Below are 55643 nucleotides of genomic sequence, written 5' to 3' on the forward strand. Positions count from 1 at the left end.
GAATTCCCGCAATGATCGAATTGACATTGCTTGCGATCGTGCTGATCGTTGTCAGCATCGTACGCGCGAGGAAACAAAGGGAGCGGGCGCGGAATCGCGCCATGGCGGAGCAGCGAAGCTCTGATAAAACGCGAATGTAATATTCGCTTTTACCGCATCTTTTAAGACTTTCGTATTCAGCTATTTTGCTGGTCTTTGTTACTTCTATCGACCGTCTTCGTGTATCAGGGTCGGCACGCGCCGCGTCAATGAGCGGGCCGCATAGTCGGTGGCGTGATTCGCCTTGTTCGCGAGATCGACGGTCGAAAGGTCGAACGGCAAGCGCTTCTCGCGAAGCGTGACGAAGACGGACATCGCGTAGGGGCTGGCGAATTGGGCGTCGGTGTAGAGGTGGAAGGGCGGGTGTGCCACAGGGGCTCCGTTTTCGTTAGTCATCGATGTCGAGCTTCGAATACTAGCTGCTCATCGCGTGCCGTGCAGCCTTTCACCAGTGCGGATTGGCCATCTCGCAGGCGAGCAGGCAGCCTAACGCCGACACGGTGCCGACCGCGCCGACACCAAATCCTACGGCAAGGTTCTCCGCCGTCGTTGCGCAACCCTGCAGCAGCGTTATCGACGTCAGCAGCGACGCGAGAAAAAGACGATACCGAAGTCGCGAAGAAGATGTGCGTCGTGGTGACATGATAGGTGTGCCGTGGCGGGCGCTCTTTCAGCGCATCAGCTTACGAGCATAGCGGTCCGCCATTTGTCGCATTCACCCGGGTTAGCGGCCCACAAGCGTCAGACCTTACCAGCTCTTGCGAGGCGCCGGGCCGCGCTCGAATTGTTCGCCGGGCAGCAATACGGGGTGAACGCCTCGTCGGTTTTTCGACCGGTATTGCAACTTCAGAACAATATCGCGCGAGGGGCTTCAAAAAAATAATCGAGCTGATACAATGGCGCCCCTCTGCCCAGGTGGCGAAATTGGTAGACGCACTATCTTGAGGGGGTAGCGCCGAAAGGCGTGTGGGTTCAAATCCCGCCCTGGGCACCATTTCGAATCGTCGATTCGAATCTTCAAGCGCTTCGCGCTTTCTTCAGACAACGGCGGCCGTATCAGACCATCGCGTTGTCTCCGCTTCTGCGCTCAGAACTCGTTCCGATAGGCAAATAGCCCCGGAAGCCCGCCGCTCATCACGAATAGAATTTTCTGTCCGGCACTGTACTTCCCGTTGCTCACGTTTTCCACAAGACCCGCAAATGCTTTGCCGCTATACACGGGATCGAGCAACAGACCTTCCGTCGATGCCATCAGCCGAACAGCCGCGCGCATGTTATCGGTTGGAATGCCATAGCCGGGTCCGAGCTGCTCTTCGTCGATCGAGATGGCGTCATCACTCACGCTTAGGCCCGGGTCGATCAGCCGGACCGTCTGATTCGCCTTATCCAAAGTAACCGTGCGCGCATGGCCGGCATTCCCATACACCGTGAATGCGGCAACACGCGACGGATCCAGGCCCAGCGCAACAAGACCCGCGACCAGCCCCGCATGCATGCCGCCGCTTCCATTCGGCACCACGACGCGATCGAAGGCCACGTTTTGCGCTTGCGATTGCGCGACGAGTTCAGCTGCGCAGTCCGCGTAGCCGAGACAACCGACCGGGCTCGAACCGCCCAACGGACACACATAGACGTTACGGCCCTGCGCTCGCAACTCGTTCGCGCGTTCCTCCGCGAATTGCAATGCGTTGGCCGTGCCGGGAAGATCATGCACGCGCGCATCGAATAGCGCATCGAGCAGCACGTTGCCGTTCTCCATGTAGTCGTGGTCGAAACGTGGCACGGTTCTCGTCAGCACCAGCTCGCATCGAAGTCCGACGCGAGCCGCCGCGGCCGCCGTGAGGCGCGCATGATTCGATTGCCGCGCGCCGACGGTAACGATGGTGTCCGCGCCGCGCGCGAGCGCTTCGCCAATCAGGAATTCGAGCTTGCGCAACTTGTTGCCGCCGCCACCTAGTCCCGTCAGATCTTCTCTTTTGACGTAGATGTCCGCCCCGCCGAGGCGAGCGCTCAGACGCGCAAGGTGCTGAATTGGCGTCGGGCCTTCGAGAAGTGCATGGCGCGGAAACTTTGATAAATCGAGGCGGTGCGATGAGGCGGAGTTCATGGTCGTGTGCGGGCGATTGAGTTGAAAGAGACGTTTCCATTCATTTGACTGACGCAAAGTTCTCATTGACTCGAGTGCTCAATGCGTCAACGTCCCTATCCCAGCCAGTAATTTATCAACTTCGGCGTCGGTGGTCAGATAGCTGACCGATGCGCGCGCGATCTGTGTCAGCCCTCTGCTAGTCATATCGAACGGCGTGTACGCGACGCCATTCGAGCCGATCGTGATGCCCTGTGCCGCCAACGCGCGTCGCACCGACATGGCATCGAGTCCGGCGACATTGAACGACACCAGACCTGATCGTTCGACACCCTGGTCGAGCACCCGCACGCCCTCCATCGCGGCCAACCGCTCGCGCAATGTCTGCGCGGTCCGATCGATCTGCGCGCGGATGTTGTCGATGCCGATTTCCAGCGCTTCGTCCAATGCATTCGCCAATCCGCAATGCAGTGCAAGCGACGCTTCCGACGATTCGAAACGCACGGCATCGTCGCGCAGTACAGGGTCGCCATTGGCGTCGAGCGGCGCGGAATACGTGTCGACGAAGGCCGGCGTCAAGCGGGGCAGAAAATCCCGCCGGACGTATAGCAGCCCGGTGCCGCGCGGTCCACGCAGTGCCTTGCGGCCCGCGCCGGCCAGCACATCGCAGCCGACTTCGACGACGTCGATCGGAAGCTGTCCGACGGCCTGCGCCGCATCGATGAAATACGGAATGCCGTGACGGCGTGCGATCCGCCCAATCGCGGCGGCCGGATTGATCAGTCCGCCATTGGCCGGCAGCCACGTCAGCGCAATCAGTCGGACCCGGTCGTCGAGCATCGCTTCGAGCGCGCGAGGATCGACCCTGCCGCTCTCATCGGAAGGAATCGTCTCTATCGATGCGCCCGCGCGCTGCGCCAGAAGGCGCATCGTCGCGAGATTGCCGCCCCATTCGTGCCGCGCAACGAGGATGCGTTGCCCCTCGCGCCACGGACCCAATGCCGCGAAAGCAGCGCCCCAGCCCGGCGAGTTGCCAGTCGTCAACGCGATCTCGGCAGGCTGAGCGTTCAGCAGTCGCGCGGCGAGCGTGCGCGCCCGCTCGGTCTGTTCGCGGGCAGCCGCGCCCGCTTCCATGGGTCCCATCGAGGCTTCGCGCAACAGATGCGCGTGAATCGCTTCGAGCGTGGCGGCCGACGGCAGCGACGCGCCCGCATGATTGAAGTGCGTGGTACTGCGAACACCGGGTGTGCGGGCACGTATTGCGTCGATGACAGCGGGCGACAGCGGAGAAGACATTGGCGGCTCCGAGTGTATGAGTTGAATTCAGACGTTCTTCAAGGCGACAACCGCTTCGACCTCGACGGCGACCCCTGCCGGCAGCGACGCAACATCCACCGCGCTGCGCGCATGACGGCCGGCGTGCTCGCGATGAACGCGCTCGAGCCGGTCGCCCGTCGCCGCGACGATCTGCGCGACGACACCAACCCTTACCCTCCAGCATCATTCCTGCCACGCTTCTCCTTCCGGATACCAGTACCTGTCCAGCGTCCCTTCGAGCATCTCGATGCTATACCCTGCCCTTTGCGGCGGCATATAGTGCCCGTTGCGGATCACCACGGGATCCACGAAATGCTCGTGCAAATGATCGACGTATTCGAGCACGCGATTCTCGAGCGACGCCGACACGCAGATATAGTCGAACAGAGAAATATGCTGCACGTACTCGCACAAGCCGACACCACCCGCATGCGGGCACACCGGCACACCGAACTTCGCGGCCATCAGCAGTACGACGATCACTTCGTTGAGTCCGCCGAGCCGGCAACTGTCGATCTGGCAGAAGTCGATGGCTTGCGCCTGCAGCAGTTGCTTGAACATCACGCGATTGTGGCAATGCTCGCCGGTTGCGACGCCAATCGAACCGAGCCGCCGGCGAATCGCCGCATGACCGAGGATGTCGTCGGGACTCGTGGGCTCCTCGATCCACCACGGGTCGAACTCGGCGAGACGGCGCATGTTCGCGATCGCCTCATCGACGTCCCACACCTGGTTCGCGTCCATCATCAGCTTCCGGTTCTCGCCGATCTCTTCGCGCAGAATGCGCGCGCGCCGTACGTCTTCCTCCAGATCGCCGCCGACCTTCTGCTTGAAATGCGTCCATCCCTGCGCGACGCCTTCGCGCGCGAGACGGCGAATCTTGTCGTCGTCGTAACCGAGCCAGCCCGCCGATGTCGTATAGGCCGGATAGCCGTGCGCGAGCATTTCCTTTTCACGCTCGCCCTTGGTCTTCGCATGACGATGCAGCATCGCGAGTGCTTCGTGCGGCGTGATTGCATCCGTCACGTAGCGAAAGTCGAGGCAGCGCACGAGTTCTTCCGGGCTCATGTCGACCAGCAGCTTCCAGACCGGCTTGCCGACGGATTTCGCCCACAGGTCCCACACCGCGTTGACGACCGCCGCAGTGGCAAGATGAATCGCACCTTTGTCGGGGCCGATCCAGCGCAGTTGGCTATCCGAAGTAAATGCGCGCCAGAAAGCGCCCATATTCGCAGCGATATCTTCGAGCTTCTTGCCGACGATCAACGGCGTGAGTGCATTCACGGCGGTCACGCAGATTTCATTGCCGCGGCCAATCGTGAACGTGAGGCCGTGGCCGGTGAGATTCGGCGTGTCGGTTTCGAGCGTGACGTAAGTGGCGGAGTAGTCCGGCGCGGCATTCATCGCGTCGGAGCCGTCCAGCGAACGTGAGGTGGGGAACCGGATGTCCCGAACGGACAGCCTTGTGATCGTTGTCATCTGCGCACCCTCCGGGGCTGTGGCTCTCGGCTTGTCGTCCGCGGACGCAGACGGATCGGTTTCGTGCGCACGTTCTCTGTGCGCGCGTTCCTGCTGCGCGTACGGGTAAGCCCGGAGTTGCCAGATACCAGGCATCCCTAGGTATTTCCAGGCATTTGTACGCGTTGACAACGCGGCATTCACTTTCTAGCATGCTAGCATGTCTTCTCGAAATCAAGGCCTTCGTGAATTCCTCGACCGAACTTGAGAATGCCGCCGGGGACCCGTATGTCGCACTGCAAAAAGTCGGCGGCGGCGAGCGCGGCAGCTTGACCGACGCGGTCGAGGCGGCGTTGCGAGACGCGATTGTTACGTTGGCGTTGGAACCCGGCATGATGATCGACAAGATGGCCGTGTGCGAACGCATGGGGGTGTCGCGCTTTCCGGTGTCATCCGCGTTGGCGAGGCTTGCGCATGCGGGTCTCGTCGAGGTTTTGCCGCAACGCGGCACGCGCGTCAAACCGATCGCGCTCGACGACATCCGCCAGCATCTGTTCATCCGCAGCGCACTGGAAGTCGAGACGGTGCGTGGGGTCGCGCTGATGCACGACAGGGCGACGCTCGACGCATTGGCAAGCAATCTCGATCAGCAGCGCAGTCTGGCTGGAAGTGGCGAACGTCTGGCGTTTCACGCGCTCGATCTTGCTTTCCATGAAATCCTGCTCGACGCGGTGAAGCTGCCGCGCGTGAAGGAGATCGTCGCGGTGTCGCGCAATGCGCTGGACCGCGCGAGACAATTGCTCGCGAGTCCAGAACGGCTCACGCATACGCTGGAAGAGCACGAGAGCATCTTCAAGGCCCTTTGCGCCGGCGACGGCGATGCGGCCGCGAAAGCGATGCACGATCATCTCGACCAGGTCGTCGCCGAATTGCACCGGTCCGCAAAAGAGCGGCCCGACCTGTTCGCGCCTTGAATGAAAGCTGGAATGAAAGCCGTTGTTCAAGCCGTAAAAAGCTCCACCGTAAAAACGTTGGTGATATAGGCAGCCGTCGACAGACCCGCACATGAACCCACTCATTTCCGTCAACAATCTTTGCAAGAGCTTTCCGGGCGTAAGAGCGCTTCATGACGTCCGGTTCGAACTCATGGCCGGCGAGGTCCATGCGCTGATGGGCGAGAACGGCGCGGGCAAGTCGACGCTGATGAAAATTCTTGCCGGCGTCTATACGCGCGATTCCGGCGAAATTCTCTTCGACGGCAAGCCCGTCGATTTTCAAGGTCCGCGCGACGCCCAAGCTGTCGGCATCGGCATCATTCATCAGGAACTGCAACTGATGAATCATCTGAGCATCGCGCAGAACATCTTTATCGGCCGTGAGCCGCGCAAGGGTCTGGGTCTGTTCCTCGACGAAGACAAACTGAATGCGCAGGCAAGCGAGATCCTCGCCCGCATGCACGTGAAACTCGATCCGCGCACGATGGTCGGCACGCTGACCGTCGCGAGTCAGCAGATGGTCGAGATCGCGAAAGCACTGTCTTTCGATTCGCGCGTGCTGATCATGGACGAACCCACGTCCGCGCTCAACGATGCCGAGATCGCCGAGCTGTTCCGGATCATCCGTCAATTGAGAGAGCGCGGCGTCGGCGTCGTCTATATCTCGCACAAGATGGACGAGTTGAAGCAGATCACCGATCGCGTGACCGTGATGCGCGACGGCGAGTATGTGGCCACCGTGCCGACCGAGGGCACCGCCGTCGAGACGATCATCGGCATGATGGTCGGACGCACGCTGGGCGACGTGACGCCGGTCGAGAGCGCGCCGGTGAAAGGCGAACTCGCGCTCGAAGTGAGAAATCTCGTCGCAGGTCCGCTCGTGCGCGACGTCAGTTTCGAATTGCGCAAGGGCGAAATACTCGGTTTCGCAGGCTTGATGGGCGCGGGCCGCACGGAGGTCGCGCGCGCGGTGTTCGGCGCCGATCCGGTCGAATCGGGCGAGATACTCGTGAAAGGCGTGAAGGCGTCGATCAAGAGGCCCAGTGATGCGGTCAAGCGCGGCATCGGCTACCTGTCCGAAGATCGCAAGCGCTTCGGTCTCGCTACGGGAATGGATGTCGAATCGAACATCGTGATGGCCGATCTCGGCAAGTTCCTGTCAATCAATATGTTTCTGCGCCGCGGGCAGATTCGCAAAAGAGCGCAGCACTTCATCAAGCTGCTTGCGATTCGCACGCCTTCGGCGACGCAGCAGGTGAGGCTCCTGTCGGGCGGCAATCAACAGAAGATCGTGATCGCGAAATGGCTCGAGCGCGATTGCGACGTACTGTTCTTCGATGAACCGACGCGCGGCATCGACGTCGGCGCGAAAAGCGAAATCTACAAGCTGCTGCGCTCGCTGGCGGCGCAAGGCAAGGCGATCGTGATGATCTCCTCCGAGCTGCCGGAAGTTCTGCGCATGAGCGACCGCATCGTCGTGATGTGCGAAGGCCGCATTACCGGCGAGCTGTCCGCCAGCGAAGCGACGCAGGAGCGCATCATGCATCTCGCGACGCTGCGCGAAACCCTGAAAACGGTACAAGCCTGAAGAGGTCTACGACATGACATTGCGAACGGATACCGCGGCGCTGGACAACGAAAGGCGCACTTCCGGGCTGAAAGGCCGAATTTTCGCGCCGACCGCCGTGCAAAAGATGCTCGCGTTCGCGAGCCTTATCCTGTTGCTGGTGTTCTTCAGCTTCGCATCGCCGGCCTTCATGCAGATTGACAACATTCTCGGCATTTTTCAGGCGACAGCTGTGAACGGCGTGCTGGCGATTGCCGCCACGTTCGTGATCATTACGGGCGGCATCGATCTGTCGGTCGGTACGTTGATGACATTTACCGCCGTGATTTGCGGAGTATTTCTCACATACTGGCATCTGCCGATGTGGACGGGCGTGCTCGCGGCACTCGCGACCGGCGCGGTGTGCGGCACGGTATCGGGTACGCTGACCGCCAAAATGAAGATCCCGCCATTCATCGCGACGCTCGGCATGATGATGCTGCTCAAAGGTCTTTCGCTCGTCGTGTCGGCGGACAAGCCGATCTATTTCACCGATACCGAGAACTTCTACCGTATTTCCCAGGATTCGCTGATCGGCTATTTCCTGCCGGGCGTGCCGATTCCGAATGCGGTACTGATCCTGTTCTTTCTCGCGATCGTCAGTTCTATTACGCTCAATCGCACCGCGCTCGGCCGCTATACGTTCGCACTCGGCAGCAATGAGGAAGCGGTGCGGCTCTCGGGCGTCAATGTCGATCGCTGGAAGATCGCGATTTACGGCGTGGGCGGCGCTATCTGCGGCATCGCGGGTCTGCTGATCGCGTCGCGGCTCAATTCGGCGCAGCCGGCGCTCGGTCAAGGCTACGAGCTCGATGCGATCGCGGCGGTCGTGATCGGCGGCACGTCGTTGAGCGGCGGTTCGGGAACGATACTCGGCACCATCATCGGCGCTTTCATCATGAGCGTGCTGACCAACGGACTGCGCATCATGTCGGTCGCGCAGGAGTGGCAGATCGTCGTGACCGGTTTGATCATCATTCTGGCGGTGTATGCGGACATCCTGCGGCGCAGCCGGAGAAGTTGACGCAGGAGCAAGGAAGCAGCAAATAAGCAGGGAACGCAGGAGCAGGAGAGAGAGGGCACGTGAAGGCTCCCTCGAAAGCTCGATAGCGGCTTGATAGCCCAACCATTGGAGGAGGCCCCATGTTGAAGAGAAGACTGATCGGTATCGTGGTCGGTGTCGGTGCGCTCGTCGGCGGAAGTAGTCTCGCGTACGCGGACGAGCCGTATATTCCGCTTATTTCGAAAGGCTTCCAGCATCAGTTCTGGCAAGCCGTCAAATCGGGCGCCGAGCAGTCCGCGAAAGCGAACAACGTCAGGATCACGTTCGAGGGACCGGAAACGGAAGCGATGGTCGATAAGCAGATCGACATGCTGTCGGCCGCGCTCGCGAAGAAGCCGCAGGCGCTCGGCATCGCGGCGCTCGACAGTAAGGCGGCCATCCCCTTGCTCAAGCGCGCCCAGAACGAAAAGATTCCGGTGATTGCATTCGACTCGGGCGTCGACAGCGATATTCCGTTGACGACCTGCTCGACGGACAACGTCGCCGCCGCCGCGCTCGCCGCCGACAAGATGGCCGCGCTGATCGGCAATTCCGGCGAAGTCGGCGTGATCGTGCATGACCAGACGAGCCGCACCGGTGTCGATCGCCGCGACGGTTTCGTCAATCAGATCAAGTCGAAGCATCCGAACATCAAGATCGTGTCCGTGCAATACGGCGCCGGCGATCACCTGAAGTCCGCGGAAATCGCCAAGACCATGATCCAGGCGAATCCGAACCTGAAGGGTATCTTCGGTGCAAACGAAGGTTCCGCGGAAGGCGCGGCGATCGGCGTCAAGGAATCGGGCAAGAAACTCGTGCTGATCGGCTTCGACTCCGGCAAGGAGCAGAAGGAGAACATCATGTCGGGCTTGATGGCCGGCGCGATTACGCAGAATCCGGTCGGTATCGGCAAATGCACGGTCGACTCGGCGGTCAAGGCGCTGCACGGCGAGAAGCTGCCGAAGAAGATCGACACCGGTTTTTACTGGTACGACAAGACCAACATGAACGATCCGAAGATCGCAGCCGTGCTGTACGACTAAGCGAGGCCGGCGATCGCGACTCGGCAAGCCGAGGCTGCGGCAATCCTCAAAGAGGGAGAGCCACGATCTTCCTCTTTTTTTATTGCCGTTCCGCAACTTCGGAATCGCGCTATATCGAGCGGTCCGTTGCGCCGCAACAACATGTAATCCGAACGCTCGTACTCCGTCGAGCAAGTCGTGATTCGCGCTCATGCAGTGCTTTTGATCCACGGCTGCCGGTCATTTCACGCCATTGCATGCATTAATCTGATACTTTATGTTTATGTAATCGCTGCACGAGCCGTCCATTCGCATGCCGATTCGGACCCACCCACCGTCGAATGCGCAGGTCATGGCTTTTACCGAACCAAGGTCTCCATTTTCCAGGTGGGTCGTATCCTCGGCCCAGAACCTGAGTCCGGACAACCGGCAGATTCTGCTTGCCAACCTGTTCACGCGAACCGCATCGATCGTTTTCGCGTCGATTTGCGAAATCAGCGTATGCGCAACCGCGTATTATCTTTATCCGATTCCTCTATATGCCGCGTGGGGTATTGCGGTCGTCGCATTGCTGATCGCGCGGCTCACGCTGATCTGGCTATGCCGCACGCGGGCAGCCCTTGGGCTGCCCACGCCGACTTCCGCGTTTATTTTCGCGAGTCTGTTGTGGAGCGCGTTATTCGGGTTTGGCACATTCCTGTGCAATATCAGCGGAAGTCCCACGCTTTTTCTGCTTGGAAACGTCTGTGCGGTCGGTGTGATCGGCGGATTGTCCGGACGCAATGCGGGCACGCCGCGGCTTGCGTTATTGCAGATCGTTTTTATTCTCGGCTTTCTGAGTGTCGGCGCGGCGATGTCGCCGGGCAATGGCAAGCTCGTGCTGCTATTTCAGGCTCCGTTTTGCGCGGCCGGCTTCTTCACGGTCGCGCTGCGCAGTAATCGCGACACCGTTGCGTTGCTGCTCGCGCGGGAAAACAGTCATCGCCTCGCGCGCCAGGATAGCCTGACCGGTTTGCCGAATCGCGCGCGTATCAACGAGCTGCTGATCGAACGCACCGGCGAGAGTTCGACGCGGCAGGGCGAGGCGTTCGCGGTGCTGCTGATCGACCTCGACGGCTTCAAGGCGATCAACGACAGTCTCGGTCATGCCGCCGGCGACCAGATTCTGCAGGAAGCGGCCTCCCGTTTGCGCGATCTGCTGCCGAGCGGCGACCACGTTGGCCGCCTGGCGGGCGACGAGTTCGTCGCGATCTCGGACGACGCCGGGCAGCTTCGCGACGTGCGCGTGCTGGCCGATCGCATCGTCAGAACGCTGGCGCGGCCGTTCGTGTTGAGCGAAGCGCTCGTGCATATCGGCGCGAGCGTCGGCATCGCGCTCTATCCCGAACATGCGAAAACGGGTCCGCAATTGCTGATCTGCGCGGACCGCGCGTTGTACGGCGTCAAGCGCAGCGGCAAAAGCGCGTTCGCGATTTTCGATGCCGAGAAGCACGTATCCGACGAAAGCCTGAGCCTGCTGCGCAGCGACCTCGAAGGCGCGCTGAAGTCGTTCAATGGTTTGCGCATGGAGTATCAGCCGATCATCGATCTGCATACCGGCGCGGTAGCGGGCCGCGAGGCGCTGATTCGCTGGGCCCATCCGACGCGCGGCGAGTTGTCGCCGTCCGCGTTCATTCCGACCGCCGAGCGCACCGGCCTGGTCCTCGCGTTGGGTGAATGGGTGCTGCTGCAATCGTGCATGGCGGCGTCGGCGTGGCGCGACAAGGTGATCGTCGCGGTCAATGTATCGCCGGTGCAATTGCGCGAGGAATCGTTCGCATCGACGGTGACGGCAATACTTCGGAAAACGAGGCTGCCGCCGACGCGGCTCAACCTCGAGGTCACGGAAACGGCACTGCTGAACGACGACGAAGTGACTCGCCGCAATATCACCAGATTGCGCGCATTGGGTATCGGGCTGGCGCTCGACGACTTCGGCACCGGCTTTTCGACGATGTCCACGCTCGTGCGCTTCTCGTTCGACAAGCTGAAGATCGACAGTTCGTTCGTCCGCGAGTCCGTGCATCGGCGCGAATCGGCGGCCGTGGTGCGCGGCATCGTCGCGCTGGCGCGCGAGATCGGCATGCCGACCACGGCCGAGGGCATCGAAACCCAGGAGCAGCTCAATTTCGTGCGCGTATGCGGTTGCACGCATGCGCAGGGTTATCTGCTCGGCAAGCCGATGTGCAACGAAGAAATCGAGCAGTGCGAAGCGGTGCTCGACGCGCGTGTCGCCGACAAGGCCGCGCCTGCGGACTTTTGATATCCGTTACCGATGCGATCGAGGTCGTGATGTCGTCTCCCTTGCAATTTCAACTGCGAATCACCGCGTCGATGGAACTTGCCAACTCGCTGCGCGCGGACCCTTCGTGCGCCGCGCATCCAGCGCTACGTGCCATTTTGCAAACGCATCACGCAACGCTCAAATGCCAGTTCGATGCATTCGCCGACTACGTGAGCGAAGCGCAGAAAATGGGCATCGGGAACTACCCGCTTTATCAATGGACACGGCAAACCATCGAGAACCCGGAGAAGAAAGCGAAGTACCTGCAGTCGTTCACGCTCCACGTGAATGGCGACGAAGTGTATGACAAGGACGTCGCCGATGCCCTCGAGGCCGGCTTGTCGAAGCTGATCGAGGCGAACGGTATTCTTCGCGTTTCGAGGTACGACACGAATCCCGCGAACAATCCGCAGCCGCCCGCCCGCGTGTGAGGCAGCCGCTTAAATTTCAGTCCGAAAGCTTCATGGTCAAGCGGTTTAACATTTGAGGACATGCCGCGAAGTTCGTGAGACGATGCAATTTCACTTATTTTTGTTGGAGTGCGACATGGGACTTCTGGACGAAGTGGGCAAGATTGCCGGTGCGGTTGCCGCCGTTGAAGCCGCGGAGAAAGTCGATCCACAAGCGGGTCTGCTGACCAAAGGCGTGGCCGCTATCGCCGGTTTCGAAGGCGCTGGAAAGCTGGAATCGCTGGTGGAAAAGAAAGAAGAAGAGAAGCAGGACGACGCCGACAACGCTCAGGCCGCGGACGATACAAGTTCCCAGACCTGAACGGACGTCAAGCGGATTGCCGGTTGCATGCGCGCGATCGAATCACGCGCTGCACCGGCAATCTGTTTTTATAGACCTTTCGATATCGAACCCTCCTTCCGCTATTCGCCCGATCTTTCATCGGGCTGTCATCGCCGTCCGGCTACGATCGTCCGTCGCTTTCCGTCCGCGCTCGCCCCGCGGGGCGTTGTTTTGCGCTGGCATTCTTCCACCTGAACAACCATACCGGACATGTCGAACAGAAAAATCGTCAAGACAACGCCTGCCGATGAGCACGGCGCATCGATCGTCTCGCGTCGCGGCTTTCTGAAGTTCGCCGGCGCATCGAGTCTCGCGACGGCGGCGGGCGTGCTCGCATCGACCGCGCGCGGCGCCAATAGCGGCACACCCGATGGCACGCCCGAGCAGATCCATCTGACCTGGGGCAGCGACCCGACGAGCGAAATTACCGTGTCGTGGTCGTCGCTCGCGCCCGCGGTCAATCCGCAGGTGCGCATAAGCGGCGCCAATAACGGGGACCACGCGAAACATACGGTGCACGCGGTGCAAAGCACGTACACCGACGGCATCAACGGCGAGGTCGTATTCAACTATCACGCGCGCGTGCGCGAGTTGAAGGCCGACACGAGCTATCAGTACGAAGTGACGGCCGATAACGACGGCAATGCAGCGCAACCCTTCACCGCGAGTTTTCGTACCGCGCCGCGCGGCCGCGCGCCGTTTCGCTGGACGAGCTACGGCGATCTCGCGACGCCGAATACGAACTGGGTGCTGTCGTCGCCGCAAAGCCGCTTCGCGGTGGCGGCCGTCGAGCGCTTTCAGCCGCTCTTCCATCTGCTGAACGGTGACCTCTGCTATGCGAATCTGAATCCGACGCAGCAGCCCGAGGTGTGGCGCGACTTCGGCAACAACGCGCAGACGTCGGCGTCGAACCGGCCGTGGATGCCGTGTCCCGGCAATCACGAGCTCGAATTCAACAATGGCGAGCAAGGCCTTGCATCGTATCTGTCGCGCTACGTGCTGCCCGATAATCACACGCGTTTTCCGGGCCGCTGGTACAGCTTCCGCGTCGGCTCGGTGCTGTTCATTTCGCTCGATGCGGACGACGTCGTCTATCAGGATGCCGCCGCTTTCGTCGCCGGGCCCGCGCCGCTGACGCCGGTCGCGAGCACCGGCAATCCGCCGATTCCGGCGGGCACGTCGCTGTACGTGCGCGGCTATAGCAATGGCGAGCAGACACGCTGGCTCGAAAAAGTGCTGCGGCATGCATCGCACGATAACGACGTGGACTGGATCATCGTTCAGATGCATCAGGACGCGCTCAGTTCGTCGAAGACCGGCAACGGTTCCGACAAGGGCATTCGCGAAGCGTGGCTGCCGCTGTTCGATCGCTATGGTGTGGATCTCGTGCTGTGCGGTCACGATCACGACTACGAGCGCAGCTATCCGGTGCGCGGTTGCAATCACAACAAGGGCACCGACATCGCGACGGGGCACCCGGTCGATACGTTGCAGCCCAAGCCGATCATGTCGGCGGTATCGGCGGGTGCATCGACGTTCGATACGAGCCACGGCACGATCCACCTGATTCTCGGCGGCGGCGGCACGAGCGCGCCGCTCGACGTGTATGGCGTCGATACCGGCACGGGCCTGCCGCAGGCGCGCATCTTCACGAAGCCGAATCGCCCGGTGCCGTCGACGACCGCGGGCACGTTTGTGCGCGCGAGCGCCGACGCGGTCGAAGACGCGATCTGGTCCGCCCAACGCGACACCGGCACCGGTTACGGCATCGCGGTGTTCGACTACGATCCGGGGCAGCGCGGCGGCGACACCACGATCACGATGAACTACTACCATGCGCCGGGCGCGGATCAGACGCCGACGCCGGAATACGATCTGTTCGAGACGATCGAATTGAAGAAGAAGCGGCGCGGGTAGAAGGATAGATTTGATTGACTGATCGGCATTCAATTTTCAGGGGCCGCTCATCACGAGCGGCCCTTGTTTTTTCACGGTCACCGCAAAGAACAATGCCCCATTCATTTTGTTACACGTCTTACCGCCACAGACTCTCGTGGTTACAAAGGCCTTTCGAAAGCCCCGCTATACTCGGCGCCGTCTCACTAAAACAAAGACCCGATATGTCGAAGAAAATCATTCAGATGGTTGCCGTGGCTGCATTGAGCGCCGCGGCGTCGTTGCCGGCACTCGCCGGTGATATGAACAACATGCTCGGTGGCGCGCTCGGTGGCGTCGCTGGCGCGGCAGTCGGCGGCGCGGTGGGCGGCAGCACCGGCGCGGTGATCGGCGGCGCGGTGGGCGGCGGGGCGGGCGGCGCGGTCACGTCGAATCGTCGTGAACGTACCGGCGCGATCATTGGCGGCGCGCTCGGTGGCGGGGCGGGCACCGCGGCCGGCAACGCGATGGGCGGCCGCACCGGCGGCCTGGTCGGCGCCGCGCTCGGCGGCGGCGCGGGTTCGGCGCTCGGCGGCAACATCTCGCGCTCGAACTCGTATGCCAACGACTACTCCCGCGGCCACCAATCGGGCAAGCACCATCACAAGCATCGTCGTTACGACTGAGACGGCATGACATCGACAGGGCCGGTCCGCGTCCGCATCACAGACGAATGCGGCGGCCCTCGTCCATCACGCATGCAGAACCAGTTTCTGAATACGCCAGTTCAGCAACTCGGCAACGAATAATACGTTTTCCGAAGGACACGCCATCTCGTGAATCCAGCCGAACTGCTTCGGCTGTTTGCCCGCTTTGCCAAGCACACCGAGCACTTTGCCGTCGAGCGTCATCTTGTAGATGCGGCCCGGAAAGGCGTCGGCGCTATAGAGCACCTGATTCGGTCCCGGCGAGATGCAGATCGCCCAAGGCGAGCCCGGCGCGAACGTGCCCGCGGCGAGGTCCGCTTCACTCGGCATGTTGCCGATCGCGGGGCGCGCGTCCGGCGGCACCGGTACGTCGATCGTGAACTGGCGCAGGAACGTGCCCTCGGTATTGAACACCTGGATGCGCCGGTTGCTGCGATCGGCCACATAAACGTGGTCGTGCGCATCGACCGCGATGCTATGCGGCGTATGGAACTGCCCCGGTCCCGTGCCGCGATCGCCCCATGACTTCAGCCAGTTGCCGTCGCGATCGACCTTCGCGACGCGCGAGTTGATGTATCCGTCGCTGATATAGGTGTTGCCCGCCTTGTCCCACGCGACGTCGGTCACCTGGCGAAAGCGTCCGGGTTCGGACGGCAGCGGCGGATTCGGATGCTTGAGCGGCGCGGTTTCCTCGTCCGATGCTTCCTGCTTGCGGCCGAACACCATCGCGACGCGTCCGTCCGGCGTGAACTTGATCACCATGTCCGAGCCCTTGTCGGTGACCCAGATGTTGTCGTGCCGGTCCACCTTCACCGTGTGCGCGAATGACCACGCATACAGGTTGTGGCCGATCTCGCGCACGAAGCGTCCATCGGGCGCGAACTCGAGCAGTTGCGCGGCGGCCGCGCCATATGCGGGGCCGGTGGTGTTGCCGCGCGACAGCACGAAGATATGGCCATGCGAATTGAGCGCGACGCCCGAGCATTCACCGAAGTACCTGTCGTTCGGCAAACGTACGGGGTTGGCAATCGAGTCATAAGCAATCGTGGGCACGGCGGGTGTGTCCGCGGCGAACGCGGACGGCATGGCGAGTCCGGCGGCGCTACCCGCAAGCAGGCTCATGAAAGTCCGTCGGCTCATCGCCCGGTGGTCGGGACCGCCGCAGCATGCACAAAACGACTCGTATCGCTCGCTCATTCGTTGTCTCCTTTGGTCCATCGCTTGAAGTGTGCAAAGGCAAGCCTAGTGCACAAACCGTTTAATGGCTAAATCGTTTTGGCGATGCTGAAAGAGACACTTCCCGTTATGCGCGATCACGGGCTGGTGGTGGCAGATGCTGTCCAAGTCGCGGCGCGCGGCGCGCGGCGGCGCGGTACCGCTCGGCACCGCGAGCCGGCCCGCTTTGCTACTATGTAAGACCGCGACTGCTTAGGTCCGCTTTAGTCCCCTGTTGGTCCATCACACAAGGAGATTCGAATGAGCAAAGGTTATTGGGTGTCGTCGTACCGCAAGACGAACGATCCGCAGAAACTGGCCGCGTACGCGCAATTGGCCCCGGCCGCGGTGGCGGCGGCGGGCGGCAAGTTCCTCGTGCGAGGCGTGGCGGACGAGGCGCGCGAGCAGGGCCTCAAGGAGCGCACGGTCGTGATCGAGTTCCCGACGTACGAGGCGGCCGTCGCCGCTTACGAAAGCGAGGAGTACAAGAAGGCGCTGGCCGCATTGGGCGATGGCGTCGAACGCGATCTGCGCATCGTGCGCGGCACCGACTGACGCACGACCCGCAAGCGAACACTGCGCGGCACGCGCCGCGCAGTCACTCACTTCACCGCGCCGAGCGCGAGCCCCTTCACCATATAACGCTGCAACCACGCAAACACGATCGAAACCGGCAACGTCGCGCACAAGGTCGCGGCCATCACCAGATGCCATTCGACCACGTACTTGCCCGCGACCATATCGGTCACCTGCACGGTCAGCGTCTTGTTTTCCGGCGAGCGGATCAGCGTATAGACGACCGCGAACTCGTTCCACGCATTGATGAACGTGAAGATGGCGGTCACGACGATCGCCGGCACCGCGAGCGGCAGAAACACCTTGAACACCGCGCGCGTGCGGCTGCAGCCTTCGAGCCACGCGGATTCCTCGAGATCCTGCGGCACGGTCTGAAAGTACGACGACAGCATCCACACCGCGAACGCGATATTGAACGCCGCGTACGACACGATCACGCCGATCCTCGAATCGACCAGGTTGCCGTCGCCCCACGGAATCATCGCCGCGAGCCGGAATAGGCCGACCACCAGCAGGATCGGCGACAGCATCTGCGTGACGAGCAGGAACTGCCGATACAGGCCGCGTCCGCGAAATGGGAAGCGCGCGAGCGCGTAAGCGGCGGGCAGGCACACCGCGAGTGCGAGCGCGGTGGACAGGAAACTGATGATCGTGCTGTTGCGCAGCGCGACGCCGAAGTTGGCCGCGTCCCACATGTCGATGAAATTGCGCCACTGCCACTGCACCGGCAGCCAGCGCGCCGGATAGACGAAGATCTCCGAGGCCGGTTTGACCGCGGTGAAGAACATCACCGCGAACGGAAACAGTATGACGATCACGAGCGGCGTCAGGGCGATCCAGCACCACAGCGAGCGTTTCGTCTTCGCGCTCAGACTCATGATGGCACTCCTTCTTTCGCGCGTTGCAGACGTAGATAAGCGATCGAGAACACGAACAGCATCACGAGCATGATCAGCGAAACGGCTGCCGCTTCGCCGGGACGTCCGAGCCGGAAGCCGAGTTCGTACAGGTAAGTGACGAGGATGTGCGTGCTGTTGTCGGGGCCGCCTTGCGTCATCACCCAGATGATCGGAAACGAGTTGAACACGTAGATCACGTTCAGCAGGATCGCCATGTTGATGAACGGGCGCAGCAGCGGCATCGTCAATTGACGGAACTGCTGCCAGGCGCTCGCGCCGTCGATACGCGCGGCTTCGTAGATATCGCTTGGCACCGAAGACAGGCCGCCAAGAAAAATCGTCACCGTAAACGGAATCGACACCAGAATGCCGACCGCGATTTCGACGGGGAACGCGAACTCGGGCGTCGCGAGCCAGTGAATCGGCCCGCCGATCAGGCCGAGCCGCTGCAGCGTGACATTGACCATGCCGTAGTCGTCGTTGAAGGCCCAGCGCCAGACGACGGCGGTCATCGTCAAAGAGACGGACCACGGCAGCATCACGATCGTGCGCGCCACGCCGCGGCCGTGAAAGTCCTGATTCAGAATCAGTGCGACAGGTACCGAGATCAGCACCGTGCCGCCCACCACGCACACGGTCCAGATGATCGTGCGGCGTACCGAATCGAGAAACACCGGGTCCTGAAACACGTTGATGAAGTTCTGCGCGCCGGTGAAGTCGCGGATCGCGCCGAAGCGCGATACCTCATGCAGCGATTGCCACACGATGTTGAAAATCGGATAGCTGATGATGAACAGCGCGAGCACGAGGCTCGGCGCAATCAGCAACCAGGGCGCCTGCGCGCGCGAAGAAACGGAACGGCTCATGCGTGCTCGATCGTAAGACGCGCCCGCTCTCTGGCGGCGGGCACGACGGAATGGGCCGGAGGGTGCATCGTGCTGCATAGGCTCGAATGTGGGAGTGGCGCGGCGCAACGCGCGGCGCTTTAGCTACGGCGCCGCGCGTCCCCTGTTCGTCTCGTTACTGTCAAAAGCCGCGTATCAGTGACCGAGCGACTTGTTCGCCTGCGCAGCGGCCGCATTCAACGCTTCCGCCGGTTGCGCCTTGTTCAGGTAGATCGCCTGCATCGCGTCGGTCACGGCCTTCGCGGTGTCTTCCCAGCCGGTCACGGTCGGCGCGAAGTGAGCCGTGGGCAGCAGCGCGACGAATGCCTTGATGTCCGGATCGTTGAACGCCGGGTCCGCCGCTTCGGCCTTCGTGGTCGGCAGGAAGCCTTCGGTCGTCGTGAACTCGACGCGCGGTTCCTTCGTGAACAGATAGTCGAGGAACTTCCACGCGGTCTTCTTCACCTTCGAGTTCTTGAACATCACGATCGAGTCGGTGACCGCGTAGGTGGCGTGCGTCGTGCCCATCGGCACCGGATCGATGCCGTACTTCAGGTTCGGCGCTTCCTTCTTGATCTGCTTGGCGAGGAACGGCGCGGAGATCACCATCGCGACGCGGCCCTGCTTGAACAGGTTCTGCACGTCTTCGCGGCTATAGCCGGTGACGCCCGGTTGCGTGAGTCCCTGGTCGATCATCTGCTTGTACATCGTCGCGGCCTTCACGCCCGCCGGCGAATTGAACGCGGCCTTGCCGTCCTTGCCGACCACGTCGCCGCCCATCGTCCACAGCGCGTAGTAAAAGTAGACGTCGGTTTCGATTTCCTTGCCTTGCAGACCGAAGCCGGCGATGCCTTGCGCCTTCAGCTTCTTCGATGCATCGATCACCTCGTTCCAGGTCTTCGGGCCGTCGGGGTAGCCGACCTTCGCGAGCAGATCCTTGTTGTAGTACAGCGCGCGCGCGGAAGCGGCGATCGGCAGCCCGTAGGTCTTGCCGTTGATCTGGCCAGGCGCCAGGAACGGACCGATGAAGCGGGCCTTGAAGTTCGCGTCCATATAGCCGTCGAGCGGCTCGGCGACGTCGTCCTTCACGAAGTCGAGCAGCCAGCGCGTGCCGACGATCGCGAGGTCCGCGTTGGCGCCGCCGGAGATGTCCGTTTGCAGCTTCTGTTGCAGCGTGTCCCAGTTCACGTCTTCGATCTTGATGGTCGTGCCGGGATTGGCCTTCTCGAAGTTGCGGGCCATTTTCTCGAAGTACGGCGCGGTCGCGTCGCTGTAGTGAGCGACCGTCACGCGGACCGTCTCGGCATGGGCCGAGACGGCGATACCTGCAAACGCGAGCGCCACGGCGACTTTGCCGAGCGCGAGGGAAGCACGGGCATGCAACGACATTTTTCTCTCTCCTGTGGGTGGTTTGCTGCCGTCGCCGGCCGCCTTGGGTAAATTGTTTGAAAAAATCCTACATGACGCAAAATAGCTTGTCACGTAGGGTCTGCGATATTTTTTCTCGGGCTGTTTTGTGCATAAGATGCTGTAAAGCATGGGGTATTCTGCACGGCGCGACGGGGATGGAAACCCACTCTTCGGGATGGCCGGCAGTCGTCGCGGGTGGGATATGTAGGAAATTTACAGCGTTGCGCGTAGCGCGAGCCGGGTGGCGGACGGCGCCGGCAAGACGGCCGAAACGGCCAGGCCAACGAGCGAGGAACACATGGATCGTGTCGTATTGGTAACGGGCGCATGCGGCGGTATTGGCAGCGTGTTATGCGAACGCTTCGTCGAGGCGGGTGACACCGTGCTCGCGCTCGACATCGACGCGACCGCGCTCCAATCGTTGAGCGTGCGACTCGGCGCGCAACGGGGCGCGCAACAGGGCGCGGACCAGGTCGTGCCGGTCGCGGTCGATCTCGGCGACGCCGCTGCGGTGCAGCACGCGGTGGCCGCGGCGGTCGCGCAGCGTGGACCGGTCGACGTGCTGGTCGCGAACGCGGGCGCGGCGCTCGGCGCGTCGCTCGCGAGCACCGACGCCGCAAGCTGGCAGCGCGACATCCATCTGAATCTGAACGGCACGTATCACACGGTGGAGGCGGTGCGCGCGTCGATGATCGAACGGCAGCGCGGCGCGCTCGTGCTGATCGGCTCGGTGAACGGTCTCGCCGCGCTCGGTCATCCGGCATATAGCGCCGCGAAGGCCGGCCTGATCAGCTATACGAAGGCGCTCGCGATCGAACTGGGCCGCTTTGGCATTCGCGCGAACATCGTCTGTCCGGGCACTGTGAAGACGCAGGCGTGGCAGGCGCGCGTCGAGAAGAATCCGCAGGTGTTCGAGGAACTGAAGAAGTGGTACCCGTTGCGCGACTTCGCGACGCCCGACGACATCGCCGATGCGGTGCTGTTCCTCGCATCGCCGCAAGCGCGCGTGATCACCGGCGTCGCGTTGCCGGTCGACGGCGGCTTGATGGCGGGCAACCGCCTGATGGCGCAGGAGCTGACGCTCGAGTCGTTCTGAGCCGCGCGCGGCGCGTGCACTACGGCACCGGCAATACAACATCGGCAATACAACACACAGCAAGACAATGAGGACAGCATGGCAGCAGTGCAACTGAGCGGCATCTTCAAACGCTATGGCGACACCCAGGTCGTGCACGGCATCGATCTCGACATCGACGACGGCGAGTTCGTCGTGCTGGTTGGTCCGTCGGGCTGCGGCAAGAGCACGCTGATGCGGATGGTGGCCGGGCTCGAGGAAATCAGCGGCGGCGATCTGATGATCGGCGGCACGCGCGCGAATACGCTCGCGCCGCAGCAGCGCAACATCTCGATGGTGTTCCAGAGCTACGCGCTGTATCCGCATCTGTCGGTGTATGAAAACATCGCGTTCGGTCCGAGAATCCGCAAGGAATCCTCGGAGAAATTCAAGCCGCGCATCGATGCGGCCGCGAAGATGCTGAACCTCGGTGACTATCTGGACCGCTTGCCGCGCGCACTGTCGGGCGGTCAGCGGCAACGCGTGGCGATGGGCCGCGCGGTGGTGCGCGAGCCGTCGCTGTTCCTGTTCGACGAACCGCTGTCGAATCTCGACGCAAAGCTGCGCGTGCAGATGCGCACCGAAATCAAGGCCCTGCATCAGCGCTTGAAGAACACGGTGATCTACGTCACCCACGATCAGATCGAAGCGATGACGATGGCCGATCGCATCGTCGTGATGAACGCGGGACGTATCGAGCAGATCGGCCGTCCGCTCGAACTCTATGACCGGCCGGCGAATCTGTTCGTCGCTAGCTTCCTCGGCTCGCCGTCGATGAATTTCGCCGAGGGCGTGATCGTCAATCGCACGCAGGGTGCGGGCCTCGCGTTGAAGCTCGCGGACGGCAGCGAGGTCGCGCTCGAACGCACGCCTGCGTCGGCCGTGGTCGGTGCGAAGGCCACGCTCGGCGTGCGGCCCGAGCACGTCGAGATCACGACGCAGATACCGGATGCCGCGCTCGACGTCGAAGTGATCGAGCCAACTGGCGCCGAAACGCACCTGTACGGGAAAATAGGCGGCGCTTCGTGGTGCGTGACCACGCGCGAGCGCTCGAAGATCGAGCCCGGTCAGCGTGTCGCGCTGCGTCTGCCGGCCGAACACATCCATCTGTTCGATACGGAGAGCGGACGCAGGCTGGTCTGAACCGCGTGCGGCTTGAACTTCGATCAGGCCGACTGAAGCCGAAGAAGCTGCGAGCGACGCGGATCCATATGAAACAGCCCCTAAGGAACACCGGGTGTCCGCACCGAACTTGATTCCCCACATCCGCAACGCACTCGCGAGTCTGCGGCCCGCCGAGCGCAAGGTCGCCGACATGGTGCTCGCCGACGTCGACTTCGCGATGCGCGCGAGCATCACCGAACTCGCGCAGCGCGCCGAAGTATCCGAGCCTTCCGTCACGCGTTTTTGCCGCGCGATCGGTGCGCACGGTCTGCGCGACTTCAAGATGCAGCTCGCGCAGAGCGTCGCGGGCGGGCTGCCGTATGCATCGACCGCGGTCGCGCGCGACGACGACGTGCAGACCTTGATGGACAAGGTCGGCGAAGCGGCGATCGACGGCATCACGCATGCGCGCGGCGCGCTCGATCCTGCCGTGGTCGAAAGCGCGATCGCGGCGCTTTCGAGCGCCCGGCGCGTGTTTTTCTTCGGCGTGGGCTCAGGTTCGGGGCTCGTCGCGCAGGACGCGGCGCTGCGTTTTTTGCGCATCGACATCGCGGCGGCCGCGTTTACCGATGGTCATTTGCAGCGTCTATACGCGGGTCTGATGGAGCCGGGCGACGTCGCGTTTGCGATCTCGCATTCGGGGCGCAGCGTCGAAGTGAATGAAAGCATCCAGATCGCGAAGGAGCGCGGCGCGACGACGATCGCGCTGACCAACGTCGGCTCGCGACTCGCATGGCTCGCCGATATTCCGCTGCTGCTGCGCGTGGCGAGCCCGATCGATCCGAACACGCCGGGCGTGTCGCGGCTCGTGCATCTGTGCATCATGGATGCGCTCGCGATCGGCGTCGCGCTGAAGGCCGGGCCCGAGACGCTGGAAAAGATGCGCCACGCGAAGGCGCGGCTCATGCCGCATGAGCCGGAAGGGGCGGGCGGGTAAGGCGCGCACATTCCGCGACTTTCGTCGTCGCTCCAGGTAGAATCGGCTCGCAGCGTTCCCGTTTACATCCGTCCGCCCATGTCCTCCCGTTCCGCCGACACCGCATCGCACGCCCCATCAACGACCACCGCCGAACGTGTGCCGACCCTGCTGCTGGCCGCCGCGCTATCGCTCGGCAGCGCGACAGCGCTCGGCTTCGCGCGCTTCGCGTACGCGCTGCTGTTGCCGTCGATGAAACTCGACCTCGGCTGGAGCTTCGCGCAGGCCGGCGCGATGAACACCGCCAACGCGCTCGGCTATCTGCTCGGCGCGCTCGTGTTTCCGCGCCTCGCGCGCCGCTGGTCGGCCGGCGCGCTGTTCGCGGCCGGTTGCGTGCTGACCGCGCTGCTGATGGCCGGCAGCGGCCTCACCGCCAGCACGCATGCGCTGCTGACGCTGCGCGTGATCACCGGTGCGAGCAGCGCGGCGATCTTCATCGGCGGCGGCGTGCTTGCGGCGCGGCTCGCGTCGGCGCGACCGCGCGACGCGGGGCTCGTGCTCGGTCTGTATTACGGCGGCACCGGCTGGGGGATCGTCGCGTCGTCGGTGCTGGTGCCGGTGACGATCCTTGATGCCGCCCACGGCTGGCAATTCGCGTGGTTCGCGCTCGCGGCGGCCTGCGCGCTGTTCTCCGCGGTCGCGATCGGCGCGTCGCGCAGAATCGAGCGCGCGCACACGAGCGCGGCGGCTGCGGCGCATGCAGCCGCAGCCACCCCTGCCCCGGGCTGGCCGCACTTCGCGGCCGCGCTCGCGGGCTACGGACTGTTCGGCGTCGGCTATATCGGCTACATGACGTTCATCGTCGCGCTGCTGCGCAACGCCGGCATGAGCGCGGCGGTCGTCACCGGTTTCTATCTACTGCTCGGCGCGGCGACCGTGGTGTCGGCGCGGATCTGGTCGACGCTGCTCGATCGCATGCGCGGGGGCCAGGCGCTCGCCCTGCTCAACGCGCTGCTGGCGATCGCGACGCTGCTGCCCGCGCTCTTCACGCAGCCGTGGGTCGCGTTCGTTTCGGGCGCGCTGTTCGGCGCGACGTTCCTGTCGGCGGTCGCGTCGACGACCGCGTTCGTGCGCCACAATCTGCCCGCGAGCCACTGGGCGAAGGGCATCAGCGCCTTCACGATCGTGTTCGCGTTCGGGCAGATCGTCGGGCCGGTCGTGATCGGCTGGGTGTCGGATGGCGCCGGGCTCGCGCGCGGGCTCGTGTATTCGGCGCTGCTGCTAGCGGCCGGCGCGGTACTCGCGGCGTGTCAGAAGACGTTGCGCGCGACGTGAGTCGCCTTGTGCGTGCTTCGTATTTAGCGATACGTCCAGCACCGATGCGCGACGAACGTGAGCGGCGGCACCACGCACACGACTAGCGCGATGCCGAGCGCGGGCGGCCCGCCCGCAAGCTGTCCGATACGCTGCGCGCGCGCCGCCGGATGCGCGCCGAGGAGCGGGCCGCGAAGATCGCGCTGAAGTTGCTGTTTCCGTTGATGTTCTGCATTTTTCCGGCGCTGTTCGTCGTGCTGATGGGGCCCGCGATGATTCATATCTATCGCGATCTGCCGCCGAGCATGGCGGGTGGCACATGACCACGCACTTCGTCGCGAGCGGATCGACATGGGGAATGAACGGAGAGAGCCGGTGGAACGCACGAGACAACGTGGCGCGGCGGCGGTGCCGATTCCGCAAACCGCGAGCTGAAGCGCGAAGGGCTCGTTATGAGTTGTCGCGTGTCTCGGCCGTGCGTCTGCCTTGGAAGATCGGCAGCCGCCAGCCATAGCGCAGTGACGCGAGCCGCGCCAACACGCAAGCCAATGTCGCGAACCACGGCGTCCACCAGTCCGTCCAACCCGCGTACGAAAAACCGACTTGCACCGCCGCGCCTAACAGCGCGGCCGACGCATAGATCTCGCGTTCGAGAATCGCGGGTACGCGCGAGAGCACGACGTCGCGCATCACGCCGCCACCGACCGCGCTGACGATGCCGAGCAGAATCGCGAGTTCGGCATTGTGGCCATACGTGAGCGCTTTCTGCGCGCCCGACACCGCGAACAGACCGAGCCCGATCGCATCGAAGAACAGCACCGGCTGGCGCAGCCGGCGCACCTGCGGATACGCGAGAATCGTCACGGCCGACGCGGCGAGCGCGGTCGCCAGATAGCGCCAGTTCGACAGCCCCGCAGGCGGGATCGCGCCGATGCACAGGTCGCGCACGATGCCGCCGCCGCACGCGACCATGAAGGCGATCACGACGATGCCGAGCAGGTCGAGCCGTCGTTGACGCGCGGCCACCGCGCCGCTGATCGCGAACACGAAGGTGCCGATCAGGTCGAGAATGGTGTAGACGGCGTGTGAATTCACTGAGTGGTTTCGTGTTGATCGAGCCAGGCACCGGCCGCGCACAGCATGGCTTCGAGGCCCGTGCGCAGGGTCGGGTCGAGCACGGGTGCGAATTTCGGCGAGTGATTGCTCGGAATTTCGTTGAGTTTTTTCGCGGCGAGCGCCTGGCGGAACACTTCGGGCTCGGTGCCGCCGACGAACCAGAACGAGTACGGCACGTTCCATTCGCGGCCGAACACGCTGAAGTCTTCGCTTGCGGCGGCCGGCGGCGATTCGTACGCGCGCTCGCCGAACTGCGCCTCGAACGCGTTGCGCACACGCTCGGTCGTGACCGCGTCGTTGATCGTCAGCGGGTAGCTCGATAGTGTCGTGAATTCTGGCTCGCGCGGCGCGTTCGACGCCACGCATTCGGCGCAGCAGATGCGGCGAATCGCGCCGAGCATGTACTCGCGCACGTCATCGTCGTAAGTGCGCATGTTGAGCTTCAGCGTCGCGTCGTCGGGGATGATGTTCTCTTTCGTGCCGGCTTGCAGCGAACCGATGGTCAGCACGGCGCTGTCGCTCGGCGCGATTTCGCGCGACACGATGGTTTGCAGACGCAAGGTCGTCGACGCTGCCATGATCACGGGATCGATCGACGTCTGCGGCTGCGAGCCGTGCGCGCCGCGCCCGAACAGCTTGATCTTGATGCTGTCGCCGGCCGACAGGATCGTGCCGCTGCGATAGCCGACCGAGCCCGCCGCGCCGACCATCACGTGCTGGCCGAGAATCACGTCGGGCTTCGGAAAGCGCGTGGTCATGCCGTCGTCGAGCATGCTGCGCGCGCCGCGGCCGACTTCCTCACCGGGCTGGAACACGGCCATCAGCGTGCCGCGCCATGCGTCGCGATGCCCTGCCATCAGACGCGCGACGCCGAGCAGCCATGTGACGTGCATGTCGTGGCCGCACGAATGCGCGACGCCGACTTCGAGCCCGTCTTCGTCTTTCGCCCTCACCGTGCTCGCATAGGGCAGGCCGGTCGCTTCGGCCATCGGCAGCGCGTCCATGTCGGCGCGCAGCATCACGGTGGGACCGTCGCCGTTGCGCAGCAACGCAACGACGCCCGTCACGCCGACGTTGCGCGTCACCTCGTAACCGAGCTTTTCCACGTAGTCCGCGACGATGCCCGCGGTGCGCACCTCCTGCATCGACAGTTCGGGGTGCGCGTGCAGGTCTTTGTAGATCGCTTCGAGTTCAGGCAGCAGCGCGTCGATCGCGCTCGACATCGTTTCGATCAGCTTCGACATGGAGGGCTCCTTGTTGCCATGAACGCCAGGGAAGGAAGGCGGCAAATGCGGACCGTCTGTCAGGATCGCGCAGGCGGCGCGCTTGCGGACTCGCTTTCGAGCAGGCTGTGTGAAAGCTTGCCGAGCAGACGTTCGAGCGTCTTACGTTCGTTCTGGCTGAGCGCCTTCGCGAGCTCGACCTCGAGTTCGGTGCCCACCGCTTCGGACGCCTGCGCGACTTCGAGGCCGTGCGCCGTGGCACGCAACGCGATACTGCGGCGGTCCGACGCATGCATGTTGCGCGTGATCAGGCCGCGCGTTTCAAGCTCGGCGAGGACTTTGGAAAGCAGCGTTTTTTCGATCAGCGCGCGCTGTGAAACGGATTTGGGCGTGATGTCGGGCTCCGCGCAGACGAGGCGCAGCACGCGCAGCGCACGCACGTCGAGATCCCAGCGCTCGCGGTAGACCAGGTTCGCGCGGTTGATCAGCAACGCGCTGGTCAGATCGAGCCTGAAGGTCAGGAAGTCCGAATACAAGAATTTGCTCCGCTGTCCGCGTCATACGCAGTGCAGGCATTATAGGCAAGTAGTTGAAATTTTCAAATACTTGCGCGGACGCCGCCCTGGTGCGAGACAGGGGAAGTGTTAGCGAGCGTCGCGCCCGGAGCCGGATTGGGCCACGCGGGCGGCGACACCCATCGGTTCGATCGAAGCGCTTGAATCGGTCTGCTCGCCGCCGAGCGAATCGAGGCTGATGCCGTTGGTCTCGGGCAGAATCCACGCGGTGACGATCACGCACAGATAACCGACGCCCGCGACCAGCGGAATCGCGGAGTCGAGCGCCATATGACCGGTGCTGAGCCAGCCCACGCCAAGCGGGAACAGCGAGCCGATGACGCGCCCCATGTTGTAGGCGACGCCGTAGCCGGTCGCGCGGATTTCGTTCGGGTAGCTCTCCGAGATCGTCGCGGCGATGCCCGAGAACGTTCCCTGCATCAGCACGCCGAGCAGAAAGCCGAGCACGAGCATCGCGCCGTTCGACGCGGGAATCGCCATATAGGCGAGCGCCATGGAAAACGCGCCCGCCGCGAACACGATATACGTGAGGCGTCGGCCGATGCGGTCCGACGAATACGCACCGAGCACGTAGCCCACGAACGAGCCGAGGATCATGATCGCGAGATAGGCGCTCGTGCCGAAGATCGACAGGCCGCGTTCGAGCTTCAGATAGGTCGGCATCCACGTCGCGATCGCATAGTAGCTGCCGAGCATGCCGCCCGACAGCAGACTGCACAGGATCGTCTTGCCGGCGAGCGGCCGCGCGCAGACACGGCGTAGTCCTTCCAACGCGGCGGGCGAGTGCTGTTTTCCGAGCGCGCGCGAGAACGCTTCGGGCTCCTTCAGATCGCGCCGAAGATACACAACCAGCAGCGCCGGCACGATGCCGATAAAAAAGCAGCCGCGCCACGCCCACTCCGCCGGCAGCCACGAAAACAGCACGCTATAGACGATCGCCGCGGCGGCCCAGCCAAACGAATAACTGCTCGCCGCGAAGCCGGAGAATTTGCCGCGATGCGCGGGATTCCTGATGATCTCGGTCACGAGCACCATGCATAGCGACGATTCGCCACCGAAGCCGAGCCCCTGCAGCATGCGAAACAGCACGAGCTGTAGTGGCGAGTTGGCGAAGCCGCACGCGAAGCACGCGAGCGCGAATAGCACGATGGTCCAGCGCAGAATGCGCACGCGCCCGAAGCGGTCGGCGAGCAGGCCCGCGCCGATCGCACCGACGAGCGACGCGATCAGCGTGTAGGTGACGATGCTGCCCGCGACGGCCTTGTTCATGTGCCAGGTCGCGGCGAGCACGGGGATCAGGAACGAGTAGATCATGAAGTCGTACACATCGACGGCATGACCCATGAACGCGCCCGCAAAGGCTTTCTTCTCGTTCTTCGACAGCGATTCGAACCAGACCATGATGGAGGACTCCGGGCGAGGATGAGGTAGCGGCTGGCGCCTCGAGAATGCGAGTGGGTGTTATAGCGGTGGCGCGACGAACGACAGTCCCGCCTGCTCGAGCAGCGCGGCCACCCGCAGCGAACGCAGGTCGTGATAGAGCGGCGCGACGATCTGCACGCCGATCGGCAGGCCGTCCGCGGTCGTGCCGGCGCGGGCCACCGTCGATGGCAGGCCGCACAGACCCGAGTGGCCGGCCCAGAACAGCTGGGTCGTCATCGGCTGCGGGCGGCCGTTGACGTCGAGCGTGCGCTGCCACGGCGCCCCGGTTTCGTCGAGCGTGAAGGCGGCGGTCGCGGCGGCGGGGCACAGCAGCACGTCGATCGTGCCGAACAGCTCGCGCCATGCTTCGCAAAACGCGTCACGCTGCTTTTGCAGCAGCAGCCAGTCGCGGTGACGCAACGCGGTGCCCGCGTATTGCAAGGCGGCGTACGACGACGCGTCGGCGGGCACGGCGGCGCTTGCTGTGAGCGCGGCGGCGAAGGCGTCGTCGTCGAGATAGTGCGAGGTCGACGCGCGCAGCAGCAGCACGTAGGCGCGCATCAGTTGCGCGGCGTCGAGCGCGGGGCGCGCGTCCCAGACCACCGTCGCACCGGCGTCTTCGAGCTGCCGGCCAAGACGCGTGAGGCACGCCTCTACCGGGCCGTCGACGTCGGCGAGCGGATGATTGGTCAGTACGCCAAAGCGGAATTCACGCAGGTCCGTGCGCTCGCAGGGTGGCAGTGCGAGCCGCAGCGCGCTCGCGGCTTCGCCGGCCGGACCGGCGATCGCGCCGAGCACGAGTTCGAGGTCGCGCGCCGAGCGCGCGAGCGGACCCGCGACGTTGATGTCGGGCTGCGCCATGCCGCCGCCGATGCCATGGCCTTTCAGCGACACGATGCCATGCGTGGTCTTGTGCGAGAAGACGCCGCAGAAATGCGCGGGGTTGCGGATCGACGAGCCGACATCCGAGCCGACGTCGAAGAATGACATGCCCGCGCAGACGGCCGCCGCGCTGCCACCCGACGAACCGCCCGGCGTGCGGGACGGATCGCGCGGATTGCGGGTCGTGCCGTAGAGGTCGTTATAGCTTTGCCAGTCGCGCAGATAGATCGGCACGTTGGTCTTGCCGAGCAGCACCGCGCCCGCGTCGAGCAGGCGTTGCACGACGTCCGCATTGGCACTCGCGATGTTCTCGCGATGCGCGGGGTCGCCAAGGGTCGTCGGCCAGCCGCGAACGTCGAAAGATTCCTTGATCGTAAATGGAATGCCGTGCAAGGGGCCGCGCAGCCGCCCCGCGCGCCGTTCCTCGTCGCGTGCTTCGGCGGTGGCGTAGGCGGCGTCGAAATCGGATACGACGACCGCGTTCAGCAGGCCGTTGTCGGCCTCGAATGCGGCTTCGCACGCGGCGACGAGCGAGACGGCGTCGATCTCGCCGGCGCGCATGTCGTGCGCGGCCTGCTGGACAGTGGCGTAACGGTAGCGCGCCGCCTGACTGGCGGCGGGTGGGGAGGAGCTTGGTGTCATGAAAGGCCTGAGAGGGCGATTGATGGGCGGTATGTTGTATACCGTCTATCGCCAAATTCAGCCTGTCAAGTGGCTTGCAGCGTAGTCGACGAAATTATCGGGTGGCGTAAAGCGAGCGCGGTGGCGGGTGCCGCGCCTCGCTTCCTATGCCGCGCGTTTCAAAGGCCGTTTCAACGCGCATTGTTCGCCAGATAGTGCTGGGCGGCGCGCATCACATGCCGCTCGGCGAGCAGCGCCGACAGCGTCGCATCGCCCGACTGCACCGCGCGCAGGATCGCGGCGTGTTCGTCCCAGGTCTGGCGGACTTCCGCATCGCTCGCGTTCGTGAACAGCATGCGCGTGCGGTCGCGCAACGAGCGCATCAGGTCGCTCAGAATCGTATTGGCCCCGGCCGCGTAGAGCAGGTCGTGAAAACGCGCGTTGAGTTCGAGCAGGTCGGCCGTCTCGCCGGCGTCGACTTTTGCCTTGCCTTCGGCGAGCACCTGTTCGATCTGGCCGACCAGCTCGGGCGTTCGATGTTCGGCGGCGAGCCGGGCGTTGAGTCCCTCGAGCGTCGCGCGGATCTGGATCATTTCGCGTGCCGCCGACGGCTGCAGCGACGCGACCACCGCGCCGTGCCGCGGCCGCACTTCGACGAGGCCTTCCGAGGCGAGCGCGCGCAGCGCTTCGCGTACCGGCACGCGCGAGACGTCGAGCTCCTGGGCGATGCGTCCTTCGACCAGCCGCTCGCCGGGCGCGTACGTGCCCGAGACGATTGCTTCGCGCAGCCGCGCGGTGACGAGATGCGACAGCTGCTGATGCATGATCGGCGCGCTCGATTGCCCCTGTGCACCGCTTGCCGCGGTCGTGTCCGCTTCAGTGTTCATAAGGATCTCCAACCTGTGTTGCTGATGGCGTGTGATGCAGGCGATTTTACCTCAGTGCACGTCACGAATACTGTAGACCTTATACGGAAATAGCCGGCTCGGCCTTGTCTGGCGGGGCATTGAAGCACGCGCCCCGCTTCCTCGTGGCTACCGGGAAAGGCGGGATTTCCGGCGAATGCGGGTAAACGCCAAGCAAACAGCCGTTGATCCGGTTTTATTTGGTACATAGTATACCGGGTGATTATCTCAAACCCGCCGCATCCACCCACGCTCGCAGGTCCGCGCAGTCAGGAGAAGCAATGGAATCTCACGTCGTTCTAACGTCGGCGCACTGGGTTTATCTGTGTGGTGTCGTCTCTATCATCACGACGCTGGTGTTTCGCGCCAACGTCGTCGCGCCCGCGATTCTCGCGACCTTCGCCACCGTCTTCGCGTTTTCCGGCCAGGTGTCGACCGCGATCGAAGCGGTGTTCTTCGCGCCGCTTACGGCGGCGCGCGAGCTGTTCAATATCTTCCTCGTGATTTCGCTGATGACCGCGTTGCTCAACGCGCTGAAACGGATCAACGCGGATGTGCGCATGGTCCAGCCGTTTCGCGCGGTCATGGTCAACGGGCACGTCGGCTTCTTCGTGCTCGGCTTCGTGAGCTACGTGTTGTCGCTGTTCTTCTGGCCGACGCCGGCCGTGCCGTTGATCGCCGGCATTCTGCTGCCGGCCGCGATTTACGCGGGCGTGCCGCCGCTGGGCGCGGCGTTGTGCATCGGCATCGCGGGACTCGGCACGGCCTTGTCGTCGGATTACGTGATCAAGGTCGCGCCGGGCATCAGCGCGAAAGCGGCCGCGGTCGCGATGCCGGACGTTGCCGACAAGGCGCTGCTGCTGTCGCTGATCACGGGCGGCATCGCGTTCCTGATCGCCTATCTGCGTATCCGCAAGCAGATCCAGGCGCCCGATGCGCGCCATCTCGAACGCTGGGAAGCGACCCAGGTCACGGCGAATGCCGTTGTCACGCCGGCGGCCGGCACGAGTCGCGCGCGCATCCGGCGCGGCAAACCGCAGCATGCGTCGGTCGGCGACGGCGGCCAGGTCAGCGGTGCGAGCGGCTCGCGGGCGTTGTTGTTGTCGTCGCGCGACCTGTTGACGCCGTGGCAGGAGCGCTGGTCCCGCTGCTTCGCGATCGTGATCCCCGTCGCCTTTCTCGCGATCGTCGTCTACATGGTGTTGCCGCATCTGATCCCCGGCTTCAAGGGCGCGAGCGGTGCAGCGGCCGCGGCGCTCGTCGGCGGCGTCTCCGCGTTGCTGATGGTGGCGGTAGCCGCTGCGCGCGACTATCGCGCGATGTGCCGCAGCACGGCCGAGCACGTCACCGAGGGTTTAGTGTTTTCGTTTCGCGCGATGAGCTCGGTGCTGCCGATTGCGGGCTTCTTCTTCATCGGCGTGGCCGGCACTGCGGCGCCGATCCTCGGCTTGCCCGCCGGTACCCATGCCCCCGGCCTGCTTGCCGATCTCGTGAAAGCGGGCGAGGTCTACATTCCGCACAACGCGTTCTTCGTCTCGTACGGCATTCTGCTGGCCGGCATGGTGACGGGCATCGACGGCTCGGGCTTCGCCGGTTTGCCGTTGACCGGCGCGCTGGCGGGCGCGCTCGGCCGCACGGTGGGCTTCGACGTGTCGACGCTCGCGGCGATCGGCCAGATGGGTTCGGTGTGGACCGGCAAGACGCTGACCGCATGGTCGGCGCTCGCGGCGGTGGCGAGCTTCGCGCGTGTGCCGGTGTTGCAGGCGGTGCGCTATCTGTTGCTGCCGGTGGTGTCCGGCCTGGTGGTGTCGACGTTGGTGGCGATTCTGATCTGGTGATGGGAGGGGCGGGACGCGTGTGTCGTCCGCGCGGTTTTTGCCGGGCCTTGCGCGTTGGTTTGCCGATGCGCAAGGCCTTGGCGGTTTGATTGTCGGCGCGCTTTGCCCGCGAGTTGCGGCCTACGTTTTACGCCTCGCAACGACAAGCAAAAACGCCGGCTTCAGTGCATCGAAGCCGGCGTCCCAGTTTGACTCACTACGTTGTGTTGCTAACTCACCATGACACGCTGACATTGCCATTGACGAAAGTCTGACAGGCCATCCGATAGCCAGCTTTGATTTCGTCTTCGCTCAGATGGCGTTTTTCCTTGTCCTTCACGCTATCGGTATGTTCGATGCCGTGTTCGACCTTGCATTTGCAGGTGCCGCACAAGCCGCCGCCGCATTTGAACGGAATGCCGCCTTTTTCGCGCAGCGAGACGCGCAGCAGATTGCTGTTGGGCGGCGCGCTGACCGACTTGTTGTCGTTGCTGAGGAAAGTAATCTGGATCATTCGGAAGCTTACGTATTGGGTTCGGAGAGGAGGGGATGAAACGGCGCGGCAACTAGCGCGGGGTCAGTTGCGCGGCGCCGTTGCCGTGGCCCGCGAGCTGCCGCAGCGACTCGAGCGCGGCTTCAGGCGTCGCGAATTTTTCGAGGAACCTGGTGGGAACGAGATTGACCGCCGACGGTGTGGCTTCGTCGATCACCCTGATCTTCGTTTCTTTCATGAGCGCGGCGATGACGAACGTGGCGATATGCCGGCCGCCGTAGAGGTAGTCGAAGGTGGCGAGCGGCACGATGCCTTCGGTCGCCTCGGTGCGGTACTGGCCGGGCTTGCTCGTCAGAATCACGTGCGTGCCGGCCGCTGCGGAGCGCGTATTCATGCTGCCTGCTCCAGATCGTCCTGCGCGAGTTCGATGTCGTGCTCGATCCATAGTTGGCACGCGAGGCGATAACCCTGCGCAAGCCGCTCGCCGAGCTGTTTTTTTTCCTTCCAGTTGGGCTCGGGCAGATGCTGCGCGCCGGACATCACGCGGCACGCGCACTTCGAGCACTTGCCCATGCCGCATTCGTAGCGCAGATGCGGAAACGGGAATTGCCTGATGCCGGCGCGCACGACGAGGTTGGTGTTCTCCTTGACCTCGCCCTGATGGGTCGCGCCATTTTTGTGAAATACCACTGTTGGCATAACGCTCTCCGTGATTCGCTCGGATCTAGTCTAGTTGAAAAAAAGGATATAGTATACCGTCTACTGCCAGGCGGGCCCCGGCGAGGGCCGAAGACAGCGGCGGTTGGCGCGCATTAGTTCCAGTTTTCTTAAGGCTTTCCGCGGTGAGGCCGCAATGAAGCGGCGCGTAGACGGAGCGCTCTTCCAAGAACGGATCGCGCAATTCAGACATTGCGGTATACAGTATGCATTAAGGAGGCTACACTAGCTCAACTGTTCCTTCCGTGCCCGACGGCATTCGGGCTTTCGACAACGCCAACCTTTTCCCTACCTGTCAGGAGCTTGAAATGGCTGAATTGATGAACCGTGATGACTTCCGCGCCGCGCTCGAGGACGCCATCAAAGGCAAGAGTGCGAACAAGGCGCCGTTCAGCATCGCGTGGGCGAGCGGCAAGCTGAGCCGCGCGCATCTCGCGCGCTGGGCCGAGAACCACTATCACTACGTGGGCCCGTTCGCCGACTATCTGGCCTACATCTATGCGCGCACGCCGGACCGCTTCACCGAGGCTAAGGACTTTCTGCTCGCCAACATGTACGAAGAGGAAATCGGCGGTGACCGTCATACCGATCTGCTGATCCGTTTCGCCGAAGCGTGCGGCACGACGCGCGAGCGCGTGATAGATCCCGACAACATGTCGCCGACCACGCGAGGCCTGCAGGCATGGTGTTATTCGGTGGCGATGCGCGAGGACCCGATCGTCGCGGTCGCGGCGCTCGTCGTGGGTCTGGAATCGCAGGTGCCGTCGATCTATCGCAAGCAGACGCCGACGCTGCGCGACAAATACCAGTTCACCGACGAGGAAGTGGAGTTCTTCGATCTGCACATCGTGTCGGACGAGATTCATGGCGAGCGCGGCTATCAGATCGTGCTCGAACATGCCGACACGCCCGAGTTGCAGCAACGCTGCCTGAAGATCTGCGAGATCGGCGCGCAGATGCGTCTGCTTTATACGACCGCGCTCTATTACGACTACGTCGAGCAGGACCTGGCGCTGCCCGAACTCGAACTCGCGAGTTGAACCCGCGGCGGCGCGCGCAACGCGGCGCCGTCTTCCGTTGGCATCGCCGCGAGCCAGCCGGCCGGCATGGCGCCGGCCATTGCGGCAACAGCACAGGTATCCGTCATGAGCAATCCGGCAACACCAGAGTTCAAGAATCTCATCGCGGGCGAGTGGACCGCCAGCGTGAGCGGCGGCACGTTCGACAACGTGAATCCCGCCGATACGCGCGACATCGTCGGCCGCTTCCAGGCGTCTTCGGCCGAGGACGCGCGCGCCGCGCTGGCCGCGGCGGCTGGCGCGTTCGCCGCGTGGCGGCGCACGCCGGTCGCGCAGCGCGCGGCCGTTCTCAATCGCGCGGCGGCGTGGCTCGAACAGCATGCGGACGGATTCGCGAACGAACTCACGCGCGAAGAAGGCAAGCCGCTCGCGCAGAGCAGGGACGAAATTCTGCGCTCGGCGCAGGTGCTGCGTTTCTATGCGGTGGAAGGTCAGTCGTATGCCGGCGAGACGTTCCCGAGCGACGATCCCGACATGACCGTCCACACGCAGCGCGAACCCCTCGGCGTCGTCGCCGTGATTACACCGTGGAATTTTCCGATCTCGATCCCGGCGCGCAAGATCGCGCCGGCGCTGATCGCCGGTAATACGGTGATCTTCAAACCGTCGTCGGATGCGCCGCTGATCGGCTACCGGCTCGCCGAAGCATTCGCGCAGGCGGGCATTCCATCGGGTGTACTGAACTTCATCACGGGACGCGCGTCGGAAATCGGCTCCGTCATTACCGCGTCGCCGGTCGTCAGGGCCGTGTCGTTCACCGGTTCGACCGCCGCTGGCGAACAGATTCATCGCTCCCTACCGCTGACCACGCGCACGCAGATGGAACTCGGCGGCAAGAACCCGCTGATCGTGATGGACGACGCGGATCTCGACCGCGCCGTCGACCTGACGATCAAGGGTGGCTTCTCGCTGACGGGCCAGGCCTGCACCGGCACGAGCCGCGTGCTGGTCATGCAGAGCGTGCGCGATGCGTTCAGCGAGAAACTGCTCGCTAAAGTGAAGACGCTCAAGATCGGCAGCGGCCTCACGCCCGGCATGGACATCGGCCCGCTCGCGACCCGGACGCAACTCGACACCGTGCTCGACTACGTGGCCTCCGGCAAGGCACAGGCCACGCATCTGTACGGCGGCGAGCGCCTGAGCGGTCCCGATTACGAGCACGGCTATTACGTCACGCCGGCGATCTTCACCGACGTGACGCAGGACATGCGTATCTGCCGCGAAGAAATCTTTGGGCCGGTGATCGCGATCGTCACCGTGACCAGCTACGAGGACGCGATCGCGAAGGCGAACGACACCGAGTATGGGCTCTGCGCCGCGATCGTCACGTCGAATCCACGCCACATGCATCGCTTCGCGGACGACATCGAGGCGGGCACCGTGAAGATCAACCGAACGACGACGGGCAACGCGATCAACGCGCCGTTCGGGGGGCTCAAGCGTTCGAGCACGTCGACGTTTCGCGAATCGGGGCGTGGCGGTCTCGAGTTCTATACGCAGATCAAGACGGTCTATCGCGGCATCTGAGCGCGGCGAGATCAGCTTTCCGAATCAATGAATCAATCAACCATGAGGGGGTTGCAATGAAACAGATATTTCGCCTGGAACTGGCCGAAGCGCGCGAAATGATCCGCGCGGCCATCGGCCGGGCGCAGCAGATCGACGTGCTCGAATCGGTATGCATCGTCGACGAGGGCGGCTATCCGCTCGCGCTCGAACGGATGGACGGCGCGCGCATCACTGGGCCGCAGATTGCGTGGAACAAGGCGTTCACGGCAGCCGGCCACAAGCGCTCGACGCATCTGTTCACCCAGCCGCCCAACGGTCCCGCGTTGCCGGGCAACGAAGCGTTCGGCATTCAATGGAGCTTCGAGGGTAAGTTCGCGGCATTCGTCGGCGGCTTTCCTGTTGTCGTCGATGGCCAGGTGGTGGGTGGTGTGGGCCTGAGCGGCGGCAACGGCGAGCAGGACACGCAGTGCGGCCTCGCCGCTTTGCAGGGGCTGCACGATCTGCTCGCGGCGCAGGGGCATAGCGTGCTCGTGGAAGCCGACATCAAGAAATGACGCCACGGGCCGCCTGTGCATGCCGGCGGTCCTGTCGTTCGCATCGCATCGTCATGAGGTGGCGTCATGTCATACCGGATTCAGGTGCTCGAAACAGGAGCGTGCTTCAGCGCCGAGCGCGACGAATCGCTGCTCGCCGCCGCGCTACGCGCGGACGTGCCGCTTGCGCACGATTGTCAGTTCGGCGGTTGCGGCACGTGCCGCGTGAAAGTGCACGAGGGCACGCTCGACTACGAGGAGTTTCCGCTCGGACTCACCGAGGAGGAGGCGCAGGCGGGATTTGCGCTCGCGTGTCAGGCGCGGCCGCGCAGCGACATTGTGATCGGCGCGGGCCAAACCGGTGCGCCGACATCGGAGCCGGCGCGTCATACGGTGCGCGTCGAGGCGGTACGCTTGCTGGCGCACGACGTCACGCACCTCACGCTCGCGCTTCCAGAGGATGCCGAAATGATTTACCGGCCCGGTCAGTACATGAACGTGATGCTCGAAGACGGTAGTCATCGCAGCTTCTCGATGGCATCCGCCGCGCGCGCGGGCGGCCTCGTCGACTTTCATGTGCGGAAGATCGCGGGCGGCCGGTTCACCGATCGTGTGGTGGCGCAGCTCAAACCGGGCGACCGCCTCGACGTGGAACTGCCGCTCGGCGGATTCCGACTGCACGAAGAGGACTATCGTCCGTTGCTGATGGTCGCGACCGGCACCGGCCTGGCGCCGGTGAAAGCGATGCTCGAATCGCTGATGGACGATCCCGATTGCCCGCCCGTCACGCTGTACTGGGGCGCGAGAACGGCCGACGGCCTGTATCTGCATGACGAAATCGGCCGCTGGGCGGAGCGTCTCTACGAGTTCCGCTATGTGCCGGTGTTGTCGCGCGCGGACACAGCATGGAGCGGGCGGCGCGGCTATGTGCAGCGTGCGGTGTGCGAGGACCATGCGGACCTGTCGGAGCACGCGGTCTATCTGTGCGGCTCGCCCGCGATGATCGCCGAGGCGAAGGCCGCTTTCATCGCGAAGGGCGCGAGCGTCGATCATCTGTACTCGGACAGCTTTACGTTCCAGCACGCCGCAGCGGCGCTCGTGTAGCGCGCGGCACGCGCGCCATCCAGTCATCAGATTCGCACAAGGAAGCATTCTCCATGATTCATCTGAACGACGCGCAGATCGATGCGCTCGTGGGTTTCGACGAAGCGATCCCGACGCTCGAGCAGGCGTTTCGCGCACTGTCGCGGGGACGCGCGGCGGTGCAGCGGCGCGTGCGCACCGAAGCGGGCGGCGTGAAGCTATCGACGCTCGGCGCCGTGTTGCCCGAAGCTGGCGTGACCGGCGCGAAGGTGTACACGACGATCAACGGCCGCTTCTCGTTCTCGATCGTGCTGTTTTCAACCGACGACGGCCGCCCGCTCGCCACGCTCGACGCGAACGCGCTCACGCGAATCCGCACGGCCGCGACCACGGTGCTCGCGGTGCGGGCGCTCGCGCGCGACGATGCGCGCACTGTCGCGATTTTCGGCACCGGCGTGCAGGGGCGCGCGCATGCGCAGGCGCTCGCCGCGCATACCGGTTTGCAGTCGTTCAGAATCGTCGGCCTAGAGAACGTGGAGCAGGTCGTCGACGAACTCAACGCGCGTCACCGTGCGCGCGGCGTGAAGGCCACCGCAGGCGAAGCCGCCGAGGCGGTGCGTGATGCCGACGTGATCGTCACCGCGACGCGCGCGACCGGTGCGCTGTTCGATGGCGCGACGCTTGCGCCCGGTGCGATGGTCGCGGCCATCGGGTCGAGCCTGCCCTACACGCGCGAGCTCGACGACACGACGCTCGCGCGCGCGTCGCGCATCGTGGTTGAACTGCATGAACAGGCAAGGGAAGAGGCCGGCGACCTGGTGCAGGCCGCGCCCGGCACGTTCGACTGGCGCAACGTAGTCGAACTCGGCGACGTGCTGGAAGGGCGCGCCAGCGCACGCGTGCGGTCCGAGGACATCGTCGTCTACAAGGCGGTCGGCATCGGCTTGCAGGACGTTGCGCTCGCCGGGCTCGCGTGGCGCAAGCATGTCGCTCGCGAAGCGGCCGCACAGCGCGCCTGAACGCCGATGAGCAACGGCACGCCACCCGGCGCCATACCGCACGGCACATCGCCGCCCAACACGGCCCGCTCGTTCCGTCAGTCGCTCTTTGCGATGCTTGGCTTGTCGAGCGTCGTGATGATGGTCGCGATCGATCAGACCGTGGTCGGCACCGCGTTGCCTACCATCGTCGCCGAGCTGAAAGGCTTTAATCTCTATGCGTGGGTCGCGACTGCGTATCTGCTCGCCTCGGTCATCACGGTGCCGATCTTCGGGCGGCTCGGTGACTGGTTCGGACGCAAGCCGTTGATCGTGATCGCGATCGTCGTGTTCACGGCCGCGTCGGTGCTGTGCGGTGCCGCGCACAGCATGCAGGCGCTGGTGCTGTTTCGCGCGTTGCAAGGGATCGGTGGCGGCATGCTGGTGGGCACCTGCTTCGCGTCGATTCCCGATCTGTTTCCCGATCCCGTCGTGCGTCTGCGCTGGCAGGTGCTGTTTTCGAGCGCGTTCGGCGTCGCGAATGCGGTAGGGCCTTCGCTGGGCGGCTTTCTGAGCGAGCACTACGGCTGGCGCTCCGCGTTTCTCGTCAACCTTCCGGTCGGCGTGCTCAGTCTTTATCTGACTGCCCGACATCTACCGAACATTCGCCATCAACTGCGCGGCAAGCTGAGCCCGGACTGGCGCGGCGCATTGTTGATCGCAGCCGGACTCGGTGCGTTGCAACTGCTCGTCGAATCGCTCGCGCAGCAGACGCTGAAGGTTTCGACGATCGCGTTCGGCGTGGTGGCATTGAGCGCGGGCGCGCTGCTCGTGCGCGAGGAACTGCGCGCGGCCGATCCGATTCTGCCGCCGGCGTTGCTGCGCGAGCGGGCCATCATCGCGTTGCTCGCGTTGTCGATGCTGATGGGCTTGGCGATGTTCGCGCTGCTGTTCTATGTGCCGTTGCTGCTGCAAGGCGGCATGGGTCTCAACGCGGATCGCGCCGGCGTGATGGTGACGCCGCTCGTGCTATGCATCACCGTCGGCACGATCGCGAATACGCGCGTCGTCACGCGTCTGCGTAAGCCCAACGTGCTGCTGTACGTCGGCTTCGCGTTGCTGGGCGTGGCGTGTTGGGGCGTCGCGGCCGAACGCATGGAGACCGGTCATGCGTTGATGGCCGCATTGACTGCGGGCGGCGTCGGGATCGGTCTCGTGATGCCGAATCTGACCGTGTTTGCGCAGCAGGTGGCGGGCAAGCGTCAGCTTGGCATTGCGACCGCTATGATCCAGTCCGCGCGGATGGTGGGCGGCATGATTGGAACGGCCGTGATCGGCACAATCGTGCACGTGCTGTATCGCCAACGGGTGGCCGAGGTTTTGCAAGGGCACGGTATCGATACGGACGCGCCGTGGGTTGCGCCAGCCGCGCACAGCCCGCAAGTACTGCTGACGTCTCGCGACGTCGCGACCTTCATTCGCGATGCCCACGCGGCAGGGTTCGACGGCGACGCGCTGATCGCCGCGGCGCGCGTCGCGCTCGTGCAGGCCATCGACCACGCGTTGCTCGCGGTGAGCGCGGCAATGGTGCTCGCATGCCTCGCCGTGTCTCTTGTGCCGCTGATTCGCGTGCAGCGATTGGGACGCGAGGTCGCGTCAGTCGCAGTAAGCGAATGAGCGCTGATGCGGGTCAAAGTTGCTTGCAATAGAACGTCGTCGCGCAAAACGCGCCGTCGGGCATCAGCGCGTAATTCGGTACGCTGCCGACGCGTTGCCAGCCGGCGCGCTGATAGAGTCGCTCGGCATCGCCACCGGTTACGGTGTCGAGCACGAGAACCGACTTTCTCTCTTCTCGCGCAATGCGATCGAGTTCGCTCATCAGGGCGTGCGCGACGCCGCGCCGGCGTGCTTTTCTGTGCACGAGCATCTTCGCTACGTCGGCGCGATGTGGCTGATTTTCGGGTTGCGCGGTAATCAGCTGCACGGTGCCCACGATATCGCCGCTGTGATCTTCGGCGATCAGCACTACGCGCTCGCCACGCGCGACGCTCTCCACGACGTTGCGCCAGAACGCGAGCGCCGTGTTACGCGAGATCGGCAGCATGAAGCTGACCGATGCTCCGCCTTCCACGCAGTCGATCAGCACGTCGGCGAGCGCTTCGACGCAGGCCGAAGCTTCGTTCGCGCCGACGCGCCGTATGGTCACGTTATCGCTCATCCATTTCTCCGTTCGTTGACTGGCGATGTGGTCAGCGCGACGAGATAGCGCGCGCGTTTGCGAGTGGGGTTACGGAACACGATCGGGCTGTCGAGCCGCATTGCCAGGCAGTCACCGGTCTTGAGCCGCCAGCTGGTGTCGCCGACCGTGATTTCCATCGACCCGTCGAGCATCCACACCTGTTGATGAATGTCCGCGTCGCGCGCGCCGGTTTCGTAACTGACGCGCTGACCGGCGGGAAAGTTGACCTCGACCAACTGGATCGCCGAGCGCGCGGTCGGCGACAGATGACGTCGCACATACCCCGAGCTCGGATCGGTCCACACCGCCTGCTCGGTCGCGCGACTGACCGGCGATGGCTCGGCAGCCGGCGCGCCATCCTGCTCGAATAGCGACGCGAGCGGCACGTTCAACGCGGTCGCGAGTTTGTCGAGCACGGTCGCGGTAGGGCTGCTCTGAGCGCGCTCGATCAGCGAGATATTCGAGCGGCTGACTTTGCTGCGCTCGGCCAGTGCATCGAGCGACCAATTTTGAGCGTCGCGCAGTTCTTTGATCCGGCGCGCGATCTGGGCGTTGATGTCCATGTAATCCAGTTTAAGGGATGCAGGTTCCAGTAAACTAGACAGTGGCTTTTTTGTTGTCAATGCGCAAATGCCCACTCACCAATTTGAATAAAAACCCGCACAAAATTGCCGACTCTTTATTCGCTTTGATTCGCTAACTTTCAATTAGCCTGTGTCGGAAAAGCCTTACGCCCCATTACGCATAAAATTACACGTATTGGTATAAATACCGATGCTGTAGTCAGACTACATTCTTACATTACTCACCACGAAGAGTCGCTACAGCCCATCCAGTTGCGCCGATTCTTCTTCCCACAGGCAAACGTTTGCAGTCATCGCTGCATGCCTGTTTTCGCGTCCGTTTTCCATCCCCCGACGCGCTCCGTTGCCCCAGAAAAGCACAATTTCGGAGAGACACCTATGCAGAAGAAACTATGGCCGGCCGTCGCGATAGCGGCGGCCGTGAGCGCCGCTGCGCACGCCGCTGCGCACGCGGACATCCGCACTCCTGGTCTCGACTTCGCGCCCATGTCGACGGTGCTGAACGCGTTCTCGTCGGCCGCGGCGCATCGGCGCGCGGAGACGCTCGTCAACGAGATGACGATCGACGAAAAGCTGCAGTTCATTCACTCGCAGTACGCGATGTCCGCCGTGCCGGGCGGCGGCGCGGGCTACATTCAGGGCGTGCCGCGTCTCGGCATTCCCGACCTGAACATGGTCGACTCGGCCACGGGTTCGGGCAGCACCAACCAGCCATCGACGACCTTCCCGGCGACGCTCGCGGTAGCGGCGAGCTGGGACCGCGCGCTGTCGTGGAACTTCGGCAAGCAGATCGCGATCCAGTTGCGTCAGCAGGGCTTCGGCATGGGGCTCGGCGGTGGCACCAACCTCGCGCGTGAGCCACGCGGCGGCCGGCTCTTCGAGTATCTCGGCGAAGATCCGGTGCTTGCCGGCGAGATGCTCGCCGAGCGCACCGACGGCACGCAAAGCCAGAAGGTCATCGCGACGATCAAGCACTACATGGGCAACGAGCAGGAACATAACCGCGGCGGCGGTAACAGCCAGATCGACGAGCGCACGATGCGCGAGCTCTATCTGCTGCCGTTCGAAATCGCCGCGCGCCGCGCGCAGCCCGGCAGCGTGATGTGCAGCTACAACGAGGTCAACGGCATCCAGGCCTGCGAGAACCCGCACATTCTCAACGACGTGCTGAAGAACGACTGGCACTTCGAAGGTCAGGTGCAGTCGGACTGGGGCGCGACGCATAGCACGGCACCGGCGATCAATGCGGGTCTCGACGAGGAGGAAGACGTCGGTTCGACCGTCTATCTGACGCCCACGCTGGTCAAACAGGCGATCGCGAACGGCTCGGTGTCGACCGCGCGCCTCGACGACATGGTCGAGCGCAAGCTGTATGTGATGATCCGCACGGGCGTGATGGACGATCCGCCGAAGGGTGGCGCGACCATCGACTTCTCGGCCGCGAGAGCCTTCACGCAGTCGGTCGAAGAGCAGTCGATGGTACTGCTGAAGAACGCCAGCAATCAGTTGCCGCTCGCCGCTGGTTCGCTGTCGCGTATCGCGGTGATCGGCGGCCATGCTGACGCGGCGGTGCTGACGGGCGGCGGTTCAGGCAACACGCGCGATCCGGTGACGGGCGCGTTCGCCGGTTGCGGCGGCTTGACGTTCGGCACGGAGACGGGCTGCAGCTGGTGGACCAACCCGTGGCTGAAGCTGAACACGCCGATCGTGTCGGCGATCAAGGCGCTCGCGCCGCAGGCCACCGTGACCTTCGCCGGCAACAGCGATCAGCAGTCGCCGTTTGCCGCCTACACGCAGCAGCAGATCACCCAGGCGGCCACGCTGGCGGCCAACTCCGACGTCGCGATCGTCGTGGTCGCGCAGCCGGCCGGTGAGGATATCGGCGATCTGCCGAGCCTCGGCCTCGCGAATCCGACCAACCAGGATGCACTCGTCGAAGCGGTTGCGGCGGCCAATCCGCACACGATCGTCGTCGTCGAAAGCGGCAACCCGGTGCTGATGCCGTGGAAGGATAGCGTGTCGGCGATCATCGAAGCATGGTATCCGGGCGAAGGCGGCGGCAATGCGATTGCGAACGTGCTGTTCGGCAAGGTCAATCCTTCCGGCAAGCTGCCCGTCACGTTCCCGGTGCGCGACCAGGATACGCCGACGTGGGGCACGAATGGCGCGTTTGCGGCGAACCCGGTGTACGCCGAGAAGCTCGATATGGGCTATCGCTGGTACGACTCGCAGAACATCACGCCGATGTTCGAGTTTGGCTATGGCCTGTCGTACACGCACTTCGCATACTCGGGTCTGTCGGTTCAGCATCTGCCGGGCGGCCTGATCGACGTGTCGTTCGACGTGCGTAACGATGGTCGCGTCGCCGGTGCGGAAGTGCCGCAGGTGTACCTCGGCGTGCCGTATCAGGGTGAACCGCCGCGGCGTCTCGTCGGCTGGGACAAGGTGGGTCTGAACCCGGGCGAATCGCGTCGTGTGCACGTTGTCGTGACGCAGCGCATGCAGAGCGTGTGGGATACGACGAGCAACCGTTGGCTCTATGTGCCGGGCAGCTCGGTGTACGTCGGCGCATCGTCGCGCGACATCCGTCTGCAGGGGCACGGCTAAATAGTGTGACGGTGTAGCGAATGCGGGCGCGCCAGGTTGCGCGCCCGCCTGAATTATTGATTACGCTTTCAGCGTGTTCTTGTAGAACTTTCCATCCTTCATCACGATGCGCAGGTTCTTCTCCGGGTTCGCGATCAGGTCGAGATTCTCGAGCGGATTGCCGTCGACGAGCAGCAGATCGGCGTACGCACCCTCCTCGAGTACACCGAGCTTGCGCGGGTACGGATTGCGGTGCCCGGACAGCGCGAGTAGCTGGCCATTGGTGCCCGTTGCGATGCCCAATGCTTCGGCTGCGCTATACCACGCCTTCATATGCGTGAGCATCGTGCCTTGCCGTGCGGCCACGGCCTGCGAAAAGATCAGGTCCGTGCCGAACGCGACCTTGATGCCATGCTTGCGCGCGAGTTTGAAAACCCTGTCGGTGCCCGCGATCACCTGAAGAAATTTTTCGCGGATCGGTGGGGCGAGCGGACCCGCGTCGTCTTCGTTGACGAACGGCTGCGTGCTCAACCACGTGCCGTTCTTCGCCATCAACGCCGCAGTCCTGTCGTCCATCAGATGACCGTGCTCGATGCACTGCACGCCTGCCGCAACGGAGCGCTGAACCGCTTCGGACGTGTACGCATGCGAGAGGATATAGGTGCCCCAGTCGGCCGCTGTTTCGACGGCCGCGCGCAACTGCTTTTCGGTAAACGTGAGCATGTCGAGCGGGCTGCGCGGCGTCGATACCCCACCGGCTCCGACCAGCTTGATCTGCGTCGCGCCCTGAATGAACTGCTCGCGCACCCGCAAGCGGACTTCGTCTTCGCTGTCGGCGATCGCGAAGCCACCGTCCCGTTCCAGTTGGGTGACCTGGTTGCCGGCGCGCGGCAGATCGCTCAGCGCACGAAAATCGCCGTGACCGCCGGTGGTCGTGATCATCGCGCCGGACGGATAGATTCGCGGCCCGGAAATCATGCCGCTATCGATTGCCTGCTTCAGCGCGAATGACGGGCCGCCCGCGTCGCGTATCGTTGTGAAGCCGCGCAGTAGCGTACGTTCGGCTTCAGCGCTTGCCGCAAGATGGACGAAAGCAATGTCGGATTGAAGGATGACCTGAATCGGCACTGCCGCGAGCAGCGCGTGCCAGTGCATGTCGATCATGCCGGGCATCATCACCTTGCCACCGCAATCGACGAGCGTTTTGCCGTCGATCGAAGCCGGTTGACCCCGACCCAACTGGCTGATGCTGTCACCCTCGACAACTATATAGAGACCGTCACGCAACGTCGACGATTTGCCATCGAACAAGCGGAAGTTCGTGAACAGCACCGGCTTGTCCGGCGGTGCTGGCGGTTGGGTGGTTTGAGCATTGCCAAGACCGGGCAGAACCAGGCTCAGCATCGAAGCGGCGAGACCGGTGACGAAGCCGCGCCGCGACAGATCGGCACTGATACGGCGGTTGGCATACTGCGCTTGAGACTTGTCACAAAGACATGAAAACGACGGACTGACTGCTTTATCGCCGAGGTACTTTCCTGAAGGCATAGCTCACCCGTAACGTAGATCACCGTGCATCGAAAGCCGCCATCTGACTACATTTCACACCTGGCGACGCGAAAGTCAAGCCCGCACAGATTATCGCCTCCGAACGAGGATGGCAAATTCCGCGTCGCTTGATACAAGCATTGAAATTGCATCTATTACTCGATTACGCGGCTGCAGCATGTAATTAGAAAAATATGCTTGCGACGGGCGAAAAGAACGGGCTATGCTCACGCCACGTATTCTGTAAGTGAATCTCCCGAAATAAGGCGCGATTCCCTACCCTGCTTGGGGGGGAGATGCGCCAAACAAACGTCCCAATAAAGCGGATGCATCGGCTATTACAAACGTATTTTCTATCATCGCGATTATCGAGCGAGGCGATCGGTCATTCTTTTAACGCCGCTGCAATTAGAAACTCAACTATTTCACAATTTCGCCGCCACTCCATGAATGCCGGGATCGGAAAAGTCGCATTCAGTCTTTTTTAATTTTTCACGGAGAAACAGAAATGATCGATGTGTCAAAGCCGCGTATGCTCAAGGTGCTGGCGGGGGCCGGCTTGTCGCTGTTTGCCGTCACCGCGATGGCCGACGATACGCTCGGTTTGTCGGAAAGCCTGTTCTCCATCGGCGCGCCGGAAGTGACGCAGGCGCCTGGCGCGAGCGCGAGCCCGTGGCGCTTTGCGGTTGGCGCAGGGGTCGTGAACATGCCGAAATTTCCGGGCGCGAGTGGCACGAAATGGGAGGCGGTGCCGTCGGTGAGCGTGAATTACGATCGCTTCTTTATCGGCGCGAATCCAGACGCGGGCTCGGTGCTATCGCTGGGCGCATATCTGTATCGTGATAGTAACTGGCGCGTCGGCGCGGCGTTGACCTACGATTTCATCGAACCGCGCAGCGAGTCCGACGACTCGCGGCTGCACGGACTCGGCGACGTCAAACGCACCGCGCACGCGGAGCTGTTCGGTGTTTATACGTGGGAGTTCGTCACGGCGCGCGCGAGCGTTTTGACCGATATTGCCGGCAACGATCGCGGCACCGTCGCGACTTTCGATCTGTTGGGACGCTATCAACCCATTGCGCAACTGACGCTCAGCGCAGGCCCGGGCCTGACGTGGGGAAGCGACAAATACAACGAAACCTATTTTGGCGTGAATTCCGAGCAGAGCGCGCGCTCGGGATTGCCGACCTACTCGGCCAGCTCCGGTTTGAACCAGTTGCGCTTCTCAGTCAACGGGGTTTACCGGATCGCAACGCGTTGGAACGTTGGCGCGAGCGTGTCGTTCGCGTGGCTGCGCGGCGACGCGACCGACAGCCCCATCACTGAAAAGACGAGTCAGATTACGTACGGCCTTTTCGCCAATTACCTCTTTTAGTCGTCCGCCAAAAACGAAGGCCCGCTGCACCCGATCGCGTGGGTGCAGCGGGCTTTCCCGTGCTACGAGTCAGCAAGCGCTTCGTCAATTCTTCTGCGCGAGCAGCGCCTGAATCCTGGCTTCGGTCTGCGCATAGTCGCCTTCACCAAAGTGCGTGTAGACGATATGACCTTGCTTGTCGATCAGATAGAACGCGGGCCAGTACTGGTTGTTATAGGCATTCCAGGTGGCGTACTGGTTGTCCTGCGCAACCGGATAGCTGATACCGAGCCGTTTCAGCGCGGTCTTCACGTTGCCGGTGTCGCGTTCGAACGGATATTCCGGCGTATGCACGCCGATCACCGTGAGCCCCTGATCCTTGTACTTCTGGTTCCAGCTTTTTACGTAAGGCAGCGTGTTGGCGCAATTGATGCAGCTATAGGTCCAGAAGTCGACGAGTACCACTTTGCCGCGCAATTGCTGCAATTTGAGCGGCTCGCTATTGAGCCATTGCGTGATGCCTGTGAGCTCGGGTGCGGGCGAGCCGCTTTCCGGCGGCGCGGCGATGGCGACCGTACTCGTCGCGATCAACGCGCAGGCGGCAAACGCGGTGGACAGTGCGAAGGTTTTCAGGCGGGTAGTCATGTCAAAGTCCTTTGAGTGAAGGGAAAAGACCGGCGAGCCGCGCGTACAGCAGCACGTCGTACTGCAAATAGATGGCGAGGGCGGTCAGCATCACCAGTACGCCGAATACCTGTTGCAGGCGCTCCGCGTGACGTGAGACCACACGGACATGACGCGTCACGTAATGTCCGCCGTAGATGATCGCGAGCATCGGAATCGCCGCGCCGATCGCATACAGCGTGAGCAGCAGAGCCGACCAACCGAGATCCTGAGCCTTCACGACGAGCACCAGAATCGACGCGAGCACGGGGCCGGCGCAGGGCGTCCATACCGCGCCGAGCGACATGCCGAGCACGAAGCCGCCCGCGTTGCCGCTGCCGGGTTGCGTAGCTGGCGCAATGGCCGCGCCGATGCGCTCGAGCGGCCCTTGCAGTTGCGCGACGAGCCAGTCGTAAGGTCGCGGCCAGATACGCAGAAGCCCGGACAGTGCGAGCAACGCAATGCCGGTATTGCGCAGTACCTGTTGCGCGACGTGCACGGTGCTCGACACCGCGCCCAATAGCAGCGCGAAAGACGCGAAAGTCAGAATGAAGCCGGCGACGATGAACAGTGGCCGCGTGCGGCTCGGTCGTTCGACGGAAGTGCCGAGCAGGATCGGCATCACCGGCAGCACGCAGGGAGAGGCAATCGTCAGCAGCCCGGCGAGCAGGGCGAGCGGAGTTTCGAGAGTACTGTGCATGATGGGCGTTCCGTTGGCTGGGATGGCCGTATTGGAACGCCCGCACGTATCTGGTTTATGTCGGGGATCAGGCGCGCTTGCAATGTAGTGTGTCTGCGTATGGCGCGGATACATTGCGACACAAATCGGTTGAGGAACCGATGCGCGCGGGGGCGAGGGCGGCGGTAGCCGAACGCTGGATCAGCGCGCCCTGCGCTTACGCACCGCGGTTCCGGTCGCGGCTGCGACGCTATTTGCGCTGGACGTGGAGAACATCGGCATACGCTCCTCGATCCAGCGCAGCAATTCGAGAGGTCCCGGTGCGAGCGGCCGGCCGGTCTTGACGAGCACACGCGCCTGCGCGCCGGAAAACAGCGGATGCGCGATCGGTATCGTCGTCAATTCGCCGCTCGCGATTTCGCGGTAGGCAGCGAATTCGCCGATCAGCGTCATGAAGTTGTCGACCGTGACGAAGCGCTTCAATGCGCTCAGTGAGTTGGTGGTCAGCGTCGCGGGAATCGACACGTTTTCGGCGAGCTCCGTCATCTTGACGACATGACCGATCCCAAAGGTGGGTGGCATCAACGCGAGCGGCCACGCGCGCAGGTCGTCGAGCGTCGCGGGTCGTTTGCGCTTCGCGAGCGGATGGTCGCTTCTTAGCAACAACACGACCGGCTGCGGCGAACTCGCGCGATGCTCGAGGCGCGCATGAGGCGGCGGATTGTACGCAAGCCCGATATGCGCACGACTTTCGGCGACTTCTTCCTGGATCGCGTCGACCGCGAGCATATCGAGGCCGATTTCGAGTTCTGGATATTGGACGCAGAATGGCGCGAGCACATCGTCGACCAGCGTATCGACGAAGCCTTCGCTGACCGCGAGCCGGATCTGCCCTCGCTGCAGGCCTTTCAACGCATGCAATTGATCTTCGAGCTTCTCCTGCTGCGAACGGTAGCCGCGCCAGAATTCGAGCAGATGCGTGGCCGCTTCGGTCGGCCTGACTCCGCGCGGCTGCCGCTCGAACAGCACCGCGCCGAGTTCGTCCTCGAGCAGCTTGATCTGCCGCGTGATCACGGAGGGCGACGTATTGATGCTTTCGGCGGCGCCGCGGATGGTGCCGTGCGTGAGCACCTCGTTGAAGTAGCGAAGGCGTTGCTGGTTGATCTCGCGCATGTGATTTGTCGATTGCAATTAATGTGTTGCCCATAAGGCAACGATTTGTGAACTTAGTTGCTCTTGCTGATGAAGGCTTGCGCTGTCACTATCCATCTCAAGCGTCGCGACCGCGGTAAGCCAGTGGTTCAGTCGTCAAGGCATCTCCGGTTTCAGATTCGTTCTACCCGTCTCGTTCGATTCGTTTCAGATTGCCATTGAAGTCTGCTCTGCCTGCACGGTGCCCGCATGCGGCTGTGCGCTATCGCGCGCGAGCGGACCCGATCAATTCCGTATCAAAGCCTTTGCTTGAAGGAGAACAACCATGTCGGATCAGATCAATAGTCGCCGCCGCCGCTTTCTCGGAACGGCGGTTGCCGGTATCAGCCTGCTCGAATTGGGACTGAGCGGGCTCGCGCATGCGCAATCGGCCGACGCGGCCGGCAATGCGAAAGCGGGCGCGCGCGTGGCGTCGTTCGAGAAGATTCGCTCGATCAATGCGGGCACGCTGAACATCAGCTACGCGGAAGCGGGCCCGCAGAACGGACCGGTGGTCATTCTGCTGCATGGCTGGCCTTACGACATCTACAGCTTCGCCGAAGTGACGCCGTTGCTGACGGCGGCCGGTTATCGCGTGATCGTGCCTTACCTGCGCGGCTACGGCGGCACGCGTTTTCTGTCGGCGGATACGCCGCGCAACGGTCAACAGGCGGTGGTCGCGGTCGACATCATCAACCTGATGGACGCGCTGAAAATCGACAAGGCCGTGCTCGGCGGCTTCGACTGGGGTGCGCGCACGGTGAACATCGTCGCCGCGCTGTGGCCGCAACGCGTGAAGGCGATGGTGTCGGTGAGCGGCTATCTGATCGGCAGCCAGGACGCGAACCGCGCGCCGTTGCCGCCGAAGGCCGAGCTGGCGTGGTGGTATCAGTTCTATTTCGCCACGGAGCGCGGCCGCGCGGGCTATGAAGCGAACCGTCATGACTTCAACAAGCTGATCTGGCATACCGCCTCGCCGAAATGGAATTTCGACGACGCCACGTTCGAGCGCTCCGCCGAATCGTTCAATAACCCGGACCATGTTGCCGTGGTGATTCACAACTATCGTTGGCGTCTGGGACTCGCGCAGGGCGAGCCGCAATACGACGAACTCGAAAAGCGCCTCGCCACCGGACCGACGATCGCGGTGCCGACCATCACACTCGAAGGCGATGCGAACGGCGCCGCGCATCCCGAGCCCGCAGCATACGCGAAGAAGTTTACCGGCAAGTATCAGCACCGCAATATCAGTGGCGGCATCGGCCATAACCTGCCGCAGGAAGCGCCGAAAGCCTTTGCGGATGCGATTCTCGACGTCACCCGCCTTTGATGGAGCCGGCGCGCGCCGGCTTTTTCTGAACGGAACCCCAGCAGTCGAACGTACGGCTGCTGGGGTTTTTTCATGAGCGGGCCATTTGCAACCCACCTGCAACCCGCACGACGCATGCGACGCCGGCCCTGCTCGGCAGGTTCGGAAGTGGGTTTTGGTATCGCAATGTATCAACGGCATACGCAGACAAACACGCTTGCAGAAATGGGGGGTGACGAAAACATTGCAGATACGCTGGAGCGTTCTAATGTCTTCACGCAAGGTTGATTCACAACGTTGCGTGAATCAGGCGGGACGTCACAGTGTATCCGCGTCGATGGCTTCGCGTCCCGCTCAATCCTTATCCCTGATGGTTCGATACCCGGAGAAGACTCATGAAACTCGTTCAATCGCTGATCGTCGCCGCACTCGTCGCCGTTCCCGTCGTTTCGTTCGCGCAAGCGCAACCGCAATCGCAACCGCAACAGGCACTCACACGTGCCGAAGTCCGCGCGGAACTGCTCCAGTTGGAAGAGGCCGGCTACAACCCGGCCAGCGACAACACGCAATACCCGCAGAACATCGAAGCGGCCGAGGCGCGCATCAGCGCGGGCCATGACGCGCCCGCCTACGGTGGCGTCGCGAACGGCAGTTCCGCTTCGGGCTCGCACGCGCCGATGAAGCATGCGGCGGCGGATCGCGTGTACGACGGCTCCAACATCGTCGGCCTCGGTTCCATCTACGCGCATTCGTGATCGATGCAAATGAGCAGGCCGTCCGCGTGCATCGGCTCACGTCGACGCGCGGACTCCTTGTTTAACTCACCTGTCGAGACAAAAACGATGACCACGGTGCTGAAAAAAATTCTGGGTTCCGTTCTGTTGCTGGGCGGACTGTTCGCGTTGCAGGCCACGGAGTCCGCGCAGGCCGCGCCGTCCGATGACCTGAAGGGCAAGAACGTCGTTCTCGTACACGGCGCTTTCGCTGACGGGTCCAGCTGGGACAAAGTGATCCCATTGCTCGAAGCGCGCGGCCTGCACGTGGTGGCCGTGCAGAATCCGCTGAGCTCGCTCGCCGACGACGTGGCGGCAACCCGGCGCGTGATCGCGCAGCAGAACGGGCCTGTGATTCTGGTCGGCCATTCATGGGGCGGCGTGGTGGTCAGCGAGGCCGGCAACGACGACAAGGTGAAGAGCCTCGTGTACGTCGCGGCATTTGCGCCGGACAACGGTCAGTCCATTGCCGACATCACGAAGGACCAACCAGCGCCAGTCTGGGCGAGCGAATTGCGCAAGGACTCGGCGGGTTATCTGACGCTATCGACCCAGGCGGTGCTGGACGACTTCGCGCAGGATCTGCCGCTGCCGCAAAAGCGCCTGATCGCGGCGACCCAGCAGCCTTGGGCCGCTGGCTGTATCGACGACAAGGTGACGAACGCCGCGTGGCATGGCAAGCCGTCGTACTTCGTGGTGTCGGGCCGCGACCGCATGATCGATCCGTCCTTGCAACTGGAGATGGCGAAACACATCGACGCGAAGATCACGCGCGTCGCCACCAGCCATGTCGCGATGCTGAGCCAGCCGCAGGCCGTGGCCGACGCGATCATCGCCGCCTCACGGGCCGCGCATTGAAGCGCGCGCAGTCTCGTCAATCAGATTGCGATTGACGGAATGCTCTTCATGCAGCGCAGCGCGAACATCGAGCGGCTATGGCGAATGCCTGCGATCTTGTTTTTGCTGATCGAGCAATGCGACATAGCCGCGGATATACCCTTCGTTTTCGAGGCTTCAGACAATGGAGATACGGCACGTTTGCGGCTTCACCGGTTCTGTCCCATCAGTACCTCGTCGAATGAAGCGCCTTGGTCGGCCAATCATCAGTACCTTTTGCTGGGCAGTACTTTTGCGCTGATATTCGCGTTGGGCGTGGCATCGGCGGCAATCTTCCCGCACCGTCTGCGTACGGTTCTACAGCGGCCGACGCGGCTGCGCATCGTGAACCGTCTGATGGGGAGCTTGCTGGTAGGGATGGGCACGCTGATGGCGGCGGTACGCTGACCATGAAACGATCCGCATACCGCCGCCGCGGGAACAACGTCATCCTTATCGTCTGTACCGCGCGATATCAATGGAAAATGAGGTACAGGATGATCAGTACGATCACTGGAACGCCGAGCAGCCAGCCAAGTAGGTAAGGCATGATGTCATCTCCTTTCGTATTGGAGTTCGAATACGCAGGAGTTTTAGCAGGCAGCGTGCCTGGCTCGAAGATGTCGATCTATTCGAGCAATCGATCGACGGCCACGCCGATGGTCCGCGTATCGGCTTTAGCCATATCGATGCCATAGCCGATTCCGAACTCGCGCCGGTAATAAGCGCGATCTGATTGGCCAGTAACTTTTCCATCAAGTGCTTCGGCAACGACGAAAAAGCGAAGCCGCCAACTACCGGCACGCGACATCGCGCGGATAGACGGCGGCCCGCCTCATGTTCCAGTCCACTACGCGTGGTCTATATCACACCGGCAACCAGCAGAACGATCACCACGATCAGTACGATGCCGAGTCCACCGGTCGGACCATAGCCCCACGATCGGCTGTGTGGCCACGCTGGAAATGCGCCGATCAGCAGCAGAATCAGCACGATTAGAAGAATGGTTCCTAGCATGTTATGACCTCCGCCTGGTTGAGAGAGACCTGCTTTATCTACGTTGGCCACAAGGCCGCAGGGTAATCCCCAGGCAGCAAACCTTGTGCCCAAGGTCGATCCTTTAATCAGATCACCGGGGCGACGCGCGGCACGTGCGGAGATTCTCGAGCCAATTGAAACGGCACCTGTCGCGCTCAAAACCTGAGCCGGGTGCCGTTTTTCCAATTGCGGACACGTCGCGCGTCCTATAGATAGGTTCCGCTGATGCGGCCTTCGAAGATCGCGGTGTTGATGTCCCAATCGTCGACGGTACCCGTGCCGCCACCGTCCACCTTGACGACTACCGAGCGGCCGCCGCGCAGCGTCTTCATCTGTTCGGCGGTCAGCGTTTTCTCGTCGGATGGCTCGCCCGCGCCGGGCGGCAGGTCTTTGATGATCACAGTGGCTTTCATGGCATTTCTCCTTGACGTGGAAAGGCGAGCACAGTGCGGCGCCCGCATCGATTTCTGCAAGGCCTATGCCAATGTGAGGGAACGTGCGCCGCAACATGGAGCGGGGGCCGCGATGCGAAGCCTGGCAAGGATCCGCGCGATAGCCGCGTTGAATCGCACTGAACACGATCGCGATTGCGCGTCGATGTGTTTGCGCGCGTCCCACGAGTCACGAGCGAATGGTTGGGGCGCAGCGCAGCGTCGCGCGCGGCGAACTCAGGCGTCCAACACTCAATCGCAAGCGCAAACAGAAACGGCACGCGCCATATGCGCGTGCCGTGATGGTGAAACGCCCCGGCGAGGAATGCTAGGGGCGCTGGCGTCTACGCGGCGAGGCTGCTTCCGCGATACGCAGATGCGCGGCCGGAAAGCCCGGCGGGTACTCGACGACGCGCATCGCGGCCGGCACCAGCGGCGCGGCGAGACTCGAGCGCGCGCCGACACGGGCGCCGCCGACGATCGCGGCCATCGCCTCGCGGTCCAGTTCGACGCTTTCGGTCAGATCCTTGATGCTCAGCTTGGCCATGATGGCTCCAGAAAAACGCTCCGGCGGCCAGACCCGTTCGGGTGCCGGCCGCCGTGCTCGGAATGTGTTCGGCGTGTCATTCGTTGTGCTGCGGTCTCAACGCACTATCAGTATAGGAA

The 55643-nt window shown here is 63.1% G+C and carries 54 protein-coding genes, 1 tRNA gene and 4 pseudogenes (1 of these 59 only partly in view); 30 read left to right on the plus strand and 29 right to left on the minus strand.

Going from position 1 to position 55643, the window contains the following annotated elements:
• Window positions 1-140, plus strand: partial view of a hypothetical protein gene (locus tag HWY30_RS12870; protein WP_167368725.1) — the 3' portion only. It extends 19 nt beyond the left edge of the window; 140 of the gene's 159 nt are visible here — the last part of the coding sequence; its start codon lies beyond the left edge, outside the window; the stop codon is at window positions 138-140.
• A gap of 73 nt (window positions 141-213) precedes the next feature.
• Here the strand turns inward: HWY30_RS12870 and HWY30_RS12875 are convergent.
• Window positions 214-435: pseudogene (locus HWY30_RS12875) on the minus strand (glutathione S-transferase N-terminal domain-containing protein); the annotation flags it as partial.
• Window positions 436-484: 49 nt separating this feature from the next.
• Window positions 485-682, minus strand: coding sequence for a hypothetical protein (locus HWY30_RS12880; RefSeq protein WP_143037221.1), 198 nt, complete (start codon window positions 680-682; stop codon window positions 485-487).
• Window positions 683-948: 266 nt separating this feature from the next.
• On the opposite strand from HWY30_RS12880, the gene HWY30_RS12885 reads away from it, so the two are divergent.
• A tRNA-Leu gene (locus HWY30_RS12885) sits at window positions 949-1033 on the plus strand.
• 93 nt (window positions 1034-1126) lie between these two features.
• On the opposite strand, the gene HWY30_RS12890 is transcribed toward HWY30_RS12885, so the two are convergent.
• From HWY30_RS12890 to HWY30_RS12900, 4 genes and pseudogenes are all read right to left on the minus strand, one after another.
• On the minus strand, window positions 1127-2146 hold the full coding sequence (locus HWY30_RS12890) for a D-cysteine desulfhydrase family protein (protein WP_090807663.1): 1020 nt from the start codon (window positions 2144-2146) through the stop codon (window positions 1127-1129).
• 78 nt (window positions 2147-2224) lie between these two features.
• Window positions 2225-3421, minus strand: a complete 1197-nt coding sequence (locus tag HWY30_RS12895) for an aminotransferase class V-fold PLP-dependent enzyme (protein WP_090807661.1) — start codon at window positions 3419-3421, stop codon at window positions 2225-2227.
• A 27-nt stretch (window positions 3422-3448) separates the two neighbouring features.
• Window positions 3449-3610: pseudogene (locus tag HWY30_RS41605) on the minus strand (RidA family protein); the annotation flags it as partial.
• 15 nt (window positions 3611-3625) lie between these two features.
• Window positions 3626-4921, minus strand: a complete 1296-nt coding sequence (locus HWY30_RS12900) for an L-fuconate dehydratase (protein WP_090810268.1) — start codon at window positions 4919-4921, stop codon at window positions 3626-3628.
• Window positions 4922-5112: 191 nt separating this feature from the next.
• On the opposite strand from HWY30_RS12900, the gene HWY30_RS12905 reads away from it, so the two are divergent.
• The 9 genes from HWY30_RS12905 to HWY30_RS12945 all read left to right on the plus strand — a co-directional run bounded on the left by HWY30_RS12905 (window position 5113) and on the right by HWY30_RS12945 (window position 15241).
• Window positions 5113-5874: a GntR family transcriptional regulator gene (locus tag HWY30_RS12905; RefSeq protein ID WP_090807659.1), complete on the plus strand. Its 762-nt coding sequence runs from the start codon at window positions 5113-5115 to the stop codon at window positions 5872-5874.
• Window positions 5875-5965: 91 nt separating this feature from the next.
• Window positions 5966-7483 carry a sugar ABC transporter ATP-binding protein gene (locus tag HWY30_RS12910; RefSeq protein WP_090807657.1) on the plus strand — a complete coding sequence of 506 codons (1518 nt, stop codon included), beginning with the start codon at window positions 5966-5968 and terminating at the stop codon, window positions 7481-7483.
• Between the two features lie 13 nt (window positions 7484-7496).
• The gene (locus HWY30_RS12915) at window positions 7497-8525 is read left to right on the plus strand and encodes an ABC transporter permease (RefSeq protein WP_090807656.1); all 1029 of its coding nucleotides are present in this window, start codon (window positions 7497-7499) and stop codon (window positions 8523-8525) included.
• 119 nt (window positions 8526-8644) lie between these two features.
• Window positions 8645-9586: an ABC transporter substrate-binding protein gene (locus tag HWY30_RS12920; RefSeq protein ID WP_090807654.1), complete on the plus strand. Its 942-nt coding sequence runs from the start codon at window positions 8645-8647 to the stop codon at window positions 9584-9586.
• 331 nt (window positions 9587-9917) lie between these two features.
• Entirely contained in the window at window positions 9918-11867 is a 1950-nt protein-coding gene (locus tag HWY30_RS12925) for a putative bifunctional diguanylate cyclase/phosphodiesterase (protein WP_090807652.1), read from the plus strand.
• A gap of 29 nt (window positions 11868-11896) precedes the next feature.
• Complete coding sequence (locus HWY30_RS12930; protein ID WP_090810266.1) at window positions 11897-12319, plus strand: hypothetical protein; 423 nt, start codon at window positions 11897-11899, stop codon at window positions 12317-12319.
• 115 nt (window positions 12320-12434) lie between these two features.
• Complete coding sequence (locus HWY30_RS12935) at window positions 12435-12659, plus strand: hypothetical protein (protein ID WP_090807650.1); 225 nt, start codon at window positions 12435-12437, stop codon at window positions 12657-12659.
• Between the two features lie 231 nt (window positions 12660-12890).
• Window positions 12891-14597: a purple acid phosphatase family protein gene (locus HWY30_RS12940; RefSeq protein WP_090807648.1), complete on the plus strand. Its 1707-nt coding sequence runs from the start codon at window positions 12891-12893 to the stop codon at window positions 14595-14597.
• 203 nt (window positions 14598-14800) lie between these two features.
• Window positions 14801-15241, plus strand: a complete 441-nt coding sequence (locus tag HWY30_RS12945; protein ID WP_090807646.1) for a hypothetical protein — start codon at window positions 14801-14803, stop codon at window positions 15239-15241.
• A gap of 66 nt (window positions 15242-15307) precedes the next feature.
• Here HWY30_RS12945 and HWY30_RS12950 read toward each other — a convergent pair whose 3' ends face one another.
• Window positions 15308-16459: a peptidyl-alpha-hydroxyglycine alpha-amidating lyase family protein gene (locus HWY30_RS12950; RefSeq protein ID WP_090807644.1), complete on the minus strand. Its 1152-nt coding sequence runs from the start codon at window positions 16457-16459 to the stop codon at window positions 15308-15310.
• Window positions 16460-16738: 279 nt separating this feature from the next.
• Here HWY30_RS12950 and HWY30_RS12955 point away from each other — a divergent pair, with 279 nt between their 5' ends.
• Window positions 16739-17032: a DUF1330 domain-containing protein gene (locus HWY30_RS12955; protein ID WP_018423759.1), complete on the plus strand. Its 294-nt coding sequence runs from the start codon at window positions 16739-16741 to the stop codon at window positions 17030-17032.
• A gap of 47 nt (window positions 17033-17079) precedes the next feature.
• On the opposite strand, the gene HWY30_RS12960 is transcribed toward HWY30_RS12955, so the two are convergent.
• From HWY30_RS12960 to HWY30_RS12970, 3 genes are all read right to left on the minus strand, one after another.
• Window positions 17080-17931: a carbohydrate ABC transporter permease gene (locus tag HWY30_RS12960; RefSeq protein WP_090807642.1), complete on the minus strand. Its 852-nt coding sequence runs from the start codon at window positions 17929-17931 to the stop codon at window positions 17080-17082.
• Window positions 17928-18818: a carbohydrate ABC transporter permease gene (locus HWY30_RS12965; RefSeq protein WP_090807639.1), complete on the minus strand. Its 891-nt coding sequence runs from the start codon at window positions 18816-18818 to the stop codon at window positions 17928-17930. Before HWY30_RS12965 ends, HWY30_RS12960 begins: the two co-directional genes overlap by 4 nt.
• A 174-nt stretch (window positions 18819-18992) precedes the next feature.
• Window positions 18993-20225, minus strand: coding sequence for an ABC transporter substrate-binding protein (locus HWY30_RS12970; protein WP_090807637.1), 1233 nt, complete (start codon window positions 20223-20225; stop codon window positions 18993-18995).
• 319 nt (window positions 20226-20544) lie between these two features.
• Here HWY30_RS12970 and HWY30_RS12975 point away from each other — a divergent pair, with 319 nt between their 5' ends.
• From HWY30_RS12975 to HWY30_RS12995, 5 genes and pseudogenes are all read left to right on the plus strand, one after another.
• The gene (locus HWY30_RS12975; protein ID WP_090810263.1) at window positions 20545-21342 is read left to right on the plus strand and encodes an SDR family oxidoreductase; all 798 of its coding nucleotides are present in this window, start codon (window positions 20545-20547) and stop codon (window positions 21340-21342) included.
• Between the two features lie 78 nt (window positions 21343-21420).
• Window positions 21421-22503 (plus strand): ABC transporter ATP-binding protein, encoded by a 1083-nt coding sequence (locus HWY30_RS12980; RefSeq protein ID WP_090807635.1) that lies wholly within the window; start codon window positions 21421-21423, stop codon window positions 22501-22503.
• A gap of 94 nt (window positions 22504-22597) precedes the next feature.
• A complete protein-coding gene (locus HWY30_RS12985; RefSeq protein ID WP_090807633.1) occupies window positions 22598-23461 on the plus strand; it encodes a MurR/RpiR family transcriptional regulator in 864 nt (287 codons plus the stop codon).
• A 78-nt stretch (window positions 23462-23539) separates the two neighbouring features.
• A complete protein-coding gene (locus HWY30_RS12990) occupies window positions 23540-24775 on the plus strand; it encodes a YbfB/YjiJ family MFS transporter (RefSeq protein ID WP_090807631.1) in 1236 nt (411 codons plus the stop codon).
• 101 nt (window positions 24776-24876) lie between these two features.
• Window positions 24877-25077: pseudogene (locus tag HWY30_RS12995) on the plus strand (type II secretion system F family protein); the annotation flags it as partial.
• 127 nt (window positions 25078-25204) lie between these two features.
• On the opposite strand, the gene HWY30_RS13000 reads toward HWY30_RS12995, so the two are convergent.
• The 6 genes from HWY30_RS13000 to HWY30_RS13025 form a co-directional block, all read right to left on the minus strand.
• Window positions 25205-25849 carry a trimeric intracellular cation channel family protein gene (locus HWY30_RS13000; RefSeq protein WP_090807629.1) on the minus strand — a complete coding sequence of 215 codons (645 nt, stop codon included), beginning with the start codon at window positions 25847-25849 and terminating at the stop codon, window positions 25205-25207.
• Window positions 25846-27114 carry a M20 family metallopeptidase gene (locus HWY30_RS13005; RefSeq protein ID WP_090807627.1) on the minus strand — a complete coding sequence of 423 codons (1269 nt, stop codon included), beginning with the start codon at window positions 27112-27114 and terminating at the stop codon, window positions 25846-25848. The genes HWY30_RS13000 and HWY30_RS13005 overlap by 4 nt, the downstream gene beginning before the upstream one ends.
• A 59-nt stretch (window positions 27115-27173) precedes the next feature.
• A complete protein-coding gene (locus HWY30_RS13010) occupies window positions 27174-27629 on the minus strand; it encodes a MarR family winged helix-turn-helix transcriptional regulator (protein WP_090807625.1) in 456 nt (151 codons plus the stop codon).
• 108 nt (window positions 27630-27737) lie between these two features.
• On the minus strand, window positions 27738-29072 hold the full coding sequence (locus HWY30_RS13015) for an MFS transporter (RefSeq protein WP_090807623.1): 1335 nt from the start codon (window positions 29070-29072) through the stop codon (window positions 27738-27740).
• A gap of 57 nt (window positions 29073-29129) precedes the next feature.
• A complete protein-coding gene (locus tag HWY30_RS13020) occupies window positions 29130-30614 on the minus strand; it encodes an amidase (protein ID WP_090807621.1) in 1485 nt (494 codons plus the stop codon).
• Window positions 30615-30784: 170 nt separating this feature from the next.
• Window positions 30785-31480, minus strand: a complete 696-nt coding sequence (locus tag HWY30_RS13025; protein WP_090807619.1) for a GntR family transcriptional regulator — start codon at window positions 31478-31480, stop codon at window positions 30785-30787.
• 299 nt (window positions 31481-31779) lie between these two features.
• Here HWY30_RS13025 and HWY30_RS13030 point away from each other — a divergent pair, with 299 nt between their 5' ends.
• Window positions 31780-33336, plus strand: coding sequence for a hypothetical protein (locus tag HWY30_RS13030; RefSeq protein WP_090807617.1), 1557 nt, complete (start codon window positions 31780-31782; stop codon window positions 33334-33336).
• Window positions 33337-33550: 214 nt separating this feature from the next.
• Here the strand turns inward: HWY30_RS13030 and HWY30_RS13035 are convergent, their stop codons facing one another.
• From HWY30_RS13035 to HWY30_RS13045, 3 genes are read right to left on the minus strand one after another with little or no spacing between them, the layout of a single operon-like run.
• Window positions 33551-33829 (minus strand): 2Fe-2S iron-sulfur cluster-binding protein, encoded by a 279-nt coding sequence (locus tag HWY30_RS13035; RefSeq protein WP_090807615.1) that lies wholly within the window; start codon window positions 33827-33829, stop codon window positions 33551-33553.
• A 52-nt stretch (window positions 33830-33881) separates the two neighbouring features.
• On the minus strand, window positions 33882-34202 hold the full coding sequence (locus HWY30_RS13040) for a hypothetical protein (protein WP_090807613.1): 321 nt from the start codon (window positions 34200-34202) through the stop codon (window positions 33882-33884).
• Entirely contained in the window at window positions 34199-34507 is a 309-nt protein-coding gene (locus HWY30_RS13045; protein WP_090807611.1) for a 2Fe-2S iron-sulfur cluster-binding protein, read from the minus strand. Before HWY30_RS13045 ends, HWY30_RS13040 begins: the two co-directional genes overlap by 4 nt.
• A 326-nt stretch (window positions 34508-34833) precedes the next feature.
• On the opposite strand from HWY30_RS13045, the gene HWY30_RS13050 reads away from it, so the two are divergent.
• The 6 genes from HWY30_RS13050 to HWY30_RS13075 all read left to right on the plus strand — a co-directional run bounded on the left by HWY30_RS13050 (window position 34834) and on the right by HWY30_RS13075 (window position 41383).
• Entirely contained in the window at window positions 34834-35565 is a 732-nt protein-coding gene (locus HWY30_RS13050) for an iron-containing redox enzyme family protein (protein WP_090807609.1), read from the plus strand.
• A 105-nt stretch (window positions 35566-35670) separates the two neighbouring features.
• Entirely contained in the window at window positions 35671-37131 is a 1461-nt protein-coding gene (locus HWY30_RS13055; protein ID WP_090810261.1) for an aldehyde dehydrogenase family protein, read from the plus strand.
• A gap of 56 nt (window positions 37132-37187) precedes the next feature.
• Window positions 37188-37667: a GlcG/HbpS family heme-binding protein gene (locus tag HWY30_RS13060; RefSeq protein WP_090807607.1), complete on the plus strand. Its 480-nt coding sequence runs from the start codon at window positions 37188-37190 to the stop codon at window positions 37665-37667.
• Between the two features lie 66 nt (window positions 37668-37733).
• The gene (locus HWY30_RS13065) at window positions 37734-38750 is read left to right on the plus strand and encodes a 2Fe-2S iron-sulfur cluster-binding protein (RefSeq protein ID WP_090807606.1); all 1017 of its coding nucleotides are present in this window, start codon (window positions 37734-37736) and stop codon (window positions 38748-38750) included.
• A gap of 53 nt (window positions 38751-38803) precedes the next feature.
• Window positions 38804-39748: an ornithine cyclodeaminase family protein gene (locus HWY30_RS13070; protein ID WP_090807605.1), complete on the plus strand. Its 945-nt coding sequence runs from the start codon at window positions 38804-38806 to the stop codon at window positions 39746-39748.
• Window positions 39749-39754: 6 nt separating this feature from the next.
• Window positions 39755-41383, plus strand: coding sequence for an MFS transporter (locus HWY30_RS13075; RefSeq protein ID WP_244144896.1), 1629 nt, complete (start codon window positions 39755-39757; stop codon window positions 41381-41383).
• 13 nt (window positions 41384-41396) lie between these two features.
• Here HWY30_RS13075 and HWY30_RS13080 read toward each other — a convergent pair whose 3' ends face one another.
• On the minus strand, window positions 41397-41924 hold the full coding sequence (locus tag HWY30_RS13080) for a GNAT family N-acetyltransferase (RefSeq protein WP_090807604.1): 528 nt from the start codon (window positions 41922-41924) through the stop codon (window positions 41397-41399).
• Window positions 41921-42508 (minus strand): helix-turn-helix domain-containing protein, encoded by a 588-nt coding sequence (locus HWY30_RS13085; protein ID WP_090807603.1) that lies wholly within the window; start codon window positions 42506-42508, stop codon window positions 41921-41923. The genes HWY30_RS13080 and HWY30_RS13085 overlap by 4 nt, the downstream gene beginning before the upstream one ends.
• Before the next feature lie 399 nt (window positions 42509-42907).
• Here HWY30_RS13085 and HWY30_RS13090 point away from each other — a divergent pair, with 399 nt between their 5' ends.
• On the plus strand, window positions 42908-45136 hold the full coding sequence (locus HWY30_RS13090; RefSeq protein ID WP_090807602.1) for a beta-glucosidase family protein: 2229 nt from the start codon (window positions 42908-42910) through the stop codon (window positions 45134-45136).
• 60 nt (window positions 45137-45196) lie between these two features.
• Here the strand turns inward: HWY30_RS13090 and HWY30_RS13095 are convergent, their stop codons facing one another.
• A complete protein-coding gene (locus HWY30_RS13095; protein WP_244144897.1) occupies window positions 45197-46663 on the minus strand; it encodes a metal-dependent hydrolase family protein in 1467 nt (488 codons plus the stop codon).
• 508 nt (window positions 46664-47171) lie between these two features.
• Between HWY30_RS13095 and HWY30_RS13100 the strand changes: the two genes are divergently transcribed.
• Window positions 47172-48038, plus strand: coding sequence for a MipA/OmpV family protein (locus tag HWY30_RS13100; protein WP_090807601.1), 867 nt, complete (start codon window positions 47172-47174; stop codon window positions 48036-48038).
• 84 nt (window positions 48039-48122) lie between these two features.
• Here HWY30_RS13100 and HWY30_RS13105 read toward each other — a convergent pair whose 3' ends face one another.
• The 3 genes from HWY30_RS13105 to HWY30_RS13115 form a co-directional block, all read right to left on the minus strand.
• Window positions 48123-48662 (minus strand): thioredoxin family protein, encoded by a 540-nt coding sequence (locus HWY30_RS13105; protein WP_090807600.1) that lies wholly within the window; start codon window positions 48660-48662, stop codon window positions 48123-48125.
• Between the two features lies 1 nt (window position 48663).
• A complete protein-coding gene (locus tag HWY30_RS13110) occupies window positions 48664-49380 on the minus strand; it encodes a cytochrome c biogenesis CcdA family protein (RefSeq protein ID WP_090807599.1) in 717 nt (238 codons plus the stop codon).
• A 180-nt stretch (window positions 49381-49560) separates the two neighbouring features.
• Window positions 49561-50532, minus strand: a complete 972-nt coding sequence (locus HWY30_RS13115; RefSeq protein ID WP_090807598.1) for a LysR family transcriptional regulator — start codon at window positions 50530-50532, stop codon at window positions 49561-49563.
• A gap of 304 nt (window positions 50533-50836) precedes the next feature.
• Here HWY30_RS13115 and HWY30_RS13120 point away from each other — a divergent pair, with 304 nt between their 5' ends.
• The 3 genes from HWY30_RS13120 (at window position 50837) to HWY30_RS13130 (ending at window position 53490) form a co-directional block, all read left to right on the plus strand.
• Window positions 50837-51880, plus strand: coding sequence for an alpha/beta fold hydrolase (locus HWY30_RS13120; protein ID WP_090807597.1), 1044 nt, complete (start codon window positions 50837-50839; stop codon window positions 51878-51880).
• A gap of 374 nt (window positions 51881-52254) precedes the next feature.
• Window positions 52255-52614, plus strand: coding sequence for a DUF4148 domain-containing protein (locus HWY30_RS13125; RefSeq protein WP_090807596.1), 360 nt, complete (start codon window positions 52255-52257; stop codon window positions 52612-52614).
• A gap of 87 nt (window positions 52615-52701) precedes the next feature.
• Window positions 52702-53490, plus strand: a complete 789-nt coding sequence (locus tag HWY30_RS13130; RefSeq protein ID WP_090807595.1) for an alpha/beta fold hydrolase — start codon at window positions 52702-52704, stop codon at window positions 53488-53490.
• A 20-nt stretch (window positions 53491-53510) separates the two neighbouring features.
• Here the strand turns inward: HWY30_RS13130 and HWY30_RS42945 are convergent.
• Window positions 53511-53588: pseudogene (locus tag HWY30_RS42945) on the minus strand (AsnC family transcriptional regulator); the annotation flags it as partial.
• Window positions 53589-53745: 157 nt separating this feature from the next.
• Here HWY30_RS42945 and HWY30_RS13135 point away from each other — a divergent pair.
• Window positions 53746-53916: a hypothetical protein gene (locus HWY30_RS13135; RefSeq protein ID WP_410452386.1), complete on the plus strand. Its 171-nt coding sequence runs from the start codon at window positions 53746-53748 to the stop codon at window positions 53914-53916.
• 453 nt (window positions 53917-54369) lie between these two features.
• Here the strand turns inward: HWY30_RS13135 and HWY30_RS13140 are convergent, their stop codons facing one another.
• The 3 genes from HWY30_RS13140 to HWY30_RS13150 form a co-directional block, all read right to left on the minus strand.
• The gene (locus HWY30_RS13140; protein ID WP_018423731.1) at window positions 54370-54525 is read right to left on the minus strand and encodes a DUF3309 family protein; all 156 of its coding nucleotides are present in this window, start codon (window positions 54523-54525) and stop codon (window positions 54370-54372) included.
• Window positions 54526-54752: 227 nt separating this feature from the next.
• On the minus strand, window positions 54753-54959 hold the full coding sequence (locus tag HWY30_RS13145; protein WP_090807594.1) for a hypothetical protein: 207 nt from the start codon (window positions 54957-54959) through the stop codon (window positions 54753-54755).
• A 346-nt stretch (window positions 54960-55305) separates the two neighbouring features.
• The gene (locus HWY30_RS13150) at window positions 55306-55524 is read right to left on the minus strand and encodes a hypothetical protein (protein WP_090807593.1); all 219 of its coding nucleotides are present in this window, start codon (window positions 55522-55524) and stop codon (window positions 55306-55308) included.
• Window positions 55525-55643: the final 119 nt, after the last annotated feature.

Source organism: Paraburkholderia tuberum STM678, from assembly GCF_902833905.1.
Taxonomy (GTDB): Bacteria; Pseudomonadota; Gammaproteobacteria; order Burkholderiales; family Burkholderiaceae; genus Paraburkholderia; species Paraburkholderia tuberum.

Bases quoted from the DNA above. Each gene is read 5' to 3' on its own strand.
- HWY30_RS12880 (WP_143037221.1), bottom strand. From the start codon at position 682: ATGTCACCACGACGCACATCTTCTTCGCGACTTCGGTATCGTCTTTTT.
- HWY30_RS12890 (WP_090807663.1), bottom strand. From the start codon at position 2,146: ATGAACTCCGCCTCATCGCACCGCCTCGATTTATCAAAGTTTCCGCGC.
- HWY30_RS12895 (WP_090807661.1), bottom strand. From the start codon at position 3,421: ATGTCTTCTCCGCTGTCGCCCGCTGTCATCGACGCAATACGTGCCCGC.
- HWY30_RS12900 (WP_090810268.1), bottom strand. From the start codon at position 4,921: ATGACAACGATCACAAGGCTGTCCGTTCGGGACATCCGGTTCCCCACC.
- HWY30_RS12905 (WP_090807659.1), top strand. From the start codon at position 5,113: ATGCTAGCATGTCTTCTCGAAATCAAGGCCTTCGTGAATTCCTCGACC.
- HWY30_RS12910 (WP_090807657.1), top strand. From the start codon at position 5,966: ATGAACCCACTCATTTCCGTCAACAATCTTTGCAAGAGCTTTCCGGGC.
- HWY30_RS12915 (WP_090807656.1), top strand. From the start codon at position 7,497: ATGACATTGCGAACGGATACCGCGGCGCTGGACAACGAAAGGCGCACT.
- HWY30_RS12920 (WP_090807654.1), top strand. From the start codon at position 8,645: ATGTTGAAGAGAAGACTGATCGGTATCGTGGTCGGTGTCGGTGCGCTC.
- HWY30_RS12925 (WP_090807652.1), top strand. From the start codon at position 9,918: ATGGCTTTTACCGAACCAAGGTCTCCATTTTCCAGGTGGGTCGTATCC.
- HWY30_RS12930 (WP_090810266.1), top strand. From the start codon at position 11,897: ATGTCGTCTCCCTTGCAATTTCAACTGCGAATCACCGCGTCGATGGAA.
- HWY30_RS12935 (WP_090807650.1), top strand. From the start codon at position 12,435: ATGGGACTTCTGGACGAAGTGGGCAAGATTGCCGGTGCGGTTGCCGCC.
- HWY30_RS12940 (WP_090807648.1), top strand. From the start codon at position 12,891: ATGTCGAACAGAAAAATCGTCAAGACAACGCCTGCCGATGAGCACGGC.
- HWY30_RS12945 (WP_090807646.1), top strand. From the start codon at position 14,801: ATGTCGAAGAAAATCATTCAGATGGTTGCCGTGGCTGCATTGAGCGCC.
- HWY30_RS12950 (WP_090807644.1), bottom strand. From the start codon at position 16,459: ATGAGCGAGCGATACGAGTCGTTTTGTGCATGCTGCGGCGGTCCCGAC.
- HWY30_RS12955 (WP_018423759.1), top strand. From the start codon at position 16,739: ATGAGCAAAGGTTATTGGGTGTCGTCGTACCGCAAGACGAACGATCCG.
- HWY30_RS12960 (WP_090807642.1), bottom strand. From the start codon at position 17,931: ATGAGTCTGAGCGCGAAGACGAAACGCTCGCTGTGGTGCTGGATCGCC.
- HWY30_RS12965 (WP_090807639.1), bottom strand. From the start codon at position 18,818: ATGAGCCGTTCCGTTTCTTCGCGCGCGCAGGCGCCCTGGTTGCTGATT.
- HWY30_RS12970 (WP_090807637.1), bottom strand. From the start codon at position 20,225: ATGTCGTTGCATGCCCGTGCTTCCCTCGCGCTCGGCAAAGTCGCCGTG.
- HWY30_RS12975 (WP_090810263.1), top strand. From the start codon at position 20,545: ATGGATCGTGTCGTATTGGTAACGGGCGCATGCGGCGGTATTGGCAGC.
- HWY30_RS12980 (WP_090807635.1), top strand. From the start codon at position 21,421: ATGGCAGCAGTGCAACTGAGCGGCATCTTCAAACGCTATGGCGACACC.
- HWY30_RS12990 (WP_090807631.1), top strand. From the start codon at position 23,540: ATGTCCTCCCGTTCCGCCGACACCGCATCGCACGCCCCATCAACGACC.
- HWY30_RS13005 (WP_090807627.1), bottom strand. From the start codon at position 27,114: ATGTCGAAGCTGATCGAAACGATGTCGAGCGCGATCGACGCGCTGCTG.
- HWY30_RS13020 (WP_090807621.1), bottom strand. From the start codon at position 30,614: ATGACACCAAGCTCCTCCCCACCCGCCGCCAGTCAGGCGGCGCGCTAC.
- HWY30_RS13025 (WP_090807619.1), bottom strand. From the start codon at position 31,480: ATGAACACTGAAGCGGACACGACCGCGGCAAGCGGTGCACAGGGGCAA.
- HWY30_RS13030 (WP_090807617.1), top strand. From the start codon at position 31,780: ATGGAATCTCACGTCGTTCTAACGTCGGCGCACTGGGTTTATCTGTGT.
- HWY30_RS13035 (WP_090807615.1), bottom strand. From the start codon at position 33,829: ATGATCCAGATTACTTTCCTCAGCAACGACAACAAGTCGGTCAGCGCG.
- HWY30_RS13040 (WP_090807613.1), bottom strand. From the start codon at position 34,202: ATGAATACGCGCTCCGCAGCGGCCGGCACGCACGTGATTCTGACGAGC.
- HWY30_RS13045 (WP_090807611.1), bottom strand. From the start codon at position 34,507: ATGCCAACAGTGGTATTTCACAAAAATGGCGCGACCCATCAGGGCGAG.
- HWY30_RS13050 (WP_090807609.1), top strand. From the start codon at position 34,834: ATGGCTGAATTGATGAACCGTGATGACTTCCGCGCCGCGCTCGAGGAC.
- HWY30_RS13055 (WP_090810261.1), top strand. From the start codon at position 35,671: ATGAGCAATCCGGCAACACCAGAGTTCAAGAATCTCATCGCGGGCGAG.
- HWY30_RS13060 (WP_090807607.1), top strand. From the start codon at position 37,188: ATGAAACAGATATTTCGCCTGGAACTGGCCGAAGCGCGCGAAATGATC.
- HWY30_RS13065 (WP_090807606.1), top strand. From the start codon at position 37,734: ATGTCATACCGGATTCAGGTGCTCGAAACAGGAGCGTGCTTCAGCGCC.
- HWY30_RS13070 (WP_090807605.1), top strand. From the start codon at position 38,804: ATGATTCATCTGAACGACGCGCAGATCGATGCGCTCGTGGGTTTCGAC.
- HWY30_RS13075 (WP_244144896.1), top strand. From the start codon at position 39,755: ATGAGCAACGGCACGCCACCCGGCGCCATACCGCACGGCACATCGCCG.
- HWY30_RS13080 (WP_090807604.1), bottom strand. From the start codon at position 41,924: ATGAGCGATAACGTGACCATACGGCGCGTCGGCGCGAACGAAGCTTCG.
- HWY30_RS13085 (WP_090807603.1), bottom strand. From the start codon at position 42,508: ATGGACATCAACGCCCAGATCGCGCGCCGGATCAAAGAACTGCGCGAC.
- HWY30_RS13090 (WP_090807602.1), top strand. From the start codon at position 42,908: ATGCAGAAGAAACTATGGCCGGCCGTCGCGATAGCGGCGGCCGTGAGC.
- HWY30_RS13095 (WP_244144897.1), bottom strand. From the start codon at position 46,663: ATGCCTTCAGGAAAGTACCTCGGCGATAAAGCAGTCAGTCCGTCGTTT.
- HWY30_RS13100 (WP_090807601.1), top strand. From the start codon at position 47,172: ATGATCGATGTGTCAAAGCCGCGTATGCTCAAGGTGCTGGCGGGGGCC.
- HWY30_RS13105 (WP_090807600.1), bottom strand. From the start codon at position 48,662: ATGACTACCCGCCTGAAAACCTTCGCACTGTCCACCGCGTTTGCCGCC.
- HWY30_RS13110 (WP_090807599.1), bottom strand. From the start codon at position 49,380: ATGCACAGTACTCTCGAAACTCCGCTCGCCCTGCTCGCCGGGCTGCTG.
- HWY30_RS13115 (WP_090807598.1), bottom strand. From the start codon at position 50,532: ATGCGCGAGATCAACCAGCAACGCCTTCGCTACTTCAACGAGGTGCTC.
- HWY30_RS13120 (WP_090807597.1), top strand. From the start codon at position 50,837: ATGTCGGATCAGATCAATAGTCGCCGCCGCCGCTTTCTCGGAACGGCG.
- HWY30_RS13125 (WP_090807596.1), top strand. From the start codon at position 52,255: ATGAAACTCGTTCAATCGCTGATCGTCGCCGCACTCGTCGCCGTTCCC.
- HWY30_RS13130 (WP_090807595.1), top strand. From the start codon at position 52,702: ATGACCACGGTGCTGAAAAAAATTCTGGGTTCCGTTCTGTTGCTGGGC.
- HWY30_RS13140 (WP_018423731.1), bottom strand. From the start codon at position 54,525: ATGCTAGGAACCATTCTTCTAATCGTGCTGATTCTGCTGCTGATCGGC.
- HWY30_RS13145 (WP_090807594.1), bottom strand. From the start codon at position 54,959: ATGAAAGCCACTGTGATCATCAAAGACCTGCCGCCCGGCGCGGGCGAG.
- HWY30_RS13150 (WP_090807593.1), bottom strand. From the start codon at position 55,524: ATGGCCAAGCTGAGCATCAAGGATCTGACCGAAAGCGTCGAACTGGAC.